At 48.7% G+C, this 57,671-nt stretch carries 54 protein-coding genes, 2 tRNA genes, 2 pseudogenes and 2 other annotated features (1 of these 60 running past the window's edge); of the genes and pseudogenes, 8 read left to right on the top strand and 50 right to left on the bottom strand.

The genetic code is table 11. The features are described from left to right. From sleB to I8U21_RS11525, 8 genes are all read right to left on the bottom strand, one after another. Nucleotides 1–726, bottom strand: the 5' portion of a protein-coding gene (gene sleB, locus I8U21_RS15335; RefSeq protein ID WP_415860538.1) for a spore cortex-lytic enzyme. The gene continues 180 nt to the left of window position 1, outside the view; 726 of the gene's 906 nt are visible here — the first part of the coding sequence; the start codon lies at nucleotides 724–726; its stop codon lies beyond the left edge, outside the window. Between the two features lie 260 nt (nucleotides 727–986). Next, nucleotides 987–2,711 (bottom strand): DNA polymerase/3'-5' exonuclease PolX, encoded by a 1,725-nt coding sequence (gene polX / locus I8U21_RS11555; RefSeq protein WP_232333882.1) that lies wholly within the window; start codon nucleotides 2,709–2,711, stop codon nucleotides 987–989. A gap of 81 nt (nucleotides 2,712–2,792) precedes the next feature. Further along, on the bottom strand, nucleotides 2,793–3,326 hold the full coding sequence (locus I8U21_RS11550; RefSeq protein ID WP_181731965.1) for a CvpA family protein: 534 nt from the start codon (nucleotides 3,324–3,326) through the stop codon (nucleotides 2,793–2,795). Between the two features lie 13 nt (nucleotides 3,327–3,339). Further along, nucleotides 3,340–3,633: a cell division protein ZapA gene (gene zapA, locus I8U21_RS11545; protein ID WP_181732020.1), complete on the bottom strand. Its 294-nt coding sequence runs from the start codon at nucleotides 3,631–3,633 to the stop codon at nucleotides 3,340–3,342. 2 nt (nucleotides 3,634–3,635) lie between these two features. Next, nucleotides 3,636–6,053 (bottom strand): phenylalanine--tRNA ligase subunit beta, encoded by a 2,418-nt coding sequence (gene pheT, locus I8U21_RS11540; RefSeq protein WP_181731966.1) that lies wholly within the window; start codon nucleotides 6,051–6,053, stop codon nucleotides 3,636–3,638. Between the two features lie 17 nt (nucleotides 6,054–6,070). Then, complete coding sequence (gene pheS / locus I8U21_RS11535) at nucleotides 6,071–7,072, bottom strand: phenylalanine--tRNA ligase subunit alpha (protein ID WP_181731967.1); 1,002 nt, start codon at nucleotides 7,070–7,072, stop codon at nucleotides 6,071–6,073. Between the two features lie 109 nt (nucleotides 7,073–7,181). Then, nucleotides 7,182–7,400, bottom strand: a binding site (T-box leader). A 25-nt stretch (nucleotides 7,401–7,425) separates the two neighbouring features. Beyond that, entirely contained in the window at nucleotides 7,426–8,262 is an 837-nt protein-coding gene (locus I8U21_RS11530; RefSeq protein WP_181731968.1) for a TrmH family RNA methyltransferase, read from the bottom strand. Beyond that, entirely contained in the window at nucleotides 8,259–8,969 is a 711-nt protein-coding gene (locus I8U21_RS11525; protein ID WP_181732021.1) for a potassium channel family protein, read from the bottom strand. The genes I8U21_RS11530 and I8U21_RS11525 overlap by 4 nt, the downstream gene beginning before the upstream one ends. Before the next feature lie 61 nt (nucleotides 8,970–9,030). Here I8U21_RS11525 and sspI point away from each other — a divergent pair, with 61 nt between their 5' ends. After that, entirely contained in the window at nucleotides 9,031–9,243 is a 213-nt protein-coding gene (gene sspI, locus I8U21_RS11520) for a small acid-soluble spore protein SspI (RefSeq protein WP_181731969.1), read from the top strand. A gap of 58 nt (nucleotides 9,244–9,301) precedes the next feature. Here sspI and I8U21_RS11515 read toward each other — a convergent pair whose 3' ends face one another. From I8U21_RS11515 to I8U21_RS11505, 3 genes are all read right to left on the bottom strand, one after another. Continuing rightward, on the bottom strand, nucleotides 9,302–9,466 hold the full coding sequence (locus tag I8U21_RS11515; protein ID WP_181731970.1) for a sporulation protein YjcZ: 165 nt from the start codon (nucleotides 9,464–9,466) through the stop codon (nucleotides 9,302–9,304). Between the two features lie 90 nt (nucleotides 9,467–9,556). Further along, complete coding sequence (locus I8U21_RS11510) at nucleotides 9,557–9,973, bottom strand: disulfide oxidoreductase (RefSeq protein ID WP_198053954.1); 417 nt, start codon at nucleotides 9,971–9,973, stop codon at nucleotides 9,557–9,559. 3 nt (nucleotides 9,974–9,976) lie between these two features. Further along, a complete protein-coding gene (locus tag I8U21_RS11505) occupies nucleotides 9,977–10,681 on the bottom strand; it encodes a DsbA family protein (RefSeq protein WP_198053953.1) in 705 nt (234 codons plus the stop codon). Between the two features lie 167 nt (nucleotides 10,682–10,848). Between I8U21_RS11505 and thiD the strand changes: the two genes are divergently transcribed. The 5 genes from thiD (at nucleotide 10,849) to I8U21_RS11480 (ending at nucleotide 15,313) form a co-directional block, all read left to right on the top strand. After that, nucleotides 10,849–11,658, top strand: coding sequence for a bifunctional hydroxymethylpyrimidine kinase/phosphomethylpyrimidine kinase (gene thiD / locus I8U21_RS11500; RefSeq protein ID WP_198053952.1), 810 nt, complete (start codon nucleotides 10,849–10,851; stop codon nucleotides 11,656–11,658). After that, complete coding sequence (thiE, locus tag I8U21_RS11495; protein ID WP_181731974.1) at nucleotides 11,655–12,290, top strand: thiamine phosphate synthase; 636 nt, start codon at nucleotides 11,655–11,657, stop codon at nucleotides 12,288–12,290. Before thiD ends, thiE begins: the two co-directional genes overlap by 4 nt. 390 nt (nucleotides 12,291–12,680) lie before the next feature. Beyond that, nucleotides 12,681–13,205, top strand: coding sequence for a matrixin family metalloprotease (locus I8U21_RS11490; protein WP_181731975.1), 525 nt, complete (start codon nucleotides 12,681–12,683; stop codon nucleotides 13,203–13,205). A 28-nt stretch (nucleotides 13,206–13,233) separates the two neighbouring features. Continuing rightward, complete coding sequence (locus I8U21_RS11485) at nucleotides 13,234–13,914, top strand: hypothetical protein (protein ID WP_198053951.1); 681 nt, start codon at nucleotides 13,234–13,236, stop codon at nucleotides 13,912–13,914. A 169-nt stretch (nucleotides 13,915–14,083) separates the two neighbouring features. Then, entirely contained in the window at nucleotides 14,084–15,313 is a 1,230-nt protein-coding gene (locus I8U21_RS11480; RefSeq protein ID WP_370527082.1) for a glycoside hydrolase family 10-like protein, read from the top strand. A gap of 61 nt (nucleotides 15,314–15,374) precedes the next feature. Here the strand turns inward: I8U21_RS11480 and leuB are convergent, their stop codons facing one another. From leuB to ilvD, 6 genes are all read right to left on the bottom strand, one after another. Further along, the gene (gene leuB, locus I8U21_RS11475) at nucleotides 15,375–16,484 is read right to left on the bottom strand and encodes a 3-isopropylmalate dehydrogenase (protein WP_181731977.1); all 1,110 of its coding nucleotides are present in this window, start codon (nucleotides 16,482–16,484) and stop codon (nucleotides 15,375–15,377) included. 23 nt (nucleotides 16,485–16,507) lie between these two features. Next, complete coding sequence (locus tag I8U21_RS11470) at nucleotides 16,508–18,058, bottom strand: 2-isopropylmalate synthase (RefSeq protein WP_198053950.1); 1,551 nt, start codon at nucleotides 18,056–18,058, stop codon at nucleotides 16,508–16,510. A 26-nt stretch (nucleotides 18,059–18,084) separates the two neighbouring features. After that, nucleotides 18,085–19,089, bottom strand: a complete 1,005-nt coding sequence (gene ilvC / locus I8U21_RS11465) for a ketol-acid reductoisomerase (protein WP_198053949.1) — start codon at nucleotides 19,087–19,089, stop codon at nucleotides 18,085–18,087. Nucleotides 19,090–19,108: 19 nt separating this feature from the next. Further along, nucleotides 19,109–19,612: an acetolactate synthase small subunit gene (gene ilvN, locus I8U21_RS11460; protein ID WP_198053948.1), complete on the bottom strand. Its 504-nt coding sequence runs from the start codon at nucleotides 19,610–19,612 to the stop codon at nucleotides 19,109–19,111. After that, a complete protein-coding gene (ilvB, locus tag I8U21_RS11455; protein WP_198054013.1) occupies nucleotides 19,609–21,321 on the bottom strand; it encodes a biosynthetic-type acetolactate synthase large subunit in 1,713 nt (570 codons plus the stop codon). The genes ilvN and ilvB overlap by 4 nt, the downstream gene beginning before the upstream one ends. A gap of 611 nt (nucleotides 21,322–21,932) precedes the next feature. Next, nucleotides 21,933–23,603 (bottom strand): dihydroxy-acid dehydratase, encoded by a 1,671-nt coding sequence (ilvD, locus tag I8U21_RS11450; protein ID WP_198053947.1) that lies wholly within the window; start codon nucleotides 23,601–23,603, stop codon nucleotides 21,933–21,935. Nucleotides 23,604–23,792: 189 nt separating this feature from the next. On the opposite strand from ilvD, the gene I8U21_RS11445 reads away from it, so the two are divergent. Beyond that, complete coding sequence (locus I8U21_RS11445) at nucleotides 23,793–24,206, top strand: MarR family winged helix-turn-helix transcriptional regulator (protein ID WP_181731982.1); 414 nt, start codon at nucleotides 23,793–23,795, stop codon at nucleotides 24,204–24,206. Between the two features lie 42 nt (nucleotides 24,207–24,248). Here I8U21_RS11445 and rplT read toward each other — a convergent pair whose 3' ends face one another. Genes rplT through infC form a run of 3 tightly spaced genes read right to left on the bottom strand, consistent with a single transcriptional unit; the run spans nucleotide 24,249 to nucleotide 25,378 of the window. Then, complete coding sequence (gene rplT, locus I8U21_RS11440) at nucleotides 24,249–24,602, bottom strand: 50S ribosomal protein L20 (RefSeq protein ID WP_181731983.1); 354 nt, start codon at nucleotides 24,600–24,602, stop codon at nucleotides 24,249–24,251. 38 nt (nucleotides 24,603–24,640) lie between these two features. Further along, nucleotides 24,641–24,838 carry a 50S ribosomal protein L35 gene (rpmI, locus tag I8U21_RS11435; RefSeq protein WP_037993415.1) on the bottom strand — a complete coding sequence of 66 codons (198 nt, stop codon included), beginning with the start codon at nucleotides 24,836–24,838 and terminating at the stop codon, nucleotides 24,641–24,643. 15 nt (nucleotides 24,839–24,853) lie between these two features. Next, nucleotides 24,854–25,378, bottom strand: coding sequence for a translation initiation factor IF-3 (gene infC, locus I8U21_RS11430; protein WP_181732024.1), 525 nt, complete (start codon nucleotides 25,376–25,378; stop codon nucleotides 24,854–24,856). A gap of 16 nt (nucleotides 25,379–25,394) precedes the next feature. Then, nucleotides 25,395–25,523 (bottom strand) — a sequence feature (ribosomal protein L20 leader region). Between the two features lie 207 nt (nucleotides 25,524–25,730). Here infC and I8U21_RS11425 point away from each other — a divergent pair. Next, nucleotides 25,731–26,279, top strand: coding sequence for a DUF420 domain-containing protein (locus I8U21_RS11425; RefSeq protein ID WP_181731984.1), 549 nt, complete (start codon nucleotides 25,731–25,733; stop codon nucleotides 26,277–26,279). A 40-nt stretch (nucleotides 26,280–26,319) separates the two neighbouring features. Here the strand turns inward: I8U21_RS11425 and thrS are convergent, their stop codons facing one another. From thrS to I8U21_RS11275, 30 genes and pseudogenes are all read right to left on the bottom strand, one after another. Continuing rightward, the gene (gene thrS / locus I8U21_RS11420) at nucleotides 26,320–28,227 is read right to left on the bottom strand and encodes a threonine--tRNA ligase (RefSeq protein WP_198053946.1); all 1,908 of its coding nucleotides are present in this window, start codon (nucleotides 28,225–28,227) and stop codon (nucleotides 26,320–26,322) included. A gap of 334 nt (nucleotides 28,228–28,561) precedes the next feature. Further along, nucleotides 28,562–29,446 carry a putative sporulation protein YtxC gene (ytxC, locus tag I8U21_RS11415; protein WP_181731986.1) on the bottom strand — a complete coding sequence of 295 codons (885 nt, stop codon included), beginning with the start codon at nucleotides 29,444–29,446 and terminating at the stop codon, nucleotides 28,562–28,564. 140 nt (nucleotides 29,447–29,586) lie between these two features. Beyond that, the gene (locus tag I8U21_RS11410; RefSeq protein WP_181731987.1) at nucleotides 29,587–30,219 is read right to left on the bottom strand and encodes a metal-dependent hydrolase; all 633 of its coding nucleotides are present in this window, start codon (nucleotides 30,217–30,219) and stop codon (nucleotides 29,587–29,589) included. 171 nt (nucleotides 30,220–30,390) lie between these two features. Beyond that, nucleotides 30,391–31,503: a cyclic dehypoxanthinyl futalosine synthase gene (mqnC, locus tag I8U21_RS11405; RefSeq protein ID WP_181731988.1), complete on the bottom strand. Its 1,113-nt coding sequence runs from the start codon at nucleotides 31,501–31,503 to the stop codon at nucleotides 30,391–30,393. A 160-nt stretch (nucleotides 31,504–31,663) separates the two neighbouring features. Beyond that, nucleotides 31,664–31,753: transfer RNA gene (locus I8U21_RS11400), tRNA-Leu, on the bottom strand. Nucleotides 31,754–31,760: 7 nt separating this feature from the next. Further along, a tRNA-Phe gene (locus I8U21_RS11395) sits at nucleotides 31,761–31,836 on the bottom strand. Nucleotides 31,837–31,950: 114 nt separating this feature from the next. Further along, nucleotides 31,951–33,408: a replication initiation and membrane attachment family protein gene (locus I8U21_RS11390; protein ID WP_181731989.1), complete on the bottom strand. Its 1,458-nt coding sequence runs from the start codon at nucleotides 33,406–33,408 to the stop codon at nucleotides 31,951–31,953. A 98-nt stretch (nucleotides 33,409–33,506) separates the two neighbouring features. After that, nucleotides 33,507–34,001 carry a transcriptional regulator NrdR gene (gene nrdR, locus I8U21_RS11385; RefSeq protein WP_181731990.1) on the bottom strand — a complete coding sequence of 165 codons (495 nt, stop codon included), beginning with the start codon at nucleotides 33,999–34,001 and terminating at the stop codon, nucleotides 33,507–33,509. Nucleotides 34,002–34,136: 135 nt separating this feature from the next. Next, nucleotides 34,137–34,619, bottom strand: a complete 483-nt coding sequence (locus I8U21_RS11380; protein WP_181731991.1) for a glutathione peroxidase — start codon at nucleotides 34,617–34,619, stop codon at nucleotides 34,137–34,139. A gap of 217 nt (nucleotides 34,620–34,836) precedes the next feature. Continuing rightward, entirely contained in the window at nucleotides 34,837–35,859 is a 1,023-nt protein-coding gene (locus I8U21_RS11375; RefSeq protein ID WP_181731992.1) for a glyceraldehyde-3-phosphate dehydrogenase, read from the bottom strand. A 125-nt stretch (nucleotides 35,860–35,984) separates the two neighbouring features. After that, a complete protein-coding gene (locus I8U21_RS11370) occupies nucleotides 35,985–36,623 on the bottom strand; it encodes a lytic transglycosylase domain-containing protein (RefSeq protein ID WP_181731993.1) in 639 nt (212 codons plus the stop codon). After that, a complete protein-coding gene (gene coaE, locus I8U21_RS11365; RefSeq protein WP_309544814.1) occupies nucleotides 36,593–37,189 on the bottom strand; it encodes a dephospho-CoA kinase in 597 nt (198 codons plus the stop codon). The genes I8U21_RS11370 and coaE overlap by 31 nt, the downstream gene beginning before the upstream one ends. Before the next feature lie 23 nt (nucleotides 37,190–37,212). Then, nucleotides 37,213–37,875 (bottom strand): sporulation membrane protein YtaF, encoded by a 663-nt coding sequence (gene ytaF, locus I8U21_RS11360; protein ID WP_232337638.1) that lies wholly within the window; start codon nucleotides 37,873–37,875, stop codon nucleotides 37,213–37,215. Nucleotides 37,876–37,939: 64 nt separating this feature from the next. Further along, the gene (gene mutM, locus I8U21_RS11355) at nucleotides 37,940–38,764 is read right to left on the bottom strand and encodes a DNA-formamidopyrimidine glycosylase (RefSeq protein ID WP_181731996.1); all 825 of its coding nucleotides are present in this window, start codon (nucleotides 38,762–38,764) and stop codon (nucleotides 37,940–37,942) included. A gap of 12 nt (nucleotides 38,765–38,776) precedes the next feature. After that, entirely contained in the window at nucleotides 38,777–41,425 is a 2,649-nt protein-coding gene (polA, locus tag I8U21_RS11350) for a DNA polymerase I (protein WP_181731997.1), read from the bottom strand. Between the two features lie 245 nt (nucleotides 41,426–41,670). Further along, entirely contained in the window at nucleotides 41,671–42,681 is a 1,011-nt protein-coding gene (locus I8U21_RS11345; protein ID WP_181731998.1) for a LacI family DNA-binding transcriptional regulator, read from the bottom strand. A 121-nt stretch (nucleotides 42,682–42,802) separates the two neighbouring features. Next, the gene (locus I8U21_RS11340; RefSeq protein WP_049719790.1) at nucleotides 42,803–43,852 is read right to left on the bottom strand and encodes a Gfo/Idh/MocA family oxidoreductase; all 1,050 of its coding nucleotides are present in this window, start codon (nucleotides 43,850–43,852) and stop codon (nucleotides 42,803–42,805) included. Between the two features lie 50 nt (nucleotides 43,853–43,902). Beyond that, nucleotides 43,903–44,799: pseudogene (gene iolE / locus I8U21_RS11335) on the bottom strand (myo-inosose-2 dehydratase). A gap of 40 nt (nucleotides 44,800–44,839) precedes the next feature. Next, nucleotides 44,840–46,765, bottom strand: coding sequence for a 3D-(3,5/4)-trihydroxycyclohexane-1,2-dione acylhydrolase (decyclizing) (iolD, locus tag I8U21_RS11330; protein WP_181732000.1), 1,926 nt, complete (start codon nucleotides 46,763–46,765; stop codon nucleotides 44,840–44,842). A 37-nt stretch (nucleotides 46,766–46,802) separates the two neighbouring features. After that, complete coding sequence (locus tag I8U21_RS11325; protein WP_049719787.1) at nucleotides 46,803–48,263, bottom strand: CoA-acylating methylmalonate-semialdehyde dehydrogenase; 1,461 nt, start codon at nucleotides 48,261–48,263, stop codon at nucleotides 46,803–46,805. A gap of 56 nt (nucleotides 48,264–48,319) precedes the next feature. Continuing rightward, a complete protein-coding gene (gene iolC, locus I8U21_RS11320; protein WP_181732001.1) occupies nucleotides 48,320–49,318 on the bottom strand; it encodes a 5-dehydro-2-deoxygluconokinase in 999 nt (332 codons plus the stop codon). 97 nt (nucleotides 49,319–49,415) lie between these two features. Next, complete coding sequence (gene iolB, locus I8U21_RS11315) at nucleotides 49,416–50,222, bottom strand: 5-deoxy-glucuronate isomerase (RefSeq protein ID WP_198053945.1); 807 nt, start codon at nucleotides 50,220–50,222, stop codon at nucleotides 49,416–49,418. A gap of 111 nt (nucleotides 50,223–50,333) precedes the next feature. Continuing rightward, entirely contained in the window at nucleotides 50,334–51,350 is a 1,017-nt protein-coding gene (gene iolG / locus I8U21_RS11310) for an inositol 2-dehydrogenase (RefSeq protein ID WP_198053944.1), read from the bottom strand. Between the two features lie 45 nt (nucleotides 51,351–51,395). After that, nucleotides 51,396–52,991 (bottom strand): annotated as a pseudogene (locus I8U21_RS11305) (solute:sodium symporter family transporter). 302 nt (nucleotides 52,992–53,293) lie between these two features. Next, nucleotides 53,294–53,515 carry a hypothetical protein gene (locus tag I8U21_RS11300; RefSeq protein ID WP_220215022.1) on the bottom strand — a complete coding sequence of 74 codons (222 nt, stop codon included), beginning with the start codon at nucleotides 53,513–53,515 and terminating at the stop codon, nucleotides 53,294–53,296. A 23-nt stretch (nucleotides 53,516–53,538) separates the two neighbouring features. Continuing rightward, nucleotides 53,539–54,471, bottom strand: coding sequence for a type 2 periplasmic-binding domain-containing protein (locus I8U21_RS11295; RefSeq protein ID WP_181732005.1), 933 nt, complete (start codon nucleotides 54,469–54,471; stop codon nucleotides 53,539–53,541). Nucleotides 54,472–54,672: 201 nt separating this feature from the next. Continuing rightward, a complete protein-coding gene (locus I8U21_RS11290) occupies nucleotides 54,673–54,870 on the bottom strand; it encodes a phosphate signaling complex PhoU family protein (protein ID WP_181732006.1) in 198 nt (65 codons plus the stop codon). Between the two features lie 318 nt (nucleotides 54,871–55,188). After that, a complete protein-coding gene (locus tag I8U21_RS11285; RefSeq protein WP_181732007.1) occupies nucleotides 55,189–55,404 on the bottom strand; it encodes a hypothetical protein in 216 nt (71 codons plus the stop codon). A gap of 171 nt (nucleotides 55,405–55,575) precedes the next feature. Then, entirely contained in the window at nucleotides 55,576–55,971 is a 396-nt protein-coding gene (locus I8U21_RS11280; RefSeq protein WP_198053943.1) for a hypothetical protein, read from the bottom strand. 122 nt (nucleotides 55,972–56,093) lie between these two features. Then, a complete protein-coding gene (locus I8U21_RS11275) occupies nucleotides 56,094–57,200 on the bottom strand; it encodes a hypothetical protein (protein WP_181821648.1) in 1,107 nt (368 codons plus the stop codon). Between the last annotated feature and the right edge of the window lie 471 nt (nucleotides 57,201–57,671).

The following is a 57,671-nucleotide window of genomic DNA, read 5'->3' as shown; positions in this document are numbered from 1 at the left end:
GGCTACCGCTTCAAATGCCAAGGGTTGAAAGATGATCCCGGAGATGGTATCCGGAAATTCCCTGCTTTCCAGCCGGTTCAAGATCACCGCGGCAATGGCAACCTGTCCGATGTAAGATTCGCCCCGTCCTTCCGCATAAACGGCTTGTGCCAACAGTTGAATATCATTTTGCGACAAGCCGTAACTGCTTTTTGGAATGGAAACCTGTTTGCTCTTTTGCGGCTGTTTCCACTTGGTTTCGGGGGCATAATTTTTGGTTGCCTTCCTGAGTTTTTGCATTGTCTTCGGTCCTGCCACGCCATCCACTTTCAGACCGAATTCATATTGGAACAACCGGACAGCGCGATACGTTCTTTCTCCAAAATAGCCATCCCATTTTCCGGTGTAAAAACCGATATGCTTGAGACGTCCTTGCAACTCCCAGACACCGCCGCCCCGGTTCCCCCGCTTGAGCACCGGTCCTTTCTGATTGGTCATTTCCGGCCGCCAATGCTTTGTCGATTGCCAAAGTTTCAATTTCGTCTTCGGCCCGACCACACCGTCAATCTTCAAGCCGAATTCATACTGGAACAACCGGACGGCTAAATAAGTCCGATGGCCGAACACTCCATCCACATCTCCGGTGTAAAACCCCAAAAGTTTTAAACGTCCCTGCAATTCATAAACATCGCCGCCTCTGGCACCTTTTTTGAGAATGGTGTCCCCAAAAGCCGTTGACGCTGAAATCTGTTGTGGTTCCGCCGCAAAAACCGGAGCCAACCATGCACTCAAACAGAGACTGACAATCAAAAAACAAGATGCAAACCATTTCAAAACCACACGATTGACCATACAAGCTCACAACCCTTTTTCTGGTTGATATTTACTGGTTATTATGCCAAGTCCCGTTTAAATTCATGCAGATCGCATCCGCAAAACAAAAAAGCCGGACCGCTTCCGTCCGGCATTCGGCGTAAAAAACCCGGCTGACGGTTCACGTCCGGCCGTTAAATTTTTTTAAGCACGGCTTTCAACCGTTCCAACGGGTATGCATTGATGACATCTTCTTTTTCCAACCAACCCCGGCGGGCGGTGGCAATTCCGTAAATGATCGAATCGTACTCCGCGGTGGAATGCGCATCAGTATTGATCGTAAATGTTAATCCGTATTCTTCTTTTGCTTTCTTTAACAACCGGTCATTTAAATCCAGGCGGTGCGGATTGGCGTTTAACTCCAAAATGGTGCCGGTCTCCCGGGCGGCTTGAAACAACCGGTCCACATCCACAGCATAAGCATCCCTCCGCAATAACAGGCGCCCGGTCGGATGAGCAAGAATATTTACATAAGGATTTTCCATCGCCCGGATGATGCGGCGGGTCATGGTCGCTTCATCCTGCCGGAATTGTGTGTGCACCGATGCAATCACCAGGTCCATCTGTTTCAGCAAATCATCCGGATAATCCAAGGTTCCGTCCGCCAGGATGTCAACTTCCGCCCCTTTTAAAATCTGAATTCCCAGTCCCTCCCGGTTCAGCCGGTCGATTTCCTCCCATTGCTCATACACCTCATCCACGGTCAAACCGCCGGCGACCTTCAAGGACCGGGAATGGTCCGTCACCGCCATGTATTCATACCCTTTGGCTTTGGCAGCCAGTGCCATGTCTTTGATGGAGTGCGCCCCGTCGCTGTAAAGGGTGTGCGCATGTAAATCCCCGCGATAATCCTCCAACCGGATGAGCGCAGGAAGCGAGGACTGATCCGCTTTTTCCATTTCCCCCCGATCTTCGCGCAACTCCGGCGGGATGAAAGGAAGATCCAAGTGGGCAAAAAAATCGGCTTCCTTTTCAAATTTTGCCGTTTGGCCGGTTTCGGCATCATAAATGCCGTACTCGCTCACTTTCCAACCATATTGTTTAGCCCGCTGACGGATGCGGATGTTAAATTCTTTCGAACCGGTGAAATGACTGAGGGCACTGCCAAATTGGCCCGGGGACACCAGGCGCACGTCGACTCCCATCACCAGGCCTTCGGTATCCACGACAATACTGACCTTGGTCTCCCCTTGCCCGACCACTTGTGTCACTTCAGGCAATTGTGCGATCTGTTCCGCCACTTCGGCGGGATGGTTTGTTGCCAGTACAAAATCAATGTCTTTAATCGTTTCCTTAAACCGGCGGATGCTGCCGGCCAACTCCACCTTTTCCACCCCGGGAATGGCTTGCAAACGCTGTCGGATGACGGCAGCCACGGCCATGGCTTCATGCAGCAGAAAACGCTCGGGCCGCTTTTGAAATTGTTCGATGGCTTCCAGAATCTTTTTTTCTTTTTTCGGTCCGAATCCTGCCAGGGTTTGAATTTGTTTTTTCTCCGCCGCTTGTTTCAACCCGTCCAAATTGGTGACTGAAAGTTTGTGATACAACGTATGGACGGATTTCGGCCCCAATCCGGGCAATTTTAGCAACAACGGCAATTCCGGGGGCAATTCGGCTTTTAATTCTTCCAGGTAACGGGAAGTGCCGGTGGCGACAATTTCGCGGATCACTTCCGCCGTTCCTTTGCCGATTCCGGGAAGTTCCGGCAAACGATCCAATGCCTCCGCAATCTGAAAGCGGCTGTTTTCAATCGTGCGCGCCGCCCGGCGGAAGGCGTTTACTTTAAAAACATTTTCCCCTTTGATCTCCATGTAATCGGCCAATGCATGCAAGGTGCCGGCGATTTGTTTATTGTTCAAAGCATTCCCTCCCGTCATGCCTTTTTTCAAAAAAAGCAGCTGTCAGGAACCCCGCCCGACAGCTGTTGCATTCCAAATCTGTTATAATGCCTTTCCTTGAAACAACCGATCCAGTTCCCGGGTCAAATCCGGCGTCCAGCCGGTAATCGCATGAGCCACCTTCGATCCTTCCACCGCTTCCTGCCCGGTGCTCCAAGGGAGAACCGCAAGCACGTTGACCAGAATGAACGTGATCAGCATCACCTTGGCCAGCCCGAGGATGGCCCCTCCCGCTTTATTGATGGAGTGAAGAACGGGAAAGTTAGCCACCTGATTCAAAAGGGAGGCGAAGATGGACAATACCCAGCGTGCACCGATCAACAGGATGAAGAAAGCCATCGCCGAGTAGATCATTTTATCCACCGGCAACAATGCCATCCATCCTTGTTGCGCGGAATCCGGCAGATCCCACAAGTTGCTCAGCACCGGCGCGAGCTCATCCGTAAAATGAAAGGCAATCCAGAGGGACAAAAGGTAACTGACCAACGAAGTCACTTGCATGACCAGCCCCTGCTGGTATCCCTGGATCAATGCACCGGCAAGAAGAAGAAGGACAATCATGTCAAAACCATTCATGCTGTTTTTCACCTCATGGCTCTTCGTCTTCAATCAAGTGCATGATCTCATCATATTCCTGTTTCAGTTTTAAATAATCATCCGCAATATTGACCGCCGACAAGACGGCCAGGCGGGCCACGTCCAAACGCGGGTTGTTGTCGGCGATTTGCCGCATTTTTTCATCGACGTGGCTTGCCACCTGACGCATATGGCTGGGACTTGCTTTTCCCGTCAGCTGATATTGGGTTCCGTAGATTTCCACACTTAATTTATTTCTCACTGCACCGTCCTCCTTCACACTGTGAAGGTTTCCCCGTTGATCCATGCTCATTGTCTGAGCTGTGCACCAAATTGCTCGGTCAGATAATGGACAATTCGCTCATGGATTTGATGAACTTCTTCATCGGTCAATGTCCGGTCCTTCGTCCGGAAAACCAAAGAATATGCCACACTTTTTTTACCTTCCCCAATCTGCTCCCCGGTAAACACATCAAACAGGGTAACAGATTCAAGCAATTCTCCGGCCACTTTCCGGATTCCTGCTTCGATCCGGCCGGCCGGCACATTTTCATCCACCGTCACGGCCAGGTCACGGGTTACGGCCGGATAGCGGGGAATCGGTTCATAAATCACTTCGGGATCCTTTTCAAGAAGTTTTTCCAGATCCAGCTGGAGCACAACCGGTTCACTCAAATCATAACGCTTGGCCAATTTCGGATGCAGTTGCCCCAATACGCCGATCACTTCATCCTCCACCACGCACAGTGCGGTCCTTCCCGGGTGGAATCCGTTCAAATCGGCCGCTTGATACTCCGCATCCCGCACTCCGAACCGTTCCAAGACGCTTTCCAAAATTCCTTTCAGTTCATAGAAATTCTGCGCATCCACTTGCGGGGTTTTCCAGATGGACGCAGCTTTCGGCCCGGCAATGAGCGCGGCCAGTTGCAGCCGTTCTTCCGGCAAATCGGTCAATGTCTCTTCTTGCGTCAAATAAACTTTCCCCACTTCAAACAGTTGAACTCGTTCATTACCGCGGTGGACGTTGTATGCAGCCGTTTTGATCAATTGCGGCAACAATTTCGTCCTCAGCACCGCATGTTCCTTACTCATCGGCATGGCCACACGGATGAGTTGAAGGTCATACAACGAAGCGATTTCCTGCTCGGCCTCTTCCGATGTCAGGCTGTAGGTCACCACTTCGTTCAACCCGAGTTCCCGCAACATATGCCGTGCATCGCGGCGCAGTTTTTGTTCCCTTGTCAGGCCGCCCGGCAATTGCTGACCCCAGGGCAATGTCGTCGGGATCCGGTCATAGCCGTACAATCGGGCCACCTCTTCGACCAAGTCCACTTCCATCATGAGATCGGGGCGCCGAGTCGGAATTTGCACCTGGTAAACATCGTTTTCCAATGCAGCCGGCAATCTCAGCCGACGGAAGATGTCCATCACTTCATCCGGACTGATTTGCACGCCCAGCAAATTGACGAGTCGTTCATGACGCAAAGAAACGGTCACTTCTTCAACATCTCCCGCCTTGTGCACAGACGCATCCGAAGAAACGACCCCTCCGCAAAGTTGGCGCAGCAATTGCACCGCCCGGTAAAGCGCCGGAAGAATTTGTTCCGGATCCACCCCTTTTTCGAAACGGGTGCTCGCTTCCGACCGGAGTCCCAGATTTTTGGAAGTATGGCGGACGGTCAGCGGATTAAAGAACGCAGCCTCCAGCAATACGGTTTTGGTTTCCTTGGTTACTTCCGAAGAAGCTCCCCCCATCACGCCCGCAACCGCCAGCGGCTCTTGTCCGTCCGTCACCAGCAACATTTCGGGGTCACATTCACGCTCCACATCGTCCAATGTCACAATTTTTTCCCCATCGTTGGCGCGACGGACCAGGATTTGGCCGCTTGCAATTTTGTCAAAATCAAAAGCATGCAAAGGCTGCCCCGTCTCCAACATCACATAGTTGGTGATGTCGACAATGTTATTGATCGGCCGGACCCCGGCTGAAATCAAACGGTTTTGCATCCATTGCGGGGAGGGTCCCACTTCCAGATTGCCAACCACTTGAGCGGCATAAAAAGGACAGTCCTCAACAGATTCTACGACAACTTCCACCCCGGTTCCTGCTTCGCCCGGAACTTGTTCGGAGATGACCGGCAGGCGCAATTCCCGGTCAAAGATCGCCGCCACTTCATGGGCCACTCCCCACATTCCCAAACAGTCGGAACGGTTCGGGGTCAACTGCAATTCGATCACTTGGTCATCCATGCTCAAATATTCTTTGATATCCATTCCGACCGGAGCATCCGGTTCCAATACAAAAATCCCTTCGGTTTGCTCCTTCATCAGCACTTTGTCGGGAAATCCAAGCTCTTTGGCCGAGCAAATCATCCCGTGCGATTCCACGCCGCGCAGTTTGGCTTTTTTGATATGGACTCCGCCCGGCAGTTTGGCACCGATCAAAGCGACCGGAACCCGTTGCCCTGCCGCCACATTTTTGGCTCCGCAGACAATTTGCAACAGTTGCCCTTTCCCCACATTCACCGTGCAAATATTCAACCGGTCTGCTTCCGGATGAGGCTCCACCGACAACACTTCACCGACAACCACGCCGCTTACGCCCGGATCCCGGGTGTAAATGACTTCCACCTCAATCCCGGTCCGGTTCAACTCCTCCGCGATATCTTCCGGCGAAATTCCTTCCAGATCAACATATTGAGACAACCATTCATAAGATACTAACATCCTTCCAATTCACCTCTTCAGACGTTCTTAAATTGCCGCAAAAAACGCAAATCGTTGTTGTAGAAATGGCGAATGTCGTCAATGTCATATTTCAACATCGCAATCCTTTCCACACCGATCCCAAACGCAAAGCCGGAATAACGTTCCGGATTGTAGCCGGCTTTTTCCAGCACATAAGGATGAACCATGCCGGCCCCCAAAATTTCAACCCATCCTTTTTCAGGATGATAAATGTCCACTTCGACACTCGGTTCGGTGAACGGGAAGTAGCTGGGGCGCAAACGGATCTCGGTTTCCTCGCCAAACATTTTCTCAATAATGGTCAACAACACACCGTTTAATTCGCTCATGGACACCCCGCTGTCCACCACAAGCCCCTCAATTTGCGTAAACTGGTGCGAATGGGTGGCATCGTCGTCATCCCGCCGGTACACCTTTCCGGGAGCGATAATCCGCACCGGAACTTGGCCTTCTTTTTCCAGAAGGGTGCGAACCTGTACGGCGGATGTATGAGTCCGGAGCAGAATTTCCGGAGTGATGTAAAAAGAGTCCTGCATGTCCCGGGCCGGATGACCTTTCGGCAAGTTCAGCATTTCGAAGTTAAATTGATCGGTTTCCACTTCAGGACCTTCTGCAATTTCAAAGCCCATTCCGACAAAAATGTCTTCCACTTGTTCAATGATCAGTTGCAAAGGATGCAACGTCCCCGGTTCGGGTTTGATACCGGGCAAAGAAACATCAATCACTTCCCGGTTAATTTGTTCCTGAAGAACCGCCTCTTCCAGTTCTTTCTCTTTTCCCGCAATCAACTCTTCCAGATATCCACGGACTTCATTGGCCATGCTTCCGATCACCGGACGCTCTTCGGGAGGAAGATCTTTCATGCCCCGGAGCACACCGGTCAATTCACCCTTTTTTCCGAGATACCTCACTTTCAATTCACGCAATTCATCCAGGCTTTGCGCCTGATGAATGACTGAAGTCGCCTCTTCTTTCAAGACTTCCAATCGCTCACGCATTGTTCGATCTCCTTTCGGTAAAAACTGTCGTCAATGGCATCACATCAGAAGATATAATAGAAAAAGATAAAATAGAAAATTATTCCATAAATAAAAAAGACCTCACGCCCAAAGGGACGAGAGATCCGCGGTACCACCCTTTTTTGAGAAGGACAAATCCTTCTCCGCTTCTTTTAAATAACGGTCATCAACCGGTCCCCCCTACTTCATCATTCAGGGGTCAGCTCCGGAGTGAATTTCAACAGCCGGTTCCTTAGAAATGCTTTCAGTCACGGCATTTCCTCCCTGAAAGGCCGTACTGCCTACTTGTCTCCTTCACAGCCGTTTATGGATATGAAATTTCTGCGGAAAAATTATTTTATATTATAATCGAACTCTCCATTTCCCCGCAAGGAGCCTTGGCGAATTCGTTCATACATGAGTAAAGCGCCGGTGACGGAAACATTCAGTGACTCCGTTCCGCCGGGCATGGGAATGGTCACATGGTCATCCACATATTCCTCCAAGCGGCGGTCCACCCCCCGCCCTTCATTTCCCAACAAGATGGCGACCCGGGATGGTAACGGATAATGAAAATAAGAGCGGGTTGCATGCGGAGAAGTGTTGACAACCGTCACGTTCCGCTCTTTTAACCCGGGAATGACGCAACTTAAATCCTCCTGCCATAACGGCACTTTGAAAATGGCCCCCATCGAAGCCCGGACCACTTTGCCATTGAAAGGATCCACAGTCCCTTTGCCCAAAAAGATCCCGTCCATGCCCGTTGCTTTGGCGGTCCGGATCAACGTGCCCAAGTTCCCCGGATCCTGAATGGAATCCAAAAGCAAAAACGTTTTCCCGCTGTGGTTTTGTTTCCACACTTCATCCAGTGACCAACGGGGGCAACGGATCACCGCCATGATTCCCTGGGGCGTCGTGGTTTCCGCCAGCTGTTGAAACAAGGATGAAGGCAATTCAAACACCGGAACATTTCCGGGAACCTTTTTCAGCCAATCCGCCTTTTTTTCCTTCGCGGCTTCGGAAAAAATCACGGCTTGAAAAACCTGTTCGGCCTGCACCGCCTCTTCAATCAAATGTTCCCCTTCGATCAATAATGCATCTTGCTGCTTTCTTCCTTTTTTGGTTTTCAGTTTTTTCCATTGTTTCCATTGTCGGTTTTCCGAAGATGTAATCCGTTCCGTCTTTTTCATTTGGCATGCTCCTGTAATTTTTGCAAATCTTTGTTGTGTCCGATCACGATCAAAACGTCTCCCTCATGAATCGCATCGGAGGCCGAAGGCGCAATGTTAAAGGTGTTTCCCTTTTTGATGGCCATCACGTTGCAACCGAACCGGGCCCGGATGTCCAGCTCTTGCAACGTCTTTCCGGAAAAAAAGTCCCGGGCGATGATTTCAATGATACTGTAGTCATTGGATAACTCGATATAATCCAGGATATTCGGGGAGATTAAACTGTGCACCATCCGGACGCCCATGTCGCGCTCCGGAAAGACCACCCGGTCGGCTCCGATTTTGTCCAACACCTTCCAGTGCAATTCGTTGATGGCTTTGACCACCACCTGTTTACAGCCGATTTCTTTGAGCAGCAAAGTCGTTAAGATGCTTGACTGAATATCGTTCCCGATGGCCACGATGACCACGTCAAAATTGCGTATCCCCAAAGATTTGAGTGCATTTTCATCGGTGGTGTCCGCCTCGACGGCATGGGTGACGATTTGCGACATCTCTTGGACACGGGAAGCATCTTTATCGATGGCCAAAACTTCGTATCCCATCTCGTGCAAAGTGCGCGCCATCGTCCCTCCGAACCTTCCCAGCCCGATGACAGCAAAGGTTTTGATTTCCAATCGCTTGTCCACCTCTTTCTTCCATAAAAGCTTACGCCGCAACTTTTTCATCCATTGTTGGATAATGTTCCATAATCCGCACAATCTATATTCAAAAAGGAGGATCTTACACATGAATTTTGACATCCGTGGTGCAGTGATTCACAACATTCATAACATGAATGAAGAAGAACTGCAAGAATTGGTTGTTGACTCTATTCAACAACGGGAAGAAAAGTTGCTTCCGGGTTTGGGCGTTTTATTTGAAGTCATCTGGAAAAACAGCACGGAAGAAGAACGCCAGGAAATGATTGAAACCCTGCGTCAATCCCTTTCCAAACAATAATGGCCCAGAATAAAAAAAGCCTGTTCTTTGAAAAAAGAGCAGGCTTCTGCATTGTTCCTCACCAGAAGAAACCGCCGCCGAATCCGCCAAACCCGCCGAATCCGTAGAATCCCCAAAAGCAAACAAAGAGGATGAACAAAATCACCAGGATCGCGATCAAAAACCACTTCGATCCCAAACCGTCATAGTGATCGTAGGGACCACTGGCCAATTTCCGTTTCATAGGCTGTCTCCTTTCATTTGCCTATCTCTCACTACTTTATGTATCAAAAGACAGGAAAGAATGGACAAATCCCTAAAAAAACAGCCTAATTTATTCAAAATATTTTCGTGCCGCCCACAGGAAGCCGGTGATGAGCAGAAAAGCCACCAAGGCCAAAAAGGGAATGGTGACGAACCCAAACCAGTTGATATACATTTGCTCACAGGGAACGCCCACCTTGCAAGCAGCAACTTCGGAGAGGGCCGGAACTTTTTGTTTGAGATAATGGAAAAGCGATATGCCCGCCCCCAATACGGTAATCGGCAACACATAAGGAATGATCCCCCGGTCATTCCGGTAGGAGGCAATGCCGAGAAGGATCACCAGCGGATACATCAAAATCCGTTGCACCCAACACAACGTGCAGGGAATAAAACCCAATATTTCACTGAAATAGAGGCTTCCCAATGTCGCGATGAGTGAAACGATCCAAGCAAAATAAATACCGTACGTTCTCACCAGACGCATTCTTCACTTCTCCTTGTTTGCCAGCTCGCTGTCGATCATTTTTTTGAGGGCTTCATAATCCAGTGCATTCTCCACTTTTTTTCCGTTGATGAAAATTGCCGGCACCGAATCGATGTTTAATTTTTTTGCTCTGTTGTTGTCTGCCGTCACTTCATTTAAATACGTATTCTGATCCAGGTCTTCCCGCACTTTTTTGGCATCCACCCCGGGAATGTTTTGTGCAATCAATTGTTCCAAAAAGTCCGGAGTGGCCCATTTCACGGATTCATCTTTCTGTTGGGTGTAAATGGCGTCATAAAACTTCCAAAATGCTGCGGGATCTTGTTGGTAAACGGCTTCTCCGGCCATTCCCGCCGTGATCGAATCTTCCCCGATAAACTGGTAATTGGTGAAATACATCTGCACTTTGCCGGTATCGATATATTCTTTTTTCAACTTGGGATAAACGGTGTCATGAAACACTTTGCACACCGGACACTTATAATCGCCAAACTCCATCAATTTGACAGGGGCATTGTCATCGCCAATCGCCGGCTGCCCTTCGTATTCAACCGGAAGCACCCGGGCCGTCTCTTCGCCGGAATCATTCTTCCCCGCGAAAGAATTGATGATGGCAAAAACACCCAATCCGATAAAAACAACCAAAACCGTCACCATGGTAATGGTGCTCATCTGGATCTTTTTCTTTTTTTTATGTGCATTTGCCATAAATCAAGTCACCTCCCTCATCGATTTTACAATAAAAAAAAAAGAAAGTTCATTCCGTTTTCTCAGGTGCTGAAATCCCATCTTTCCGGCAAGTTTTTCGGCTTTATTCTTTTTGTCCCCTTGTGTTACAATGCGATGGAAAAGATCAGGACAGAAGGAGAAGCATCATGAAACAGATTGCACGTGCACTCACCATCGCCGGCTCCGACAGCAGCGGGGGCGCCGGAATTCAGGCAGATTTAAAAACATTTCAAGAGCTTTATGTATTTGGGATGAGCGCGATTTCGGCCATCACGGCCCAAAACACCCTTGGGGTTCAAAAGGTGGGCGTGGTGGATCCCGATCTGGTTGCCCGACAGATCGACTCCGTTGTCACAGACCTCGGAGTGGATGCAGCCAAAACCGGCATGCTCGCCAATGCGGAAATCATCGAAGTGGTTGCGGCCAAAGTCAAAGAACACCAAATCGGTCCCCTGGTCATCGATCCCGTGATGGTTTCCACCAGCGGACACCAACTGCTCACCGAAGACGCCCGGGTGGCGATGAAGGAAAAATTATTGCCGCTGGCAACCCTTGTCACTCCCAATTTGCATGAAGCAGAAATCCTTGCAGACCAACGGATCACCGGCTGGGAAGACAGGAAACAAGCGGCCCGGAAATTGGTGGATGAAGGGGCCAAAGCAGTGATCATCAAGGGGGGACACGGCAAAGAAGAAGAGGCAATCGATTTGTTGTATGACGGAAAAGATTTTGTCTCCTTTTCATCGCCCCGCTTCAAGACCAAAAACACCCATGGAACAGGTTGCACCTTTTCGGCAGCCATCACCGCTTACTTGGCCAAAGGAGAATCTTTGCACGAAGCGGTTCGTCAAGCCAAGAATTTTATCACTGCTGCAGTCGGAAATCCTTTGATGCTCGGAAAAGGAAACGGCCCGACCAATCACTTTGCATACCGCCGGAAGGAGGAATACCAATGAAATGGTCTGACGACGTTCTGTCAGTTTATTTCATCATGGGCACCCAGGATTGTTCCGGCCGTTCACCGGAAAACATTCTGGAGGAGGCCATTCACGGCGGCATCACTTGCTTTCAGTTCCGGGAAAAACATCCGGATCTTCACATGCACCAAGTCGTGGATTTGGGATTCCGCCTCCGCGCCATTTGCCAAAAACACCAAATCCCTTTTATTGTGAATGACCGTGTCGACCTGGCCCTCATCCTGGAAGCGGACGGAGTGCACATCGGCCAGGAAGACCTGCCCGCTTTCCATGTCAGAAAGTTGATCGGCAAAGAGCGGATCCTCGGGGTTTCCGCCAGAACCGAAACCGAAGCACTGGAAGCTGTACAAAACGGAGCCGATTATATCGGTGTCGGGCCTATGTTTGCCACCAAAAGCAAATCCGATGCCGGACATCCCGTCGGGCCGGAAACGATCACCCGCATCCGCAGCGTCGTCGGGGAAACCTTTCCCATTGTGGGAATCGGCGGCATTAACCGGCAAAATGCGCGGCAGGTCCGGGAAGCAGGAGCCAACGGAGTCGCCGTCATCTCCGCCATTGCACAAAGCCGGTCACCCCGACAGGCCGCGGAAGCCTTGAAAAACAGATGAACCAAATATATTAAAAAAACACAAGATATTATTCTTATATTTCTAAAAATTATATTTACACATATAATAATATTATTATATAATTGGATAGAGAACGCTCAAATCTCTTCCAATCTCACTTCCACTTTCCGTGAAGGAGGTGCGCCAATGCCTTCGCTCATCCTCTCAAAGTGCGATAAATGCGGAACCCCGGATTGCAAATGCCCGGATTGCGACTGTAAAAAATAACAAATCCTCCCATAGCCAGTCCTTCAGGGCTGGGTTTTCTTTTAATGGATATACTTTTGATTTAAAAAATATAGGATTAATGCGTTAGACAAAAGTATAAAAGTATTATAACTTAGTAGATGATTGCAGCAGCTGGGCATTCCACATTAGGAGGGAAACAAGTTGAAAAAGAAAGCACTCATTCTTTTCCTCATCACCCCTTTGTGTGTGTGGATATTTCCTTCCATGACTTTCGCATACAGCTTTACGGGTGACAAATTATGTGATTATTATTATGTATACTATCGCTGGGGCGGACACATCACGAAAGAACATCAGGAAGCTTCCAAAAAAGCGATTCAAAGCTGGAATGAAGCTCAAGACAAACGCCGTTTCGTACAAGGCGATTCCTCCGCAACCGGAGTAGTCGATTCTTATTACTCCAGCACGGATGGGTATTTCGGCTATTCTTACTGGCAGACCGGCGTGGGTTCCTGCATCAATTCCTGGGTGGCAAAAATGAATACATACTATGAGTCCAATAATGACTCCCAATTCGGGCAAAGCGTCCTGGGTCATGAAATCGGGCACGTTCTCGGTTTGGCGCATACCAATTGGACATCCCTGATGAATACGGAACGGGACCGGTTTCAAACATATACCCCGCAGACCGACGACATCAACGGGGTAAACAATTTATATGAGTGAAACTTCCTGGCTTAAAGGAGGATTTTCATTGAAGTGGAAAAAAATCTCTTTTCTGTTTACAACCGTCTTTCTTCTCTTTGCTGCCGGCTGTATGCCCGGTGACAAAAAAGAGGAAGTGAACATGGGCATGCATGTCGATTTGGCCATGGCAAACAATTTGCCGGCCATGATTGATCAAGCCCCCGTCATCGTCCTCGGCGAGTACAAAGGAATGGACCGGGTGGAAAACGGGGCGCGGAATCCGAAAAATCCGGCACTTCCTTCCGAAAACACCTATCATGAAGTGCAAGTGTACAAATTTCAAGTCGACCGGGTGCTCAAAGGAGAACTGGATCAAAAGAACATCGAAATCGGCATTGCCCACAAGCTTCAATTGCAAACCAATGATGGCAATAAAATTGAAATCATCCATCCTCTTTACACCCAACCGGAGAATAACCAAAAATACATTTTATTTCTGAATCACCCGGATGCATACACCCATTACTACACATTCCGGTTTACACCGCATTCCATTAAATTGGACCAAAAAAATATTGCCCATTTGGTCATGCCTTCCATGAAACTGCAAAAACAACGTGTGGAAACGCAAGATCAAATCGTCCATATCAGCATTGACGGTTTTCCGTCCGATTATAATGATCAGATCACAGGCAAACCTTTATCCTCTCTCTTTGATTGGATCGATTTGGAAGCAAACCCGAAATAAAACAAGCTTCCATCAAGGCAAAAACCTGATTGGACTTTTTTTGGACAAGCGAACGTGACTCTCGCTTGTTTTTTTATTTCGCCTTTCAGAGATTTCAAGACGAGGCGTCGGAATATTTTGATATAATAAATTTGCGAAACATTATCAATCGAATGAGAGGAGATGGATTGTGAAGCGATGGGTCCCGTTATTGCTTTCATCTTTGATGATCGCTTTCACATGGTATCCGGCGGTGGATGCCCGTACTTCCGGTCAAATTGAATTCCGGGGGGTTTGGATCGCCAGTGTCACGAACATCGACTGGCCGTCCAGCCCGTATCTGAGTGCGGAAGAACAAAAAAACGAGTTTATCCGGATATTGGAAGAATCCAAAAAAATGGGATTAAACGCGGTGGTGGTGCAAATCCGTCCGACTGCGGACGCTTTTTATCCCTCCCGATGGAATCCGTGGTCAAAATATCTGACCGGGGAACAAGGAAAATCCCCCGGCTATGACCCGCTGGCCTTTATGATTCAAGAGGCCCATGCACGAAATCTTGAGTTTCACGCCTGGTTCAATCCCTACCGGGTGAGCATGGACACACGACTGGATCAATTGGTTCCGGACCACCCGGCGCGAAAAAACCCGGATTGGGTGGTTTCTTACGGGGGAAAACTGTGGTACGATCCGGGAATCCCCGCTGTCCAAGATCATATTGTGGACAGCATCATGGAAGTGGTCCGCAATTATGACATTGATGCCGTTCATTTCGATGATTATTTTTACCCGTATCCTGTTCAGGGACAAGACTTCCCGGATGATGAAACCTATCAAACTTACGGGAAAAATTTTCCGGACAAAGGAGACTGGCGGCGGCATAATGTCAACACCCTCGTTCAGCGGGTCAGCCAGGCCATCAAAAGCGAGAAACCGGGTGTGAAGTTCGGCATTTCCCCGTTTGGCATCTGGAAAAACAAATCAAGCGATCCGACCGGTTCCGACACGAACGGATCCGAAAGCTATTTCACGGTATATGCCGATTCGCGCACATGGATCCGGCAGGGATGGCTTGATTACATCGCCCCGCAAATTTACTGGAACATCGGCCATCCGGCCGCCGACTATGCCAAGTTACTTGCATGGTGGTCCGGCGAAGTGGCGGGAAGAAACATTCATTTATATATTGGACATGCCGCCTACAAGATCGGCAACGATAACGAAGCTTGGGACAACCCGGAAGAAATCCCCAACCAGATCAAAATGATCCGGCAAAACGCGTTTGCAAAAGGAAGCATTTTTTTCAGTTACAAAGACTTAAATGCCAATCGCCTCGGCATCAAAGACCGTCTGGCAAACGATCTGTACCGGGAACCTGCCGAGATTCCGCCCATGTCTTGGTTGGACGGCAAATCGAAATGACGAAATTCCATTTAAAAAAAGCCGGCCTTCCTACAGGCCGGCTTTTTTCACTTTCATTTTTTTAATTCGCTTTGGACAACACCGGAAAACACCGCTTCAGTTCTTCCACAACCAAATCGCCAAATTCCTCCGTATCCACCGCCATCGTATCCGGTTTGGCCAAATCCGGCGTCCGGTATCCGTTGGCAAGAACGTTTCGGACGGCCTGTTCCACTGCCTCAGCCGCTTGGTGGAGACCAAACGAAAATTTCAACATCAATGCAGCGGACAATATCGTCGCCGCCGGATTGGCCACTCCCTGCCCGGCAATGTCGGGGGCGGAACCATGAACCGGTTCATACAAACCAAAGGAATCCTCACCCAGGCTGGCCGACGGTAACAAACCGATGGAACCGGAAAGAATGGCGGATTCATCACTTAAAATATCGCCAAACATGTTTTCCGTCACCAGCACATCGAAAGAAGACGGGCGCAGAATCAATTGCATGGCGCAATTGTCCACCAGCATGTGTTCCAAAGTGACATCCGGGTATTCTTCAGCCACTTTTTCAGTCACCTTCCGCCATAACCGGGAACTTTCCAGTACATTGGCTTTATCCACGGATGTCACCTTTTTCCGCCGCTTTCTGGCAATCTCAAATGCTTGCCGGACAATTCGTTCAATTTCGTATTCATGGTACACCAGCAGATCGGTGGCCACTTCGCCCTTTAACGTTTGCGAACGGGTCTTCTCTCCAAAATAAATACCGCCGGTTAATTCGCGAACCACGATGAGATCCACGTCTTTCACCACGTCGAACCGCAAGGAAGAATGGGTGTTTAACCCTTCAAACACCATGACCGGGCGCAAATTGGAAAACAAACCGAGTTCTTTTCTCAGCGTCAGCAAAGCTTTCTCCGGACGCAGTTCAGCCGGATACCGGTCCCATTGGGGTCCCCCGACCGCCCCGAGCAAAACCGCATCCGATTCCTTACATAATTGCAACGTTTCATCGGGGAGGGGGATGCCCACCCGGTCGATGGCCGTTCCCCCCACCAAGCTGTATTGAAATTCAAAGGTACAACCATACATCCGTTCCACTTGATGCAAAACCTTCACAGCCTCTTCGACAATCTCCGGCCCGATTCCGTCTCCCGGCAATACAGCCACTTTTTTCTTTGCTCCGCTCATCTCTGTCCACTCCTTTTGATCCTTTATACCGTCGTCACTGCTTTTTTCTCGGCAGGATAATCTCCTTTGCGACGAATCAAACGGTTGATCGCATCCAGATACGCCCGGGCACTCGCCTCCAACACGTCCGTGCTCACACCTCTTCCTCTGACATAAAGCTCGCCTTGTCTCAACTGAACACTCACTTCACCCAACGCATCTTTCCCTTGCGTCACTGAATGGATCCGATAATCCTCCAAAGATACTTTCTCCTGTGTAACCCGGTCAATGGCTTTGAAGATGGCATCCACCGATCCGTTTCCGCACGCAGCTTCAAAAAAGGTTTTGCCATCACTTTCTCTTTTGATCTTAATGCTTGCCGTCGGGAGAGACGGATTGCCGCAGGTAACCTGCAACGATTCCATCACATAAAAGTCCTGTGCATGCACCAGTTTTTCTTCCACCAATGCAATCAAATCATCATCGGTGATTTCTTTTTTGCGGTCGGCCAACTCTTTAAAGCGTTCAAACAACGGATTGACTTGCTCCTCTTTCAGCTCAAACCCCAATTCCACCATTTTCGTTTTGAAGGCATGGCGGCCGGAATGTTTGCCCAACACCAGACGGCTTTCATTTAACCCGACGCTTTCCGGAGTCATGATTTCATAAGTTTCGCGGTGTTTCAACATGCCATCCTGATGAATGCCCGACTCATGGGCAAACGCATTGGTTCCCACCACCGCTTTGTTTCCCGGAACCGGCATCCCGGTCAATTTGCTTACCATCCGGCTGGTCCGGTGAATCTCCTTTAAATTGAGTGTCGTTTGCACTTGGTAATAAGCTTCTCTTGTTTTTACCGCCATGGCGATTTCCTCCAAAGCGGCATTTCCCGCTCTTTCACCAATCCCGTTGATGGTGCATTCCACCTGGGACACACCGGCCTCAATCGCTGCCAGACTGTTGGCCACAGCCATCCCCAAATCATCGTGGCAGTGAGCGCTCAACCGCACTTGATCCGCCCGCGGCACCCGGTTGATCACTTCGCGAAACATCTTCGCATATTCTTGCGGTGTCAGATAACCGACCGTGTCCGGCAGGTTGATCACCGTGGCCCCTGCAGAAATGGCGGTGTCCACCACTTCGCACAAAAAGTCGATTTCGGTTCTTCCCGCATCTTCTGCCGAGAACTCAATTTGTGAAAAATACTTTTTTGCATAGGTGATTGCCTCACGGATCCTGGTTTTCACCTGTTCTTTGCTCATCTGCAACTTGTATTCCCGATGGATCGGAGAGGTTGCCAGAAATAGATGGAGATATGGGGATTCCGCCGCTTGCAACGCTTCCTTTGCAAAGTCGATGTCCCTTTTCACCGCCCGGGACAAACTGCAGACGGAGGCATTTTTCACCACTTGCGCCACTTCTTTGACGGCATTCAGGTCACCTTTGGAGGAAGCGGCAAATCCGGCTTCAATCACATTCACCCCTAACTTTTCCAACTGAATCGCAATCTCCACTTTCTCCCGGGTGCTCAAATTGACACCCGGGGACTGCTCTCCATCGCGCAATGTCGTATCAAAAATCATGACTGTACGCATACCCGCTTCCTCTCCTTTAAACTCATTTATTGTTTCACAGGCTCAGCTTTCGTCCAGACCATCAACTTTCTCAACTGACTACCCACTTGCTCAATCGGATGCTCTTTCCCGGCTCTTCTCAACTCTGCAAACTCTTTGCGTCCATTCTCATTCTCTTGGATCCAACGGCGGGCAAAGGTACCGTCTTGAATTTCTTTCAAGATTTCTTTCATGGCTTCCCGGCTGGGTTCTGCAACCACCCGTTTTCCGCTGACATAATCGCCGTACTCGGCTGTGTCGCTGACCGAGTAGCGCATCTGGCTCAAACCGCCTTCATACATCAAATCGACAATCAATTTCAATTCATGCAAACATTCAAAATAAGCGATTTCCGGTTGGTATCCGGCTTCCACCAGGGTTTCGAACCCGCTTTGGACCAGGCGGCTGACCCCGCCGCACAAAACGGCTTGTTCCCCGAACAGATCGGTTTCGGTTTCTTCCTTGAAGGTGGTTTCAATCACGCCGGCTTTGGTGGAACCGATACCTTTACAGTAAGCCAAGGCAATGTCTTTGGCCCTTCCGCTTGCATCCTGATAAACCGCGATCAAGGACGGAACACCAAATCCTTCTTCAAAAACTCTCCTTAACAGATGGCCCGGCGATTTGGGGGCAACCAGGATGACATCCACCTCTTCGGGCGGAACAATTTGCTTAAAATGAATATTGAATCCGTGTGAGAACATCAATACATTTCCCGGTTGCAAATAAGGGGCAATCTGTTCTTCATACACCTTTTTCTGCAGCTCGTCGGGAATCAGCACCTGCACGACGTCGGCACGTTTGACGGCTTCATCCACCTCCAGCACTTCAAATCCGTCCGCGGCCGCCTGTTCCCAGGATTTCCCCTTCCGGAGTCCGATCACCACGTTCACTCCGCTGTCCCGCAAGTTTTGTGCCTGGGCATGCCCCTGGCTTCCGTATCCGATCACCGCCACCGTTTTTCCTTGCAACAAAGCCAAATCCGCATCTTGTTCATAATACATTTTCGCCATTCTTTCATTCCTCCTTAAGTTAAAGTGAAACCATTTGGTTTTCAGACACACTGCCTCTGGAAATCGCCGTCACCCCGGTTCGGGCCACTTCCTGAATCCCGTAGGGACGAAGCAGTTCAATCATGGCTTCCAGTTTGACTGGGTCGCCCGTCACCTGGATCACCAGCGATTGCCGGCCGACGTCCACGATATTGGCCCGAAAAGGTTCGATCACGCCGGTGATCTCGGCTCTGACCGACGGCGGTGCCGCCACTTTGATCAGGAGAAGTTCCCGTTCGACCGACTGGTCTTTTTCCAACTGCTCCACTTGGATCACGTCGATCAATTTGCTTAATTGTTTTGAAATTTGCGCAATGGTCGACGGGTTTCCCCTCGTGACGATCACCATGCGGGAGTAGGCCGGGTTTTCAGTCTCCCCCACACTGATGCTCTCAATGTTGAAGTTCCTCTGCCCGATCATACTGGCCACTCGCGCCAAGACCCGGGGTTGATTGTTGACCAACACGGATAAAACTCTTCTCATCTCAACTCATCTCCCATCACCATCTCATCCAGACGCGATCCCGGAGCCACCATCGGATAAACATTTTCCCCCGCTTCGACCCAGAAATCGACCAACGCCGGTCCGGGATGATTCAGGGCCTCTTTCCAAGCGGAAACGGCTTCTTCCCTAGTTTTGGCCCGCCAGGCCTTGATTCCGTAAGCATCCGCCAGTTTGACAAAGTCCGGACCGCCCGAAAGGTCAACATCGCAATAACGTTGCTCATAAAAAACTTCCTGCCATTGCCGGACCATCCCCAAACACTGATTGTTGATGATGGCGATTTTCACCGGAAGATTCAAAAGGGGAAGAAGCGCCAGTTCCTGGGAGGTCATTTGAAATCCCCCGTCACCCGTCACGGCGATCACCGGGCGGTCCGGCACCCCCAATTGGGCCCCGATGGCTGCCGGAAAACCGAATCCCATCGTGCCAAGACCGCCCGAACTCAGCAGCGAGCGGGGATGGTGGAACCGGTAAAACTGTGCGACCCACATTTGATGTTGTCCCACATCCGTGGTAATGATCGCTTCCCCTTTGGTCGATCGGTAAATTTCTTCAATCACCCACTGGGGTTTTAATGAACGGCCGTCGTCGCGATAAGTCAACGGATATTCTTTCTTCCAAAAATTCAACTGCTCCATCCACGCTTTTGAATCGCTCCGCGGCACTTTTCGGTTCACCTGTTGCAAAACGGTTTTGACATCTCCGACCAGAGGGATCCATGTCTCCACATTTTTTCCGATCTCCGCCGGATCAATGTCGATATGCACGATTTTGGCCCGTTTTGCAAATGTGTCAATGCGCCCCATGGTGACCCGGTCATCAAAACGGACACCGATGCCGATCAGCAAATCACACTCCAACAAAGCATGATTGGCGGTGTACGTTCCATGCATCCCCGGCATTCCCAACCAATACGGATGAGTGCCGGGAAATCCCCCGATTCCCATCAAGGTTGTGGTCACCGGAATCTCCGCTTTCTCAGCTAACTCTCTCAACTCGTCGGCCGCACCGGATGTCACCACGCCACCTCCGGCCAAAATTAATGGTTTCCTGGCTTCGGAAATGGCATCGTAAAGTTGCTCAATCCGGGCTTGCTCAGGCTCTTCAGGAATTTTTAAACCGGGGATGTGGACTTCTTCCGGATAGGAAAACGTTGTTTTCGCATTGGAAACGTCCTTCGGAATGTCAATCAGCACCGGTCCGGGGCGCCCCGTTGTGGCAATTTTGAACGCCTCTTTCACGATTCTCGGCAATTGGGAAACATCCCGGACCAAATAGTTATGCTTGGTGATCGGCATCGTGATTCCCGTAATGTCTGCTTCCTGGAAAGCATCCGTCCCCAGCAAATCCTGGGCCACATTCCCTGTGATGCAAACCAAAGGAACGGAATCCATCATGGCTGTTGCAATGCCTGTGACAAGGTTGGTTGCACCCGGTCCCGATGTGGCAATGACCACCCCGGGCTTTCCGGTTGCTCGCGCGTATCCGTCAGCGGCATGAATGGCTCCTTGCTCGTGGCGAGCGAGCAGATGTTGAACTTTTTCGTGATATAACGTGTCATAGATCGGCAGTACTGCTCCGCCCGGATAACCGAATATCACCTCTACTCCTTCCCGGATCAAACTGCGAAGCAAAATCTCGGATCCAGTCAGTTCCCTCTTCTCTGCCTCTGACTCAACTGCCTCCATCGTTCTGGTTTCCACTTGGGGAGCCAACACTTGTTCCTCCTTTTTGGATGTAAATAAAAAACCCGATTCACCCCACACGACAAGTGCATGCCGTCATTGGGACGAATCAGGTTCGTGGTACCACCCAATTTTACCGACTTTTCGCAAAGCCGGTCTCAATGGGTACAGACAAGACACTTGACCTGTACCCTGTCGATAACGGGACAACCGGGAATGTACTACTCGATGCAAACGCATTGCATCTTTGGCCACCCGACTCCGAGGTGAGAGAATCATAAGCTCATGGTTCCGGTCTCAGCAAAATCCGGACTCTCTGTAACGCACTCGCTTATGTTCATTCCTCTTCATCGTCTCAATATACTGAATTATCAGGCTTGTTGTTGTTTTAAAACAGCCGCTTGAAAAACGGCAGAAATTCAGGAAACATCAGCAATGAAGTTTTTTGAGAATTACAATTTCGACTATTTAGATGCTATTATAATCACCCTCTTCACAGGGTGTCAACCGGTTTTTCCGGGAAAATTCATTACAAATTTGTAATCGTTTGCAAATTTTTTAAATAAGTTGAATCACTTCTTTTTTCAGAAAGTGATTCAACCCGTTAAAAATTCCTATACTTTTTTTAAAACGGCCCCGGTGTTGGCCGATGTCACCATATGGGCGTAACGCCTTAAAAAACGTCCCTCCACTTCGATGGAAGGTGCTTTCCATGCCGCTTTCCTTTTTTCCATCTCCTCATCGGAAATCAAAAGCTCCAGCGTTCCCCGATCCAAATCAATTTCAATTTCATCCCCCTGCTCAACCCGTCCGATGGGGCCTCCTTCTGCCGCCTCGGGGGAAATATGACCGATGCAAATTCCCCTTGTCGCTCCGGAAAAACGGCCGTCGGTGATCAACGCCACTTCTTTTCCGAGCCCCATTCCCATGATGGCGGAAGTCGGGGACAACATTTCCGGCATGCCCGGGCCGCCTTTGGGTCCTTCATACCGGATGACCACAACATGTCCGGGCTTCACTTTTCCCATGGCAATTCCGGCAATGGCCGAATCCTGGGAATCAAACACAATGGCTTTTCCCTTAAACCGGCGAATGGAAGGATCCACCGCCCCGGTTTTAATCACTGCACCGTCGGGAGCCAGGTTTCCGTATAAAATTTGCAGTCCTCCCGTTTCACTGTATGGATTGTCAATCGATCGAATGACCGCACGGTCTTTGACTTTTGCTTCTGCAATATTTTCGCCCAGCGTTTTCAAGGTCACCGTCGGACGGTCCAGATTCAGCAATCCCCCGATTTGGCTCAACTCATGAAGAATGGCCGAAATGCCTCCCGCCCGGTCCACATCTTCCATATGCCAATTTCCCGCCGGGCTGACTTTACATAAGTACGGGACTTTTTTCGAAAGTTCATTGATGGACTCCAGCGGATAATCAATTCCTGCTTCGTGCGCAATCGCCATGGTATGAAGGATCGTATTGGTGGAACCTCCCATGGCCATGTCCAACACCAGGGCATTATCCACCGCTTCCTTGGTGACAATGTCCCGCGGCTTCAGGTCTGCTTCGATTAAACGGAGAATTTGCCGGGCCGCTTTTCGCGCCAATTCATTTCGTTCCTCCGTGCCGGCAAGGATGCTTCCGTTTCCCGGCAAAGCCAACCCCAAAGCTTCCGCCAGACAGTTCATCGAATTGGCCGTAAACATCCCGGAACAAGACCCGCAGCTCGGGCATCCAAACTGTTCCAACGTTTGCAATTCCCGCTCGTCCATTTTTCCGGCGTGGTAAGCCCCCACTCCTTCAAAAACCGAAACCAGATCCACTTTTTCTCCCTGCGGCGTCACCCCGGCCCGCATCGGTCCGCCGCTGACGAATATGGTTGGGATGTTCACCCTTAACGCCCCCATCATCATGCCGGGCGTAATTTTGTCACAATTGGGAATACAAATGAGACCGTCAAACCAATGGGCCAACGCCACCGTCTCCACCGAATCGGCAATGATTTCCCGGCTGGGCAGCGAGTAACGCATGCCGATATGCCCCATGGCAATACCGTCATCCACACCGATCGCATTAAATTCAAAAGGAACTCCGCCCGCCTCCCGGACGGCTTCTTTCACCACTTCGGCAAATTTATTTAAATGCATATGCCCCGGAATGATTTCAACAAATGAATTGCATATGCCGATAAAAGGCTTGTCAAAATCTTCATCTTTCAAACCGGCAGCCCGCAACAATGCGCGGTGCGGCGCCCGGTCGATGCCTTTTTTAATTTTGTCACTTCGCATTGTTATCCCCCTTTTTTGATTTTTCATATCAGTTTATAACAAAACGGGACGGTTGTCACGAATAAAAAAGAACGAAAAAAACAAAAACAACAGAAATTTATGTTGTAAAATTGAAAGAGAATGGTTTATAATCATGACTAATATTTCACTTCATAAAACAAAATGGGGAATCCGAAGAAGGAGAAAGTGATGTTGGACAGAATTGAAATGTCAATGGAATTGGAACAAGTGTTTCGCCTCATTTTACGGCAAATCCGTAAAGATTTAACGGAAATTTGGGGAGATCAAATTAACGGGGCTGAATTCGGCGTGCTCAAAAAACTCAATAAAAGCCCTCAAATCATTACCGCGCTGGCACAGGAATTTGATGTATCCGTCAGCCACATCACTCATGTGGCGGATCAGTTGGAGAAAAAAAATCTGGTGTACCGGCAACGGTCCCAATTGGACAAACGCGTGGTCGAACTGCATCTGACCGATCAAGGCAAGGAACTGATTCAAAAACTTGCCGACCAAAAATCCGAATACTTTCGGAAAAAATTTGAAAACTTGTCCACGGAAGAGTTGCAAACCTTGCTTTCCCTGTTGCAGAAAGTCATTTAAAAAACCCCCGGATGCCGGGGGTTTTCTCCATCGATCGGTCCATTATTTTGCTTTTTTGGCAACATTGACCAATTCGGCAAACGCTTTTTGGTCCGTCACGGCCAATTCCGCAAGAACTTTCCGGTTGATGTCCACGCCTGCCACTTTCAGGCCATGGATGAATTTGTTATAAGACATGCCGTTCATGCGTGCGGCCGCATTAATGCGTGTAATCCACAATTTGCGGAAATCACGCTTACGTTGGCGGCGGTCACGGTATGCATACATCAACGATTTCATGACTTGTTGTTTTGCCGTACGGAACAACGCATGTTTGGAACCAAAATAACCTCTAGCCAATTTCAGTACCTTTTTGCGACGTGCACGCGTCACGGTACCACCTTTCACTCTTGCCACAATAAATCCCTCCTGAAGTCTCTTTCTTTAGGCGTTTCTTACAGATAGGAAATCAACTGTCTGATCCGTTTTTCATCACCGGAGTGCATGATTGCACTTTTACGCAATTTGCGTTTGCGCTTCGGGCTTTTTGCCTCGAACAAGTGGCTTGTATACGCATGGGAGCGTTTCACTTTGCCGGTTCCGGTTTTCTTAAAGCGCTTTGCCGCAGCTTTTTTGGTTTTCATTTTTGGCATAACATTGTCCTCCTTCTACTGTTTCGGTGCTAAAATCATGATCATCTGACGGCCTTCCAATTTCGGAGCCCGTTCGATTTCCGAAAGGTCTTCCACTTCCTTGGCCATCCGGTCCAAAATACTGCGTCCCAATTCCTGGTGAGTGATTTCCCGGCCGCGGAATCGAATGGTCAGCTTCACTTTGTTTCCTTTTTTGAGGAATTTTTTCACATTGCTCAATTTGGTTTTGATGTCGTTCTCTTCAATCGTCGGGCTGAGGCGCACCTCTTTGATTTGAATCGTTTTTTGATTCTTGCGTGCTTCTTTTTCACGTTTGCTTTGTTCATAACGGTACTTTCCGTAATCCATGATACGGCAAACCGGCGGTTTTGCCTGCGGGGCAACATTCACGAGATCCAGATTGGCTTCTTGTGCAAGCTGCAAAGCCTCCCGGATGGGTTTGATTCCCAATTGCGTACCGTCAACGCCGATCAGGCGAACTTCCCGAGCACGAATCGACTCATTGACTTGGTGCTGATGTTCCTTGCTGATACCTGCCACCTCCGGAAAAAAATTGAAAAATAAAAAAGTGTAAGCGCAGAAAACGCCCACACTTTGCTTCCAATATCCACAGGAAAATCAGTTGCATCGGAACCTGCCAACTCCGCGTTGATCAGGTGAGAAGCGGGCGCTTCTTCTTGCATGACAAAAATATACTATCACAGAAACAAAACCCGTGTCAAACGTGACGCACGATCCAAATCGGCCAATTTGAATATATTCTTTTTCCCGGGATCCGTCAAACGGAAAATAAAGGAAAAAGTTTTGTCCGTTTTGTCACCTTTTTTACAGGAGTTTGTCAGTAAAAAAATGTATACTGAAGGTAAGTTCATTGCAATGAAAGGGTGAAACCATGGCTGACCAAACCAGGCAAATTCCGGCGGACGAAAAGAAAACCACGGCATGGATCGTCACCTTGACCATCATCATCAACGCCATTATCGTCGTCCTCTTTTTCATGCCGAAATACCAAGGGTTCGATCATGTGGATTTAACGTTTTTGCCCATGTTAAACGCAATTTTCAACAGCTTTACGACAGTGTTCCTCATTACCGCATTATATTTCATCAAGAAAAAAAATATACGCATGCACCGCCGTTTTATCTTTGCCGCCTTCGGGTCGACCGCTCTTTTTTTGATCACTTATCTGGTTTATCATTCGTTGGCGCCTTCCACTTCTTACGGCGGGGAAGGATGGCTCAAAATCATCTATTACTTCATCTTGATCACCCATATCGTTTTGGCCGCCCCCACCGTGTTTCTCGCTCTTTTCACGATGGTTCGCGGCTTGAAGATGCAGGTGGAAAGACACCGGAAAATCGCACGCTGGACCATGCCGATCTGGCTGTATGTCAGCATCACCGGTGTGCTGGTTTATTTGATGATTTCCCCTTATTATTGAAAAAAGCACCCCTTCACCAAACGGGGTGCTTTTTTCATCGTCATTTTTTCTCTTTGATTTCCGCAACCAATTGTTCAATCACTTCATCCAGCGGCTTGGCGCCGAGATCTCCTTCGGTCCGCTTCCGGACAGCCACGGCATTCGCATTCATTTCTTTTTCACCGATCACCAGCATGTAGGGAACTTTTTGCACTTGGGCTTCCCGGATTTTATAACCAACTTTTTCATCACGGCCGTCCAGCTCCGCACGGATTCCCGCCTCCCGCAACCGGGCCGTCACTTGTTCGGCGTAGTCATTAAACGCGCGGGAAATCGGAATCACTTTGGCCTGAACCGGAGCCAGCCATAACGGGAAAGCACCGCCATAGTGCTCGACCAAAATCCCGATAAAGCGGTCAATCGACCCGTAAATGGCCCGGTGAATCACCACCGGACGATGCCGTTCATTGTCCTCCCCGACATAGGAGAGATCAAATTTCTCCGGCATTTGGAAATCCAATTGGATGGTGGCGCATTGATGGCTCCGCTTCAAAGCATCCCGGATATGGAAATCGATCTTCGGACCGTAAAACGCACCGTCTCCTTCATTGATCCGGTATTCGATGCCGGACTTATCCAATACGCTTTGCAGTGCGGATTCCGCTTTTTCCCACAGTTCATCCGAACCCATCGAATCTTCGGGACGGGTGGAAAGCTCGATGGAATAGGGGAAACCAAAGGTGCTGTAAATCTGATCCACCAGTTGAAGCGCGGCGGTCACTTCTTCTTCGATCTGATCCGGCCGCACAAAGATATGCGCATCATCCTGGGTGAACGTCCGGACCCGGAGCATGCCGTTTAAAGCTCCCGACAACTCGTGGCGATGCACTTGCCCGAATTCAGCCAGGCGAAGCGGCAAATCCCGGTATGAGCGGATATCATGTTTAAATATCAGCATATGTCCGGGACAGTTCATCGGTTTGACGGCAAAAGCGGATTCATCCACATTGGTAAAGTACATGTTTTCCTTGTAATGATCCCAGTGTCCCGATTGTTCCCACAAGCGCTGGTTCATGATGAGCGGGGTGCGGACTTCTTTGTAACCGGCTTTGATTTGCAGATCACGCGAGTATTGTTCCAATTCATTGCGCAAAATCATCCCGTTCGGCAAATAAAACGGCATGCCGGGGGCTTCCTCCGAGAACATGTATAAGCCGAGTTCCCTTCCCAGTTTCCGGTGATCCCGCTTTTTCGCTTCTTCCAGGAAGTTTAAATGTTCCTCCAACTGGGATTGTTTCGGCCAGGCCGTCCCGTAAATCCTCTGCAGCATCTGGTTGTCCGAATCCCCCCGCCAATAAGCCCCGGCGATGCTTAATAATTTAAACGCTTTGATTTTTCCGGTGGACGGCAGATGGGGACCACGACACAGATCAAAAAACTCGCCTTGATGATACATGGTGATCACTGCATCTTCCGGCAGGTCACGAATGATCTCCAATTTCAGATGATCGCCTGTTTCTTCATAAATCCGGATGGCTTCCTCCCGGGAAACGACTTTTCGCTCAATCGGCAAATTTTCTTTGACGATTTTTCTCATCTCTTCTTCGATCTTGGGCAGATCCTCCGGCGTCAAACGAACCGGCAAATCCACGTCATAATAAAATCCGTCTTCAATCACCGGGCCGATCCCCAGTTTCACATCCGGATACATTCGTTTCAACGCCTGTGCCATCAGGTGAGCCGTGCTGTGGCGGTATACTTCCAAGCCTTCTTCATCGTCCAAAGTCAGCACTTGGATTTCGGCGCCGTCCGGCACTTCTCTGGACAAATCCACCACTTGGCCGTTGATTTTGCCGGCAACGGCTTTTTTGGACAAGCTCCGGCTGATGGAGCCGGCAATCTCCCCCACCGTGACGGACGATTCATACTCACGAACGGAACCGTCCGGGAATTTGACACTGATGCTCATTTCCATCTCTCCTTTTTTTCATATCAATAAAAAAAGCCCCTCCCTCAAAGGGACGAGCTGGTCGTCGCGGTTCCACCCTTCTTCAACCTGAAACAGCCGGATCAGGCTGTTCAAGGTTCTCTCATCTCAATAACGGCAAAGTCCCGGCAACAATTACTGGCATCCATGATGCGTTCCTTGTTGCAGCTCTGAGGTGGTAAGCACTTTCCGATTGGGTTATGGAGGCTTCCAGCCGCTGACCCCCACTCTCTGAAACCGTCGGAGATGCCCGTGTCCTCATCATCGCTTTTGGATAAAATTTTTTATGTATTATACTCATTTCGCCACCGGTTCGTCAAGCATCTTCCAAAAACGGCCGGGCGGATGGCTGACATTGGCTGCAGCCGTCACAAGTCATCACTCTTCCTTCAAAAATTTGCATCAAGGTTTTGATCACATTTTCATCCGGGCTGGTGGTGTGGATGATGATCCGCTCCGGCGTCATGCTTAACAAAATGCTCATCAGGTGATCTTTTTGGGATGCCGTTTGATCGGCCATTTCCATAAAAACCGGCTCCAGATCTTTGTCCAAAACCGGGGTGCCGTCCGCTTTCAGCACATGAAATTGTTGGTTGTCATGGATGACATGCACCAGCCCGATTTTCGGGGGCCGGGACTCGATAAACATGCGCAACAATTCAATAAATTCATGGTATTGCCTTTTCAAACGGTAAGCTTGAATAGCTTCCTCCACACAAGCCATCAGCGTTTTCCGGTAAGTCTTCAAGCGAAAGGATACAAAACCGTCCAAAGCAATGTGATGATTTTCTTTCAAAAAACCGGCGATCTGTTTCTCCAATTTCTCCCGCCGGCTGCGGTATATCACCTGTTGGCATTCCCACGCGCTGGTCTCCAATTGCTCCAACACCTGTTGCTGTATCTGCCCGATTTCTTTCTTAGTGAAATAATGGTGGCTGGATTGGATCATTTTGTTAATCCATTTTGGTTCCAGATGGTCACAAATGTAACGGGTCAGGATTTTGCCCACTTGCCATGCCATCCGATCCCTTTGTTTCTCATCCATCCACTGTTTCAACCGGATGAGGATGACATAACGCTCTCCCATTCCCATCTCTTTCATGTCAAAAGCCGGGCAGACGGAGCGGATGCCCTCGCGCAAGTCTTGCAAACAGGAACGAAATGGCTCATCTCTCTGATCAAACGAAATCAGATATTTCAACCGTCTCCCCTCCCATCCAAGGATCAACTGAGGCAACTCCTTTCCATACCAATATATGTTGCAACCAATAACGGTATACAAAAAAACAAAAGGACCAACGAAAAACAAAAAAGACTTGGTCAAAAAACCAAGCCTTCTCTTCAGAACCATCCGGCCATTTTTACTTCGTTATAAAGAATCAGTCCGATCAAATAAACAAACCCCAGCGCAGCCAACAAAACGGACAGCCTTCCGATCAGTTTTTCTTCGCTCCCGCCCGTTTTCACCTTGATTCCAAAAGCTTTCATGGAAAATTTCTTTTTATGAGGCCACAAATAAGGAACTCCCGCACTGGTTAACGTATCCGCAAAAAGATGGGACAAATAACCAACCAACACCGGTACGGCCATCCACGGTTGAATCGTGTAAAACATCCAAGTGACGTAGGCACAGGTCAGTAGCGAATGGGTTACCGACCGGTGAGGGGCATAAGCGACGCTGGCGGCAAAAATCCCCAACAGCAACACCCAAAGAGGCAGGCTTTTGATGAAAAACAGCAGAATCATGACCACTCCCAAAGCGGCCAGCGCAAATGACCGGTAGGTCCTGCTCAGCGAAGGGAACAGAAAGTTGTTAATCAGGCTGCCGTCTTCATCGATATCCGGGAGCAAAGAAGCAATTCCCGCCAAAACAATGGTTAAAGCAAGTTCCCCTACATCATCCGGATTTCCGGAAGCCACGGCTAGTCCGACACCCGATGCCACGCCGATGGCAAAATGTGTTTTTCCTGTCAAACCCTCTCCTCCTATCTCTCTGTATCTGAGGGCAAATGAAGGATTTGCCATAAAAAAACCTTTTTGATCCCATATTTAAAATAGCAAATATATAAAGTAAAATCTATTTATTTTCTTAAATTATGAAATGGCACCCCGGGAACCGGAATGCCACTTCGTCCAAGACCACAATCAGTTTTGCATCACGAAATCTTTTTCAGTATACTCGCCCTCTTTAAAAACACGCAAGATCTCATATTTCGTGTTCCGTTGCGCCGGAATTTTCCCGGCTTCCCGGATCAGGCGCAAAATGAGGTGGTTGTTTACTTTATGAGTGGTGCCGGCAGCCGAAACCACGTTTTCTTCGATCATGGTGCTTCCAAAGTCATTGCATCCGAAGTGCAGTGATTTTTTCCCGATTTCCGGTCCCATGGTCACCCAGGAAGATTGGAGGTTGGGGATGTTGTCCAGCATCAACCGGGAAATCGCCACCGCTTTCAAATATTCTTCAGGTGGCAGTTTTTCCCGTTTCAAATTGGTGTTGTCCGGCTGGAACGTCCATACGATGAAAGCGAGGAATCCTTTGGTCTCGTCTTGGGCCTGCCGGATCCGGAGCAAATGATTCACCCGGTGTTCATTCGTTTCGCCAAAACCGATCACCATGGTAGCCGTGGTGTGCATCCCCACACGATGGGCCGTTTGCATGACATCCATCCAATCGCGCCAGGAACCTTTCAACCGGCTGATTTTCCGGCGAATTTCATCATCCAGAATTTCCGCTCCGCCGCCGGGCAAAGAATCCAGCCCCGCTTCATGCAACCGGCGGATCACTTCTTCCAGGGAAAGGCCGGATACTTCTTTCATTTTCATGATTTCAGCAGGCGAAAAAGAATGCATGGTGATATCGGGAAAGCGTTTTTTAATTTCCCGTAACAGATTCGTGTAATATTCAAACGGCAAATCCGGATTGGTTCCGCCTTGCATCAGGATTTCCGTCCCGCCCACATCCACGGTTTCCTGGATTTTTTGGAAGATCACTTCATTCGGCAGGACATACCCTTCTTCCGACCCCGGCCGGCGGTAAAACGCACAAAACCGGCAATATGTGTCACAAATATTGGTATAGTTGATATTGCGACCGATGACAAACGTTGTGACCGGCTCCGGATGCCATTTTTTCATGATCTGGTCCGCAGCCCATCCCATTTTTTCAATCTCGTCACTTTCCCACAGGGCCAGCCCGTCTTCAAACCCCAAGCGTTCTCCGGCAAGCGCCCTTTCGATGATGGAATCAATCTTCGACATATCTATTCAACCTCCTAAAGAGTCAGATCGACCGCCAACCCAATCATGTCCATCGTATCACAAATCAAAACGGATGGGGCGGGAATACTGCACAAAAAATCCTCCTGTTTTCAGGCGATGTGAATTCACCCGATGAAAACAGGAGGATTTTTTTATGTTGTGGTGCCGAGGGTCGGACTCGAACCGACACGGTGGTACACCCACCGCAGGATTTTAAGTCCTGTGCGTCTGCCAATTCCGCCACCCCGGCAAAAAATTGGTGGTTCGGGACGGAATCGAACCGCCGACACGAGGATTTTCAGTCCTCTGCTCTACCGACTGAGCTACCGAACCTTATGTAACAAATTGTTGACGACAAATGATATTATACCACGCAAGCATCAAACACGCAAGATGAATCAGGAAATTTTTTTGTTCAAGACACCCCCTGCCACCGTCTGATGATGTTCAGGGGGTGTTTTTTTTCTCCTTGTTGCCGGCCACAAAACGCTCATTCATCAACCGAAGTTTCGCGCGAATCTGTTCTTGCTGGTCTGCCCATTCATCTTTTGTCGCTTGTCCGGATTTTGCCCGTTGGGATTGCTCCATTTGCATTTGCAATGTTTGGGGCAATGCTTCCGGCTTGTTGCGGGGATTTTTCGGTTGGAAAGAACGCGGCTGCTGCTTTTTCTTTTTCGTTTCCCATTCTTCTTTTTTCGCCTGCTCCACGGCCTCTTCCACCGTGGAAATGCCCAGCCGTTTCCAATGGCCCGCAATTTTTTCCACCAAATTTCGCGGCAGTTTATAATCATATTTCAACAAGACATATTCCAAGAGCACATTGACCACCCCCGGCGGCAATCCGTAGTGGCGAATCAACGACTCCACGATTTCCACATCGCTGGCCGGGATTCGCGCCCCTTTCTGGTAAAAAGCCAAAAGTTGCATGGGGGAAATTTGCGCCAATTGCCGAATGTGCTTTTCTTCTTCAGAAAGCGGCTTTTCCCGATCCGGCGGCATCTTTTTCTCCTCTTTGGCCGCCAACGCATCCGCCTTCTTTGCCACCACGGGCGTACTGCCAAACTGCATGCAATATTCACTGCGGACAAAAGAACGCAAGCGGTCCAGACGGATTTGTCCGTGACTGGTCACATAAGGATTTTGCAACGCTTTTAAAATCGCCCATTCATCCAGCTGATACAAAAAACCAAGTTCTCTGATTTCTTTTTTTAAATCCTCCGTCCAAACATCTTTTCCCAATAAGTGCGACAAGCGCAACTGCAGCATGGAAAAATCAATGTCGTCCTGCATAAAATCCGGCCTTTTTCCTTGATGCAGGCTTTCGTCGATTTTGGCCACCGGCCCGGTCACTTCTTTTTCCCGTTCAGCTTGTTTGGCCAGTTCTGCCGGCGAAATGCTGTCAAACACATCCTGGAACGAACGGGTGATGTTTTTCTTTTTTTCTTCCTTCCGGCCGGGTTGAAAACGGTCATCCCCGGTCAGCCAGTCTTTTACGGCAATGTATCTTTCTTTGCCCAATGCATTGTAAAGCGTGACACTTAAAATATCACTTTGAAAAAACTTTGCCGGCGTCAGCGGGGGGAGCATTTCATATTCATAATAAACATGATCTTCTTCCTCTTCGATCTCATACGTATTGATCAGTCCGACACCTTCCAGCAAATGTCTGGCTTCCAACAGTTGATCAAACGTAAAGGAACATAACTGCAATAAATACGAATGAGCATACAACTTGGAAACACCGGCACGGTGAAGGGGAACTTGACAGGCCAGCGTCATGTATAATGAGATGGCAGAAGCTCCGACGATGGGTTGATACAGATGAATCAGTCCAACGAGATCTGCATGATGGATCGGACGATGGGTGCGGCAACGCCAACCCGCGTCTTTCCAAAACATAGCCATGGTTTGGCCTCCTCTGCACTTCGCTTTCGCTAGCATTCGGGAATATCATTGTAACATACGAGCCTGCCGGATCATCAAATCCCATTTCCCACCAATTCTTACTCAGACCCTCGTTTTTTTTCTTTATCAAAAGCCATTTTCGACCGTTGCAACAGTTCTTCCAACTCATTGACAAAAACGTTGATATCTTTAAACTGCCGGTAGACAGAGGCAAACCGCACATACGAAACTTCATCAATGTCAACCAGCCGCTCCATCACCATTTCACCGATTTCCTTGGACGGGACTTCTGCCGCTCCGCATTGCCGCAACTTTCTTTCAATATCCACGACAAGGTCTTCCAGCCTGGCCAGCGGAACCGGCCTTTTTTCGCAGGCACGAATCAGGCCGCGAAGCAGCTTTTCACGGCTGAATTCTTCGCGGCTCCCGTCTTTTTTGATCACGATGAGTGGTTGTTCTTCAATCATTTCAAAAGTGGTGAAGCGCTGTTCGCACTTTTCGCATTCCCTGCGCCGGCGAATCGCCCTTCCTTCATGAACCGGGCGGGAGTCCAGGACACGGCTGCCATGATTTCCGCAAAACGGGCATCTCAAGTTTCATCATCTCCTCCTGACTTCGTCTGCTTTTGCGTCTGTGTGCGAACCACCCTTATCCTGAGCACAAATGTCATATTTCCATTTTAAATATTTGTTGACAGGTTTCAACCCATATTTTGTCACCGGTTGGACTCACTTCTGTTCCAACAAGGCTTCGATTTCGGGTGCAATCTTTTTGGGTGAGGTGGTCGGGGCAAAGCGTTTGACCACATTTCCTTGCCGGTCAACCAGGAATTTGGTGAAGTTCCATTTGATCTCTTTGTTCAACAATCCTTGTGCCGATTGGGTCAGGTATTTGAAAAGCGGATGTTGATTTTCCCCCTTCACATCCACTTTTTGAAACAAGGGAAAGGTGACACGGTAGTTGATTTCGCAAAAATTACGGATTTCTTCGTCCGTTCCCGGTTCCTGGTTCCCAAATTGGTTGCACGGAAAGCCCAGCACATAGAACCCGCGGCCGTGATATTTTTCATACAGTTCTTGCAAATCTTTGAATTGCGGGGCAAATCCGCACCGGGTCGCCGTATTGACGATCAACAGGACGTTCCCTTCATATTCTTTCAGAGATTGTTCCTCCCCTTGATTGGTGACAACGGTATATTCGTAAACACTCATGGTTCAACCTTCCTTTCATGGTATGTCACAGCTTCAGCGGTGTCCACCAGGCTTTGTAAGCTGTTACAATTTTATTTTCTCAAATGAGAAAAACCTTAAATAGAGAACATACATTCCATTTGTTTCATTAAATAAACAATCCGGTGAAACATCCGGTCAAAGCTCCCTATAAAAGGAAAAAGCTTGCAGAATCATTTTCCGCAAGCTTTTCATCCCGTCACACCGTCACTTTCGTCTTCATTTTTTCCCCGACATATTTGGCCAGGTCGACGACTCGGCAGGAATAACCCCACTCATTGTCATACCAGGCAAGGATTTTTACTTGCCGGTTGCCCATGACCATGGTCGACAAGGCATCCACGATGGATGAATGTTCGTTTCCGTTGAAATCGGAAGAAACCAGCGGCGCTTCACAAACATCCAAAATCCCTTTGAAACGGGTTTGGGCTGCATGTTTCAACGCTTGATTGACCTCTTCTTTGGTCACCGGTTTTTCCGTGTCCACCACCAAATCAATGACCGAAACGTTCGGTGTGGGAACCCGCAGGGCAAATCCGTTCAACTTCCCTTGCAGTTCGGGAATCACCAATCCCAATGCTTTGGCCGCCCCGGTTTTGGTCGGAATGATGGATTGCGCACAAGCGCGGGCCCTGCGCAGATCTTTATGCGGATTATCCAGGTTCTTCTGGTCATTGGTGTAGGCGTGAACCGTGGTCATCAACCCGTGAACAATCCCGAACGATTCGTGCAACACTTTGGCCACCGGTGCCAAGCCGTTGGTGGTGCAGGATGCATTCGAGATGATGTGATGCCGGTCCGGATCGTAATCGCTTTCATTGACTCCCATGACAACCGTGATGTCTTCATCTTTTCCGGGAGCGGTGATCACCACTTTTTTGGCGCCGGCGTTCAAATGTTTTTGCGCCCCTTCGCGATCCCGGAATTTTCCCGTCGCTTCCACCACAATGTCAATATCCAATTCGCGCCAGGGCAACTCTTCGGGGTTGCGGTTGGAAACCAGGCGGACTTCATGTCCGTCGACACAAAGACCGTGATCGGATACCGTCACATCTTTATGATATAATCCGTGAATTGTGTCATACTTAATCAAATGCGCCAAGGTTTCGGCCGGATAACTCGCATTCACGGCAACGACTTCGATTTCCGAAACTTCCATGGCTTTGCGAAAAACCATTCTTCCAATGCGCCCAAATCCGTTAATTGCGATACGAACTGCCATAATGGTATACCCCTTCCCATTTGTCACACTCTAATATTCACTTTCATTATAATAAGTATGTCACATTTTGCAACCAGCAGAAACAAAAAACCTGTTCCCGCAAAGGAACAGGTTTCAAGCCGTATTCATTTTTCTTGTTCCCTTTTGTATTCCTCAAATTCCCCTTGGTACAATTGTTTGTACTTCTCATAATAATAACTGACCCTGGTCACATAATGACGGGTCTCCCCAAAATTCTCCGGAATTTGTGTGACATTTTGCCGTGTGCCGTCCCAAACCCCTTGCTCCAACCATTTGTCGACACGGCCATGCCCGGCATTGTATGCGGCCATGACCGCCACTTTATTTCCGTTATACCGTTTGGTCAAGTAAGCAATATACCAGCTTCCCAATTGGATGTTGATGGCGGGGTCATACACATAATCTTTCAGCGCCGGTGAAAAGTTTCCGTTTTTGATGATAAAATCCGCAGTATCCGGCATAATTTGCATCAAACCCTGTGCCCCGACATGCGATTCCCTTTTTGGTTGAAATTTGGTTTCCACCCGGATAATCGCCATGACCAAAAAGGGATCGGCGTTGGTTTCAATCGCACTGTTAAAAATATATTCTTCGTATTTCAACGGATAGATCATCATGTTAAAAAGCGGGATGGCCACGATGACAAACACCAGCAACAAGATCAAAGCAATCATAATCGTGCGCTTGGGAGGCAGTGCATCCACAGCCGGCTTTACCCACTTTTTGAGATTAGTTGTTTCCATAACTGATCAACCTGTCTTTCCGTCTCTGACAAAGTTCCCCGATTGTCAATCACATAATCGGCATACTTCTTTTTCTCTTCGATATCCATCTGTGCGAGAATCCGTTTTTCCGCTTCCTCTTTGGAAAGTGCGTTTCGTTTCATTAATCGTTCCAATTGAATTTCTTTCGGTGTATATACTAAAATAACGGCTTCCACCCATTGCGTCAAATTCCCTTCAATCAGCAACGGGACATCCCAAATCAACAAATCCGGATCTTTCTCTTTTTTGATTTTTTCCGTTTTGGCACGCATGGAATCCACGATCAACGGATGCAACAACCGATTCAACTTTTCCCGTTCGGCAGGGTTTTGAAAAATTCTTGCTCCCAACCGTTCGCGATTCAGTTTCCCTTCCTCATCCAATATCCCGGGGCCGAACTCCCGGACAATCCGCGCCAACCCTTCGGTTCCCGGCTCAACCACTTCGCGGGCAATTTGGTCGGCATCGATGATTTCGGCTCCCTTTCGGCGAAACATCTCAGAAACCGTGCTTTTCCCGGTTGCGATGCTTCCCGTCAATCCCATCAACAACGTTTTTCACCGCCTTTTCACATGAATCGCATCATTCCGAGCAAAATCAAAATAACCCCCGGCATATAAGCCCAAAAGCGATTTTTTAAATTCTTGGCACAGGAAAACCCGATCCACATCCCCAGCCGTAAAAACAATGCACTCATCAACGCAATCGAAAAGGCCGTGGGAACGGGCGGGACCCCCATCATCGCCGCCCCGATGCCGGCGCCAAAAGCATCCAGGGACAAAGCCGTTCCCAACAAAAACGCTTCGGCGGAAGAAATGGATCCGGAATTATCCATATCTGCCATCACGGGAGTTTTTAACACCTTAACCACCAAGCCAAGCCGTTTGATTTGAAAAGTCCAGGTTTTTATCGATAAACAGGATGGACTCTCTGAACGGATTTCATCCTCATTCGTTTCTTTTAAATTCTTTTCCCCCTGCAAAATGATCCACAAGCCGAGGATGATCAATAAAACGGCTCCGAGTGCCTGTGTAAATACGGGGGAAAACAACGCAGAAATAAATTTCCCCATGCACATCCCCATGTAAAGCACGGCGCCGGAACATCCGGCAATGATGACGGTGGATACCAGGGGGATACGAATTTTTCTCAACCCGTAGGTTGTGCCCACTCCAAAACTGTCCAAACTGACGGCAAAAGCCAGCCCGATGATCAACCAACCATGCAACATCACTGATCCCCCTCATAAGATAGGCATTTGTTACCCCTATCTTATGAAGGAACGATCCATGAGGTCACCGTTGGCAATGAGAACACACGTGCGTTCCCCGTCCGGCCACAACCAACCGTTCAATCGGCCTTCCGCATTTGAGACAAGGTTCGTGTTTCCGGCCATAAACCTGGATTTTCATCTGGAACATTCCCATTTCGCCTTCCCCGTTCAAATAAGAACGGACAGAAGACCCTCCCAGTTCAATGGCTTCTTTCAGGGTTTGTTGAATGCTGTGGTACAATCGTTCCACTTCTTCTTCCTTTAATGACGAAGCCGTCCGGGTCGGATGAATCCCCGCCCGGAACAAAGATTCGTCCACATAGATATTTCCAAGCCCCGCGATATATTCCTGATTTAAAAGAACCGCTTTGATATTGCTTTTCCGTTTGGCGAGTAACGCCTGAAACCAGGGAAGCTGAAACGCATCCGTAAGCGGCTCCGGCCCCAGTTTCTTCAGCGGCAACTGCTCATCTTCTTCCCCGTATGCAAACAAGTGCATGGTGCCAAATTGCCGCACATCGCGATAGCGAAGCTCGGTGCCGTCCGTAAAGTGAAAAATGACATGAGTGTGCTTCTCGCAAGGCTCCCCTTGTTCCGCCAGACGATACTTTCCTTCCATACGCAGATGGGAAACCAGCACCAGCGGATCGCAGACGATTTTCAAAAACTTTCCCCGCCGGCCGATCCCGGAGATGGTTGTCCCGGCCAACATACTCCGAAAGGCCTCTGTGTCATCCGGACGTTTGATGATTCTGGGCAAGCGGATCGTCACATCTTCGATCTCTTTGCCGACGACCAATTTTTGCAAAGTTTTTCTGACTGTTTCAACCTCAGGTAATTCCGGCAATCGTTTCTCCTCCTATTTTGCTTCGTACCAATTGCTCCCGACACTCACTTGCACTTTCAGCGGCACCGATAACCGGACGGCTTGTTCCATCGTATTCCGAACCAATGCTTTCATGACCGTCAACTCTTCTTCGGGGACTTCAAAGATCAATTCGTCATGCACTTGCAAAAGCAACCGGCTTTTCAACCCTTTTTCGCGCATCAACCGGTCCACTTTCACCATCGCATGCTTGATAATATCCGCCGCCGTTCCCTGAATCGGTGTGTTCATGGCCGTCCGTTCGGCAAAACTCCGTTCCCCGAAGTTGCGGGCATTGATTTTGGGCAAATACCGGCGCCGGCCCAACATGGTGGTGACATAACCTTCTTTTTTGGCCTTTTCAATCGTGCTGTCCATATACTGTTTGACACCGGGATACGTTTCAAAATAACGCTCAATAAACAACTTGGCCTCTTTTTGCGGAATATCCAGCCCTTGAGCCAGGCCGTAACCGCTGATACCGTACACAATGCCGAAGTTGACGGCTTTGGCTTGCCTGCGCATTTGATCCGTCACTTCATCTTCCCCGACACCGAAAACATCCATGGCGGTTTGGGCGTGCACATCTTTATCTTCTTTGAATGCTTTTTGCAAATTTTGGTCTTCGGACAGATGGGCCAGGATTCTCAGTTCAATCTGGGAATAATCCGCAGACAGCATGTACCACCCTTCCTGAGAAGGGACAAAGACTTGGCGGATTTTTCGGCCTTCCTCCATCCGGATCGGGATGTTTTGCAGGTTCGGCTCCGTCGAACTCAACCGGCCGGTGGCCGTGACCGTTTGTTGAAATTGGGTGTGGATTTTTCCATCCGGCCCAATCTCTTTTTTTAATCCTTCTATATAAGTAGAATACAATTTTCCAACCTGGCGATAATGTAAAATTTTCTCGACAATTTCATGTTGCGGGGCCAATTTTTCCAGAACATCCGCACTGGTGGAGTAACCCGTTTTGGTTTTTTTGATCACGGGCAGCCCCAATTTTTCAAACAAGATTTCCCCCAGCTGCTTGGGAGAATTGATATTAAACGGCACTCCGGCAATGTCATGGATTTCTTCCTGCAACCGGTCCATCGACGCCTTCAATTCCCGGCCCAGCTCATCCAACCGTTCATGGTCCACCCGGACACCCCTTTGTTCCATGCCGGACAAAATGGAGGAAAGCGGCAGTTCCATTTCATACATGAGCGCATCCATTCCGACTTCTTGCACTTGTTCTTTCAGCACCGGGGTGAGCTGGTGAACAAACCGGGCTTTCCGCGAAAGATGTTCTGCCAGCTCATCCCCTACCAATTGACGGCGTTTGGCCCCTTTTCCATACACCTCTTCATCCGACGGCAAATAACCTTCCCCCCGTCGCTCCACGATCTCAGACAAAGCCGGATGCGAATCAGACGGATCCAGCAAATAAGCCGCCAACAGCACATCAAAAGCCATCCCGTCCACCTGAAGTCCGGCATGTTGTTGAAAGGCGGTTTGAATCGTTTTGGCATCGTAGACAAATTTCGTCTTTTTTGAATCGGAAAGCCAATCGCGAACCATTTGATTTTCCCTCACCAACCCGGCCGGCAAAACCAGCTGGGTTTCACCGTCGGAAACCGCCATGGCCAGAAATTCCCCTTTGATCGGATGCGGTTCGGTCATTTCAACCACGAGCGCCTTATCCCCTTTGGAAAAAAAGGACTCCCACGGGCCAAGCGCTTCACCGGTTTCAATCCGGTGATAAGAAATGCTTTTCAAATCCCGGTCATCCTTCCGTCCTTCTTGCGGGGACAAGCGGGAAAGCAACGTGTTAAACGACAGCTTCTTAAATAACGAAACGATTTTTTCTTCATCCCGCTCTTTCAAAGCCAGATCATCCAATTCCAGGGACAAGGGAACATCGGTAAAGATGGTGGCCAGCTTCTTGCTCAACAGCGCCTGCGCTTGATGTTCTTTCACTTTTTCGCGCAATTTTTTCCCCGGCAACTCATCGGCGTGTTCGATCACTTCTTCCACCGACGGATAGAGACGGAGCAATTTGAGAGCTGTCTTTTCCCCGACCCCCGGAATTCCAGGGATATTGTCCGAAGTATCCCCCATCAAGCCTTTGAGGTCGATGATTTGTTCCGGTTTTAATCCGTATTTCTCGTCGATCGCCTTTCTGTCATAGTGCTCCACTTCCGTGATGCCTTTTCGGGTCAACAACACATGCACCCGGTCATTCACCAATTGCAGCAAATCTTTATCCCCGCTGACAATCCGGATATCCAGGTCTTTGCGGTCACACGTTTTGGAAAGCGTCCCGATAATGTCATCCGCTTCATAGCCGCTTTCTTCAAAGTAAGGAATTTGAAAAGCATCCAAAACCTCTTTGATGAGGGGAAATTGCTCCCTCAGCTCGTTCGGCGTTTCTTTTCGCGTTCCCTTGTATTCCTGAAAATCTTTGTGCCGGAATGTGGTTTTCCCGGCATCAAACGCCACCAGCATGTGGGTCGGCTTTTCGTCTTCCAGGATTTTCATGAGCATCATGGTAAAACCGTACACCGCATTGGTATATTGCCCGCTGGCATTGGATAAAAGCGGCAACGCATAGTAAGCCCGGTACGCGATGCTGTTGCCGTCGATCAAAATCAATTTATCCACGCTATCTTCACACCTTTTCCCATCACGTTTTCAAACATAAACCTATTGTAACATGTCCAAAATTCCTCCTTCCAGTCAATTGGTAACAATATGCGAACAAACGATCTGGATCTGCGCCTTTTGGGAAAGGATTCCAAAAAAAAGAAGGGGCAGCAACACCCCTTTCCGTTTGTTTGTCTGGTTTTCCCCTTTTGTCCACTGCTCTCTCCCGTCAATGCTTCCGGGCTGAACGGTTCCGGCCGCTTTCATACCGCCGGGTTTTTGCCCGTTGTTTCCCGGATGATCAATTCCGGGTTATACAAAATGCGTTGGCTTTGAAACCGGCCCGTTTGGATTTTGTCGATCAACAAATCCACCGCCGAATTTCCCAGTTCGGAGATCGGTTGGGCCACCGTGGTCAGGCGCGGGTAGGTGGCCCTTGCCAGAATGGTGTCATCAAAGCCGACCAAAGACAGCTGACCGGGAATGGGGATTCCTTTTTCTTTGGCCCCCAAAATCACGCCGATGGCCAACTGGTCATTGCAGGCAAAAATGGCGGTCGGCGGATCCGGCAGGCGGAAGAAGTCGGCCAAGGCTTTCATCCCGTTGGGAATCGAACCCCTGGTTTTGATCATATACTCCGGTTTCGGTTCAATGCCGTAAGTTTTAAGGGCTTGCAAATATCCTTCCGTCCGTTTCACGCTAGAAAGGGCCCATTGCTCACTGATGATGGCAATTTTGCAGTGCCCGTTTTGTAAATGGTGAATGGTTGCTTCATAGCCGCCTTTAAAGTCATCCACAATCACTTTCGGTGCATCGATGGACGGGTCGTCCTGCGTCAGCAACACCACCGGCAGCCGGTTTTGGATCAATTCGGCCAGGATGTTTTTATTTTGGAAGGTGGAACCGATGATAAAACCGTCGATCAGTTTGTTTTGTAACAGTTCCACATACTTCTTTTCCTTTTCTTCATTTTCACCGGTACTGCACAAAATCACACTGTAGCCCCGTTCATGCGCCCGGTTTTCGATGATTCCGGCAATTTCCGAGAAAAAGGGATTGGATATATCCGGCACCAACAACCCCACGGTTTTCGTCCCTTTTCCCATGAGCGCCGAAGCCATGATGTTCGGATGATAATTCAACTCTTCCATCGCTTTTTGGACCCGTCTTTTTGTTGAATCGCGCATATTGCCGGTTTGGTTGTTGATCACTTTTGAAACCGTTGCAATGGAAACGCCGGCTCTTTTCGCCACATCATAAATGGTTACTTTCATGTCCTTTGCCCCACTTCAAATCTTCACAATCTCTTTTGGATATAAGATATCATAATTTTTCAAAGACATGGCTGTATTTTTGCCGTGATCTTTTCCCTTTCCCGGCCGGATCCAGGAAGCTTTATTTCCCGGCGGGTGCAATGGATTTCATCCGAACCAAAGAAGCTGTTTCAAACGATTTTTTGCAAGCATAACCAAGCAAAGTGGGCTTGATGCCATCCTGAACGCGAACGGGCGGCCGGCGATGTTCCAAAATGCACCGGATAAATTCTTCCGCCTCGCTCAGATAAGCTTGTTCAAACCGCTCCAAAAATCCGTCGACGCATTGTTTCACCACACCGGTTTCGTTAAAAATCATCACCTGATTTTTCTCCGGCACCGTACCGATCCGGAGAGATCCCTTGGTGCCGATGATTTCGGTTTCAATATGATAGCCGTGTGCACAGTTACGGCCGGCCACAAAAATGCCCATCCGGTTGCCGGAAAAGCGCACCATCGCTGCTCCCGTTTCCGCATCACCCAATCCGGCGAATTCAGGCCGTGCATAACTCCCCCCGATGGCCCAGACTTCTTCCGGCTCCGCATTCAAAAACCAGCAAGCCAGATCAAAATCATGAACGGCCATATCCAAAAAGAGGCCCCCGCTGTCATGATTTTTGGCGTACTTCAAAAAGCTGTCCATCTGTCCGGCCGGATCCAACCCGTAACAACGAATCAAAACCGGATCCCCAATCTCCCCTCTGTCCATCATTTTTTTCGCATCGGAATAAGATCGGTCAAAGCGCCGCATAAATCCCGGCATGAAGACCTGATCCGGATACCGGGAAACGGCTTTTTCCACTCTTTCGGCTTCCGCCGGAGACAGGCCGATCGGCTTTTCGCTGAATACGTGGAACCCGGCTTTCAGGGCCTTTTCGATCTGTTCACAATGAAACGCCGACGGGGAAGCGATAAAGACCGCTTCCATTTCCCGGTTTCCGAGCATTTCATCATAATCCGTATAGCCATAAGGAATGCCCCATTTTTCTTGCACTTCTTTCACTTCTTCTTCCACAACGCTGCAAACCGCGATCAGTTCGCAACCGGGTATCCGGAAGGCCAGATTTTTCGCATGATGGTAACCCAGCCGGCCAAGCCCCACGATCCCGACTTTCACTTTTCTTTTCTTCATGATGCATTCCCGCTTTCGAAATGGTTTTTTCCATACCGGTCGCCCTCCACTTACAGACCGGTTTTTTGTTTGATGAACTTCCGGGCTTTCAGCGCATATTCCAACGGATTGGCTTTGGACGGATCCTGTTCGGCTCCCACAAGCAGCCAGCCCCGGTAGTTTGATTCAGACAATATATTGAAAATATCCGTAAAATCAATGCCGCCGTCGCCCGGCACGGTAAACACCCCTTCGCGGACCCCGTCCAGGAAGCTTAATTTTTCTGCTTTTACTTTGGCTGCAATCGGATCCCGGACATCCTTCAAATGGACATGTTTAATCCGGGGCAAATACCGTTTCAACACTTCGACCGGATCTTCGCCGGAAAGATACAGATGTCCGGTATCATAGAGAAGGAACACCCGGTTTTGATCGGTCATGCTCATCAACCGGTCGATTTCCTCTGTGGTTTGCACCCCTGTCCCCATGTGGGGATGATACACCATTTTCATTCCCTTTTCCCGGGCCAGCCGGCCAAGGCGGTTAAGTCCCTCAGCCAGCCTGTCCCATTCTTCATCGGTAAAACGGGGTTTCGCGGCAAAAACAGGTTGCCCGGTCTTTCCCTGCACGCTGTGCCCCTGTTCGGAAACCACGATGACTTCGGCTCCCATTTCATACAAAAAATCACGGTGTTGGATAAACGCTTTTTCCGTCCGTTCATATGGCGCTGTGGTCAGATAAGCGCTGAACCAGGCTCCGGCAATTTCCAAATTCCTCAGCCCGAGCATTTTTTTCAGCAATGTGGTGTCGCGCGGATACTTATGTCCCACTTCGGTGCCCGCAAAGCCTGCCAACGCCATTTAACTGATACATTGTTCAAACGTGTTTTCCCGGCCGAGGTCCGGCATGTCATCATTGCTCCATCCGATGGGGGAAATCCCCAGTTTCACCGCGTCATTCTCAAACATCATAAATCCCTCCCGCGATGTCCGTCCATGCCCGGTCTCTTCAGTACTTTCTGGCCTTTTCCAACTCACTCAGGCGCTCCTGATAAGCTTTTTGGACGGATTCTTTTTTTGACACCTCGGCCACTCCGACATGCCACCAACTGCCATAACCCTTTGTCATGGTTTTGGGAAGTACCTTCACATCGATCAAGGTGGATACGCTTTGACGCTTGGAATCTTCCAGCGCCTGTTCCAAATCTTCCATGGTCCGCACCGTGTAGGTAACCGCGCCGTACGCCTCGGCATTTTTGGCAAAATCCACGTTCATGACAGGCCCGTCCAGCCGTTTCGATTTTTGGTCCCGCAAACGGAATTCCGTCAAAAAACTCCCCATCCCGTTGCTCATTTGCAGATTGTTAATGCAGCCAAAACCCGCATTGTCAAACAGGATGACATTGATTTTGAGCCCTTCTTGTATACTGGTGATCAATTCGGAATGGAGCATCATGTAACTTCCGTCGCCAACCATGGCATAGACTTCCTGATCCGGTCTCGCCATTTTCACTCCCAAAGCGGCAGCAATTTCATACCCCATGCATGAATAACCGTACTCCATGTGGTAAGTATCCGGCCGGGTGCTGACCCACATGCGTTGCAGATCCCCGGGCAAGCTGCCGGATGCACCGACCACGATCGCATCCTCATCGATCCGCTCATTCACTTTTCCCAACACGGCCGTCTGTGTCAAACCCGATTGAAAAGCTTCTTCGTATTCAGACAGCTTGTCATCCAGATGGCCTGAAATTTCCGGCCGGTAGTTTTCGGCATGAGAATCGGTCGACCAAAGACGTTGAAGCTCCTTCTCCCAATCTTTTTTCGCCTGTTCGATTTCCCCCTCGTAACCGGATTGATAACCGGCTTTTTCCAGTGTAATCCGAAGCTCTTCCAGCCCGGCCTTTGCATCCGCCACCATTTTGACGGCATCCAGTTTGGACGCATGAAAATCTGAAATGTTGAGGGTGACAAAATCAACGTGGCGGTTTTGGAACAGCTGTTTGGAGCCCGTTGTAAAATCGGTGAAACGGGTTCCCACCCCGATCACTAGGTCGGCCTCTTTAGCAATGCGGTTGGCCGCCAGGTTTCCCGTGACACCGATCCCTCCCAGATTGAGCGGGTGGGTGGACGGCAAGGCACTTTTTCCGGCCTGTGTCTCGGCAAAGGGAATGCGAAACGCCCGGGCGAACCGGTCCAGCGACTCACCGGCATCGGAGTACCGGACCCCGCCGCCGCAAATGATCAACGGCTTTTTCTTGTTTTTGAACAATGCCACGACTTGTTTCAATTCCAACTCGTCCGGTTTTCTCCTGATGAAGGTATGAACACGCTTTTTGAAAAAAGATTCCGGATAGTCATAAGCCTCAGCTTGGACATCCTGCGGCAAAGCAATCGTCACCGCCCCGGTTTCCGCCGGATCCGTCAACACACGGACTGCATGGAGCATGGCGGTCATCAGCTGCTCGGGCCGGGTCACCCGGTCCCAGTACTTGCTGACGGGGCGAAAAGCGTCATTGGTCGTCAAACCGGCATTATAAGGCTGCTCGATCTGCTGCAGGACCGGATCCGGTTGGCGGGTGGCAAAGGTGTCACCGGGCAAAAGAAGAAGCGGGATGTTGTTGGCGGTGGCCGTTGCCGCGGCCGTCACCATATTAGCCGACCCCGGCCCCACCGATGAAGTACAGGCGATTAACTTTCTGCGGCGGTTTTGTTTCGCAAACCCGATGGCCGCATGGGCCATTCCTTGCTCATTTCTGCCCTGGTAAACTTTTAAATCCCCCGGATCCTGTTCGAGGGCTTGTCCCAAACCGAGTACGTTTCCGTGACCAAAAATGGTGAAAATCCCGTGAAACAATTTCTCCTCTTTTCCATCCACCATCACATATTGACTGTTCAGGAATTTAACCAACGCTTGTGCCGTGGTCAGTCTCATTTTCTCTCCCCCCTGATTGCCGTTACTTGCGTATGGATCAGACCCAACGGCTGGTCACCACTTTTTTGCGGGTATAAAATTCCACACTGTCTTTCCCGTTGGCATGCAGATCCCCGTAAAAAGAATCTTTCCAACCGGAAAACGGGAAAAACGCCATCGGAGCCGGAACGCCGATATTGACGCCGAGCATCCCGGCATCAATCGATTCGCGAAATTTGCGCACGGCGCCGCCATCCCGGGTGTAAAGGCAAGCCCCGTTGGCAAAGCGCGACCGGTTGGCGATTTTTATGGCTTCATCCAAGTCGTGGACACGGACAATGGAAAGCACCGGGGCAAAAATTTCTTCTTTCCAGATCTTCATGTCTGTACGGACGTGGTCAAAAATGGTGGGCCCCAAAAAATAACCTTTTTCCCGGGCCTTTGGATCTTTCCGCCCGTCGCGGATCAATTTGGCCCCTTCTTTTTCACCTGCTTCAATGTATTTCAGTGTCCGTTCTTTGTGTTGTTCACGAATGACCGGCCCCAGGAAACTGTTCTCATCCATCCCGTTTCCGATCTTGATGTCGTCCGCCTTTTGCACCAGTTTTTGAATCAATTCGTCCGCAACCGCCTCTTCCACCGCCACCACGGCTGCCGCCATGCATCGTTCCCCGGCCGAACCAAATGCGGCATTGATAATCTGCGTGGCGGCATTTTCCAGGTCGGCATCTTTTAAAACGATCGAGTGGTTTTTGGCGCCGGCCAGCGCCTGAACCCGTTTTAAATTGGCTGTCCCCCGTTTGTAAACATATTCAGCCACCGGTTGGGAACCCACGAAGGAAATGCGGGGAACATCGGGATGATCCAGCAAGCCGTTAACCACCTCATGTGCCCCGTGCACAACATTGAGAACGCCTTTGGGCACCCCCGCTTCTTCCGCCAGTTCCACCAGACGGTTGGCGGTAAGCGGCGTCCGCTCGGACGGCTTTAAAATAAAGGTGTTGCCGAGTGCAATGGCGATCGGAAACATCCAGCACGGAACCATCATCGGAAAATTGAAGGGCGTGATCCCCCCGATCACCCCGACCGGATAACGATACACCGACGATTCCAGTTCACTGGCAATGGTGGCGAGATTTTCGCCCATCATCAGGGAAGGAGCTCCCGCGGCAAACTCGACATTCTCCATCCCCCGCTGCACTTCCCCTTTGGCTTCGCGCAAATTTTTCCCGTTTTCCATCGTGATCAAGGCCGCCAACTCATCCGCATGATCGGCGATCAATTGCTGGTATTTGAACAGGATGCGGGCCCGTTTTGGGACGGCAACGTTTTTCCAGGTTTCAAAGGCCTGTTTTGCCGCTTTCACTGCCCGATCAACTTCTTCCCGGGTGGAAAGAGGAACATACGCAATGACTTCCCCCGTGGCCGGATTGAAAACGGCTTCCTGTTTTCCCGAACCGGATTCCACCCATTCTCCATTGATATAGTTTTTCAATGTGCTCACCACAGTATTTGCCATATGAAAACCTCCAGTAAAATATGAAAATACTTCATCAGATACGACCCTTTGCCGGATCAATCATCCAGCTTTTCCGCCGTCCGGAGAAACGCATCCAACTCTTCCTTCGTCGGCATGGCTTCCGAACAGCTGTGCCGGGATATGACAATCGATGCCGAAGCGCTCCCGTACTCCATCGCCTCCGGAAGATCCCATCCGTTCAACAGGCCGTAGATCAAGGCCGCTGCATAACTGTCCCCTGCACCGAACGTTTTGAGCACTTTGGTTTTAAAAATTCCTCCCGTATGTGAATGGCCGTCTTTTGTATAAGCAACGGATCCCTTGGAGCCGTGTTTGATGACCACGATTTTGGCATGATAATCAAACCACTTGCGGGCGGTGTCTTGATCCGTTTTTTTCTCTTTGGCGAATGATTCCATGATGTCAAACTCGTCCCGGGTGCCGATGATGACATCACTTTTTTCCGTCGCCAAATGATAATAAATCGCCGTCTCTTGTTCCGAATTCCAGGTATACGGCCGGTAGTCCAGGTCAAAAAAGACGATCACCCCGTGTTTGCGGGCATAATGCAATGCGATAAACACCGCCTCACGCGACGGGCTTGCGGCAAGGGCCGTGCCGGAAATGAGCATCGCTTTGGCACTTCGGATATAATCTTCCGATATTTCCGACGGTTCCAGTTTCAAATCCGCAACATTATCCCGGTACATCAAAATGCTGCAGTCTTGCGGGCTTTTGATTTCTGTAAACGTCAGGCCGGTCACCGCCCCCGTCTTGTCCACAACGACACCGGAAGTATCCAGATTTTTCTCTTTCAAAAAACGAACGATGAACCTTCCCATCTGGTCATTGGAAACTTTTCCGACAAACCCGACATTCAATCCCAATTGCGCCGCGCCGATTGCAATATTTGCCGGCGAACCGCCCACATACTTGGTAAAAGACCGGACATTTTCCATCGGTTGATTGATCTGGTCCGAATTCAAGTCGATGGCCAGCCTGCCAACAGCAATCAGATCCAAGGGACGGCCGGCTTTGAAATCCAACTGATCCACATCGATCCCCCTGACCTCGCGATTTTGAAAAAAGCAGACTTGCATCCGCAAACTGTTATTTAAGCGCTTAACTTTTGAAAAATAATGATTTCCCTCTTTAAAACTTCTCAAACAACCACTCATGTTCCGGAGCATTTTTAAATTTCCAGGTCCGGACCGGTCCGGCCATCACGTTGAGGTAATAAGACTCATACCCCGGCACCGTTGTGACCGGATGGTAACCCTCCGGCACCAGAACCACATCCCCGTTTTCGATGCACATCGTTTCATCCAGCGAACGGTCGTCATTATAAACCCGCTGAAAGGCAAACCCATTTTCCGGATGAATTTTGTGATAATAGGTTTCCTCCAAGTATGATTCATGCGGAAGATTTTCCGTATCATGTTTATGCGGCGGATAACTTGAAGTGTTGCCGTCCGGGGTGAACACTTCCACCACAAGCAAGCTGTCCGCCTCCCGGTCCTCCGGAAGAATGTCATGAATTTGGCGGAACATCTTTCCGGATCCCCGGTTGGACTGCCTGACCTCTTCCGGGGCAATCAGCCTGGCCGGGAAAGTTCCCTTTCCGGGAGCCGAGCACACCGCCAATTCCAAATCCGTCAATGCTTCCACCTGATAGTGGTCTCCACTGGGAACATAAACAGAATAAGGCGGGATTTTTTCAAAAACACTCATCCGTTTGCCGATGCCCTGAAATTCCTTTTGCCCGGTTTTCACATTGGCTTTTCCTGACAACAACACCAGGCAAACTTCATGGGTGCCGGTTTTTCTTTTCAGCCGGTCCCCTTTTTTTAACCGATAAACCTCCAGTCCCACATACTTCCACCCTGCCGATTCCGGTGACACACAATGGATCCTGCCCTGTTGATCCGGATCATGGGGTTTCAGCAGCAAATGAGACACGATTTCCCCTCCTTTATAACAAATTAAAGCGCTTAACCTATTCTAAATAGAGTATATCGCATCCGTACTTTTTACACAATGATGAAAATACAGGATATATTCAGAAAAAAATCACTCATCCAATCCTCGCACTTTGACAGGTTTTCCGCTTTTAAGCGATGCTGTTGCAGCCTCGGCGATACGTTGGGCCATGATTCCATCTTTAAATGTGGTTTGAATGTCGCTGTCGTTTTCAATCGCCCGGATGAATTCTTTGACTTCCCGGTCAAAGGCTTCGTTGTACCTCTCCAAGAAAAAGTGAAGCAGATTGTCACTTTTTATCCCTTCCTCCGACCAACATTCCACTTTGGATTCCGTCTCGTTGTTCACATGTACCGCCCCTTTGGAGCCAAAAGCTTCCAGCCTCTGGTCATATCCATAAACCGCCCGGCGGCTGTTGTCAATCACGCCCATGGCCCCGTTTGCAAATTTCAACGTGATGACGGCGGTGTCCACATCCCCCCATTCGGCCAGTTTTGGATTGACCAAGGCCGCTCCATGCACAAAAACTTCTTCCACTTCCGTGCCGGAAATAAAGCGGGCCATATCAAAGTCATGGATGGTCATATCCATAAAGATGCCCCCGGAACGCGATACATAATCCAAAGAAGGTGGATTGGGATCTCTGGAGGTGATTTTCAAAACATGCAAATCACCGATGACTTTCTTTTCCACCCATTGCTTTACCTTGCGAAAGTTCCTGTCATACCGCCGGTTAAATCCCAGCTGAAATTTCACTCCCGCGGATTTCACCGCTTCATAAACCTCCAATGTTTCCTGATCGGAAAAACTGACGGGTTTCTCGCAAAAAATGTGTTTGCCCGCACCGGCAGCTTCTTTGATGATTTCAGCGTGAGTGTCCGTGGAGGAACAGATGAAAACCGCATCCAGTTCCGGATCATGGATCAGTTCTTTATAATTTTTTGTCAATCTTTCTGCCCCGCTTTCCCGGAACCAGTCTTCCAGCTGGTCGGCAAAGAGGTCGGGAACCGTTTTTAACCGGACATTGTCCATCTTTTTCAGATTGCTGACATGCAACTTTCCGATCCGTCCTGCTCCCACCACGCCAACCGTGATTTTTTTGCTCATAAATTATGCAGTCCTCCCTTTTTTATCTCCGGTTCACCCAAGGCCTTACCGGGCCAGTCCCAGCGGTGAAAACACCAAGTATGTCATCAGCACCGCCACCACCGCCAATGCCCCGACCCAACCGGCATGTTTCCATGGCGTCAAATCCACTTTGTGTTTGCCTTCCTGCAGCACAAAATGTTTGTCCGCCGGTTTGATTTTCCCGATCCACCATAAGATCAACACATCGGCCAAAAACAGGACGCTTAAGACATACAAATAATGAATGTGCGACAAAAACAAACTGGCCAAGGCATACGTCACAATATGGAAAGCAAATGTCACTTTCGCTCAGAAAGCGGTTACATTTTTGGAGTAAAACCCCAGGACAATGACCGCCAACAGCGGCATGCTGTACAAGCCGTTAAATTGTTGCACAACGTTATACAATCCGGTGGGCGCAAAAGAAATCAACGGAGCAATGACGATGGCAACCAATCCCACGATGACGGTGACGGCTTTTCCGGCTCTGGCCACTTGTCGATCCGTTGCGTTCGGGTTGAAAACCGGCTTGTAAAAGTCCAATGTAAAAAGGGTTGCCGTGGCATTCAATGCGCCGACAAACGAACTTAAAATCGCCCCGAAGATCACGGCTCCGAAAATCCCGTAGGCCCACCCGGGCAAAACCGCTGCCACCAAACTGGGATAAGCGTCATCCGGGGTGGAAAGGGAATTTCCAAACAAGTTAAATGCGATAATCCCCGGGAAAACAAGGAACAATGCGCCGATGATTTTAAAGAAACCGACATACAAGACCCCTTTTTGTCCTTCTTTGAGGTTTCTTCCGGCAAATGCTTTTTGGACAATCATCTGGTTTGTGCACCAATAAAACAAATTGTTGAAAAACATCCCGAAAAAAAGCGTCGGCCATGGAACAATTTTTGAATCGACTGCGCCGATGGCATTCAACATTTCCGGCGTATTGGTGCGGACCACATGGAATCCGTCCGTGAAACTTCCATTCCCCAGGACGATCAATCCCAACACCGGAATGGACAAGCCCCCGATCAAAAGCCCGACACCATACAAGGAATCGCTGAATGCGCCCAATGATAATCCGCCCATCAAAAGATAGGCCAACCCGATCATCCCGATCATTGCCGAAACCAAAGCAACCGACGCCAAAGCATCGATGCCCAGGGACTGATTCACGCGAAAAATTTTGTTAAACACCAGAGAGCCGGAATACAACACGACAGGCAAAAACGAAATCATATAAGTGAAAATAAACAAGATGGAAACGATTCGTTTGGTGGTGGTGTCATAGCGTTTCTCAATAAAATCGGATACGGTATCCACTCCATACTTCAAATACTTCGGCAAAAAAACCAACGCGAGCAAAACAATCGCAACCGCCGCTGTGACTTCCCAAGCCATGACTTCCATCCCCGCCATGTAACTCTGTCCGTTTTGCCCCACAATCTGCTCCGTGGACAAATTGGTCATGAGAATGGAACCGGCGATGGTGATTCCCGTCAAACTGCGTCCGCCGAGAAAGTACCCTTCGGAGCTGGTATTGTCAACGATGCGGCTTCTCTTGTAGGCAAAAATCCAGATGGCTGCGATGACCAAGATGAAAGACAGAATAGAGAAATAAAACAAGTCGTCTCTCTCCTCTGCTTGTTTTTTGACACAATCTGCAAAAACATCCCCTGAAAAGATCCGTTGTGTGGACAAAAAAACAGAAAACGCTTGATTTACAATAAGTAAAGCGCTTAACTTAAAGACAAAAAAGAAAAGGTTAACCCCATCCGACTCCCTTCGTCCTCTTTATCCCCTCCCTTTCTTTTCTTGCAAACGCTTTCTTACCTTTTAGTATAATTGCAATTATGTTTGAAATCAATGTATTTTTAGATTATTTTGTATCATCAGCTTGACAGTTTCATAAAAAAAGAGAGGGCTTTTCAGCTCTCTCTTTTCCCGCAGCTTGCAGGCTCCCCATCCTCATCCACCTGCCTCACACCTCCTCCAAAATGCCATCCTTTTGACTCCACCCATTCAAGAAAAGCATCCACAAACTCATCCAGATCCACGTTTTGATTTTGGTCATTGGCAAAAACACAACCGTCCACCAGTACTCCGATCTGTTTTTTCTTATCCGTATCCGTCCATCTCCTCCTCGCCAAGTTTATGCTTTTGAAACCGGCGGCTACTCTTTCATCCGCTCACCGGCACCTCTTTCCGCCCTCTTTCTGGGATTCAACACATCCATCAATCGTTGCCTGAGAAGCCTTTGGTTCTTCTCTTTCACTTTGTTTTTGAGCTCAAAAAGATTGGTTTCCTCAGGATCGATCAGTCCGGTTTTCCGGTAGAATTTCTCGATTTCATCGATCGTTCCCTTAATTTCTTCGGAAACCTTGCCAAACGACTCATCGATCTCCTCTTCCAAGACCAACAAGCCCAGATCCATTTTCATGGCAATCACCAGCTGTTCCAAGCTGACTTTCCTTGCTTTGGAAGCTTTCCTGTATTCATGCCACTCCGTGATCTGCTCCAAAGGGACATTTCCATAGTGTCTCCTGCCCATATTGATTTTGCTTGTCACTTCCAAATAGCAACTTGCCGTCCAATTTCCCAACAGGTCCATCACCGTGGGGGAGACGACCAGGTATTTGCTTCTGCAAAACTGGTAAAAATGCTCGATTTCCCTTTTCAAATTTGCCAGTGCATCATGATAAGCCGGCCGGACGGCCGTTCGCTCAAACTCCTGTTCAATCTTCTGCACCTTCTCCCAAATCCGGCTGTATGCCTCAAACTTTTGATCATACACTTTCTGGCTCATGACAGCCGTTTTCGACCGGTTGTAAATATAAAAGGTTGTGACCACCGTGAGCGCTGTCACCAAACTCTGTATCGCTCCTCCATATACCTCCGGACTGTTCAAAGCCTCCGGATCCAGCCCGAGGGATTTGAAAAAATCCTTGGTATGGGGGGAAATAAAAAATTTGAAATTGATGAATAAGAGCACGACAACAAAAGCGGCGATCCCCCATTTCACGGCTCTTTTCCATTTTTGCCTTCTCAAAATCTTCTGCCTCAATTTCCCGTCCATCGGCTCGGGGATGTCTAAAAAAAGCATCATGCATGACCTCCATTCATCGTTGACATGAGACATTATAAACTGCAAAATGTTCCAAAACATCCCCCTTGAACCATTTTTGGGACAACGGGAGCAAAACACAAATGAAAAAACAGGGAACATCACCGTCCCCTGCCTGTCCTTCTTGCTTTTTCCGGTCCCTTCCGGCTTCGAAAAATCCCGCAAAGAGGCCGAAAAAAACTGTTAATTCAAATCCATTTGTTTACCGGTTTCCATATATACAACACTTTCGGCAATATTGGTGGCATGGTCCGCGATTCTTTCCAAGTCGGATGCAATCTTCATCGCCATGAGTATCTTTCTGAGATCGGTGGCCACCGGTTGTTGGGTTGCAATCAGTTTGACCACGGTATCATCGATTTTTTTCCATCTCATCGACATGGTGGTCTTCCCGGATCACTTCTTGCGCCACCGTGACTTCTCTTTACTCAAAAGCCTTGAGCGCTTTGTGAATCGAAATTTCCACCTGCTCCCTCATCTTCAACAACATGGACTCCAGAGAGAAAAGAGTTAAAATAAAAATTCTTCATTCATTCAACTTCGGCTTTGGAAGTCGTGAAAGACTTCAGAGTATTGGCTTTGGAAATCATCAAAAAAGTTTTTTTACTCAATTGCTTTTGTGCAATTGGGACGATTAAAAGGGGAAATCCCCTTCATATATCACGCAAAATATAGCGGAAATGTTCCACTTCATAATCTTTATGCAATCAAGTTCAACAATTCTTCTCTCCTAATTTTCCTATCACTGCCTGCCGGATAATTTTCCAATAGGTATTGTTTTAAACGATCTGCCCATTCTTCTTGGTATCCGTCTACTTTTTTAATTTCTTGTGTAAACGCGTTTATCATTTCATCATCAACAATCTCAATAGAAAGCATAACCACACCATTCCGCCCAGCTATTGGCATCGCCATGGATCACATCCCAAGCACTAATTTCTTAATAATCCATTGAATTGTTCTATTTATAAATCATACGCCTGCTTTCTTCCATATACATAATGGCTTAAGCAGGCGTATTCCCAGCTTAAAGTTTTTTATCAATCCCATAATTAAGATTCAATAAGTGATGCTTTCATTTAAAAATCATTCCCAATCCAGATCATTGGAAAGCTCTCTCGTTTGGTAAAAATACTTCATCGCATGGACTACTTCTTGAAAACCCCCCAGATGAATATCTGCTATATCTGTTGCAATTTGACCTGTAGCTAAAAAAAAGTATTCATCAGGGTCTCCATTTGGGTTAAGCAAGGTATTAAAATCACCATTTTCATCAAAGAACTCAACAATATATACCCTTTGTCCTTTCTCTTCAATAAACTCTCCACCCGCTACTGTCATAAATCCAACATCTTCTATTTTTAGACTTGCTTGACTCACTTTCTTGCCATCCAGACTTTCCAAGACTTTATAAACTTTTTCCCAAGTTGGATTTGAAATTACTTTTGATTTATTTTGAATACTTAATTCATAATTTTTCAATATATACCACCTACCGATGATGTAGGAGGGTATTCAGAATTGAGGAAGGAATGGGCAAAAGGAAAAATAGGAAAACTAGGTACTTCCCGGGAGAAATTTGCTACAAATGGACAAACCTATACTCATGCAGAAGGCGATGTATTTTGGCATTTATATAAGTATAGAAAGAGCAAAAAGATACTAGGTGGGAAAGCCACATTAGTGGTAGACCGTCCATTTTGCGGACCATGTGCAATTCCCCATCCACTTCTTCCCCAAATTTGTACTCCATCCGATTCAAGTACTGCGACGGTATTTCCACTCTTCAATATATCATTTTCTATTAACAAGTTATCCTCTTTTAAAGACGGGATTCCTAATTCTTTTCTTAATTTAGCAACATATTCTAAGCTTAGTTTTCCTTCCGCTTTTCTATATTTTTCTATTGAATTTACCTTCACTATTTTCTGTCCTTTAATAATTGCACCGTTTTTAAGTTTATATCCTTTTCCTTTTAACCCTTCTTTACTTAAATCTGTATATTCTGCTATATGTTTTACATTTTCTCGTCTTTGTTCCAGAGAGAGTGGCTTTGCAGATGAAGAATTTCCACCTGAAGTTACTCCATCTGGAGCATGAAAACAATTAGAAAATGGAATATCAATTAAAGCGTGATATCCCCCCGTTTGCCGAACCGCAACACAATCGCCAACTTTGTTGAAAACATTTTTGACAATCGGGGTTTTGGCCAGTACCGGTTCCAGTGATGCAACGGCTTTATTAATCGCTGGTTGGGCAAAGTGAACCACAGCGACAGAGCCGGCTCCAAATACTCCTGCCAAAATGGGATTTTTCCAATTGATCTTCCGCCCATGTAGGATATCGTCTGCCACACTGGTTCCGGCACCCTCGACGGCTCCGATGGCTCCTCCTTTGCCAAACATTTTCTGGAGAGGTGCCGGCAATTTGGAAACCAGTTTTTGTCCTCCGCGAAGAACAGGACCTAAAACTTTGGAATTCTTGGCACCCATGATCAGTTTTTGCCCGATGCCACTCGCCAATCCCCGGGAAGCTCCTGCCGTGATGCCTCCTCCGATCAATCCCAAGAGGCCGCCAATGGCTGCTTCCAAGAAGGTCATTTTGTTAATTTCCCAACCATTCAGGGCCATACTGATCACAAATGACAAAGCCATACCACTGAGTGCGGCAATCCCTAACGGTGTGGCAAAGATGCACAAGACAATGCCCAAAATCAGGACACCGGCAAACGCTATGTATTCCTTAAATTTGACGATCCAGTCAGTCCCAAACTGCAGACAGTGTATCAATTACGACTTCTGCTATTTTGGAGCAAATTTCAGTAAACCAATCCCAAAAGGCGGCTGCTTTCTCTTTAGTCCATTCCCATGCTCCGGAAATTTTGTCCCCGAACCAATCTCCTGCCTTTGACAATGATTCGGTAACAGAATCGAAAAATCCTTTCTCTTGCTTAACCGGTGTAGGCTGAACGGGTTGTTCCTTCTGAACCGGGGTCTTTTGCTCAAATTGATTAAAATCATCATTGATTTCAGGAACATCAAAACCCCCGTCAGCATGAACAAGGGCATGAACCCAGGAACCTGTTTCCCACCGTGATGATCATAAACAAAAGGAGAAACCGAACAAAATGTTTTCCCATACATTCGACGGGTACGAAAATCCGTAACCCCGTTTCCTCCTTT

This window comes from Thermoactinomyces sp. CICC 23799 (assembly GCF_016055145.1).
Taxonomy (GTDB): Bacteria; Bacillota; Bacilli; order Thermoactinomycetales; family Thermoactinomycetaceae; genus Thermoactinomyces; species Thermoactinomyces intermedius.
Note: the sequence above shows the minus strand (reverse complement) of the source record. Positions and strands in the feature narration are given on the sequence as shown.

Bases quoted from the DNA above. Each gene is read 5' to 3' on its own strand.
- ytaF (WP_232337638.1), bottom strand. From the start codon at position 37,875: ATGTTGCATGGTTGGTTGATCATCGGGCTGGCTTTTGCCGTCAGTTTG.
- I8U21_RS11290 (WP_181732006.1), bottom strand. From the start codon at position 54,870: ATGTCGATGAGATGGAAAAAAATCGATGATACCGTGGTCAAACTGATT.
- I8U21_RS11445 (WP_181731982.1), top strand. From the start codon at position 23,793: ATGTTGGACAGAATTGAAATGTCAATGGAATTGGAACAAGTGTTTCGC.
- I8U21_RS11285 (WP_181732007.1), bottom strand. From the start codon at position 55,404: ATGGCGATGCCAATAGCTGGGCGGAATGGTGTGGTTATGCTTTCTATT.
- pheS (WP_181731967.1), bottom strand. From the start codon at position 7,072: ATGCGTGAGCGATTGGAAGTCTTGAAAGAAGAGGCGACTTCAGTCATT.
- ilvB (WP_198054013.1), bottom strand. From the start codon at position 21,321: ATGGAGGCAGTTGAGTCAGAGGCAGAGAAGAGGGAACTGACTGGATCC.
- I8U21_RS11375 (WP_181731992.1), bottom strand. From the start codon at position 35,859: ATGGCAGTTCGTATCGCAATTAACGGATTTGGGCGCATTGGAAGAATG.
- I8U21_RS11515 (WP_181731970.1), bottom strand. From the start codon at position 9,466: ATGAAACGGAAATTGGCCAGTGGTCCCTACGATCACTATGACGGTTTG.
- I8U21_RS11370 (WP_181731993.1), bottom strand. From the start codon at position 36,623: ATGGAAACAACTAATCTCAAAAAGTGGGTAAAGCCGGCTGTGGATGCA.
- leuB (WP_181731977.1), bottom strand. From the start codon at position 16,484: ATGAGCGGAGCAAAGAAAAAAGTGGCTGTATTGCCGGGAGACGGAATC.
- rpmI (WP_037993415.1), bottom strand. From the start codon at position 24,838: ATGCCAAAAATGAAAACCAAAAAAGCTGCGGCAAAGCGCTTTAAGAAA.
- I8U21_RS11510 (WP_198053954.1), bottom strand. From the start codon at position 9,973: ATGCGTCTGGTGAGAACGTACGGTATTTATTTTGCTTGGATCGTTTCA.
- thrS (WP_198053946.1), bottom strand. From the start codon at position 28,227: ATGAGCATCAGTGTCAAATTCCCGGACGGTTCCGTTCGTGAGTATGAA.
- I8U21_RS11295 (WP_181732005.1), bottom strand. From the start codon at position 54,471: ATGATGCTTTTTTTAGACATCCCCGAGCCGATGGACGGGAAATTGAGG.
- I8U21_RS11550 (WP_181731965.1), bottom strand. From the start codon at position 3,326: ATGAATGGTTTTGACATGATTGTCCTTCTTCTTCTTGCCGGTGCATTG.
- coaE (WP_309544814.1), bottom strand. From the start codon at position 37,189: ATGGGATTGACGGGAAGCATCGCAACCGGGAAAAGCACGGTTTCTGAG.
- I8U21_RS11340 (WP_049719790.1), bottom strand. From the start codon at position 43,852: ATGAAGAAAAGAAAAGTGAAAGTCGGGATCGTGGGGCTTGGCCGGCTG.
- zapA (WP_181732020.1), bottom strand. From the start codon at position 3,633: ATGGATCAACGGGGAAACCTTCACAGTGTGAAGGAGGACGGTGCAGTG.
- mqnC (WP_181731988.1), bottom strand. From the start codon at position 31,503: ATGTCGAAGATTGATTCCATCATCGAAAGGGCGCTTGCCGGAGAACGC.
- iolG (WP_198053944.1), bottom strand. From the start codon at position 51,350: ATGAGCAAAAAAATCACGGTTGGCGTGGTGGGAGCAGGACGGATCGGA.
- thiE (WP_181731974.1), top strand. From the start codon at position 11,655: ATGAAATGGTCTGACGACGTTCTGTCAGTTTATTTCATCATGGGCACC.
- ilvC (WP_198053949.1), bottom strand. From the start codon at position 19,089: ATGGCGAAAATGTATTATGAACAAGATGCGGATTTGGCTTTGTTGCAA.
- ilvD (WP_198053947.1), bottom strand. From the start codon at position 23,603: ATGCGAAGTGACAAAATTAAAAAAGGCATCGACCGGGCGCCGCACCGC.
- ilvN (WP_198053948.1), bottom strand. From the start codon at position 19,612: ATGAGAAGAGTTTTATCCGTGTTGGTCAACAATCAACCCCGGGTCTTG.
- I8U21_RS11390 (WP_181731989.1), bottom strand. From the start codon at position 33,408: ATGGCTATGTTTTGGAAAGACGCGGGTTGGCGTTGCCGCACCCATCGT.
- I8U21_RS11345 (WP_181731998.1), bottom strand. From the start codon at position 42,681: ATGAAAGTAACCATTTATGATGTGGCGAAAAGAGCCGGCGTTTCCATT.
- I8U21_RS11505 (WP_198053953.1), bottom strand. From the start codon at position 10,681: ATGGCAAATGCACATAAAAAAAAGAAAAAGATCCAGATGAGCACCATT.
- I8U21_RS11380 (WP_181731991.1), bottom strand. From the start codon at position 34,619: ATGAGTGTTTACGAATATACCGTTGTCACCAATCAAGGGGAGGAACAA.
- sspI (WP_181731969.1), top strand. From the start codon at position 9,031: ATGAATTTTGACATCCGTGGTGCAGTGATTCACAACATTCATAACATG.
- thiD (WP_198053952.1), top strand. From the start codon at position 10,849: ATGAAACAGATTGCACGTGCACTCACCATCGCCGGCTCCGACAGCAGC.
- I8U21_RS11530 (WP_181731968.1), bottom strand. From the start codon at position 8,262: ATGAAAAAGACGGAACGGATTACATCTTCGGAAAACCGACAATGGAAA.
- I8U21_RS11325 (WP_049719787.1), bottom strand. From the start codon at position 48,263: ATGGCAAATACTGTGGTGAGCACATTGAAAAACTATATCAATGGAGAA.
- pheT (WP_181731966.1), bottom strand. From the start codon at position 6,053: ATGTTAGTATCTTATGAATGGTTGTCTCAATATGTTGATCTGGAAGGA.
- I8U21_RS11425 (WP_181731984.1), top strand. From the start codon at position 25,731: ATGGCTGACCAAACCAGGCAAATTCCGGCGGACGAAAAGAAAACCACG.
- I8U21_RS11470 (WP_198053950.1), bottom strand. From the start codon at position 18,058: ATGCGTACAGTCATGATTTTTGATACGACATTGCGCGATGGAGAGCAG.
- I8U21_RS11525 (WP_181732021.1), bottom strand. From the start codon at position 8,969: ATGAAAAAGTTGCGGCGTAAGCTTTTATGGAAGAAAGAGGTGGACAAG.
- iolD (WP_181732000.1), bottom strand. From the start codon at position 46,765: ATGAGACTGACCACGGCACAAGCGTTGGTTAAATTCCTGAACAGTCAA.